The organism is Bremerella cremea, from assembly GCF_039541315.1.
GTDB classification, from domain to species: Bacteria; Planctomycetota; Planctomycetia; order Pirellulales; family Pirellulaceae; genus Bremerella; species Bremerella cremea.
On record NZ_BAABFZ010000005.1, the window covers coordinates 1,499,013 to 1,556,683 of the forward strand.

Sequence of the window (57,671 nt, forward strand, 5' to 3'; positions counted from 1 at the left end):
GGGCCGGATTTGCGTTCAGCTCGACGAACTTGCGATTCTCTTTCGCACATTGGAACACCGCCTCGAGATCCACTTCGTACGCTTCACGCTTGTTGATCAGTCGCCCGGTCGGATGCGCGACGATGGCGATATTGGGATTCTCGAGAGCCCCGATGATGCGATCCGTAATCTGCTGCTTCGGCTGGTTCTGGCCATAGTGGACGCTGGCAATGATCCAGTCCCCCTGCTCCAGCACTTCGTCTGGCAAATCCATTCCGCCCTGTTCGAGGATATCGCATTCCAGTCCCTTGAGGACTTCGATCTTCCCTTCGTACTTGCTGCGAAGCTTGTCGATTTCTTTCCACTGGGCCAATAGACGTTCGGCATCCAAACCATTCGCCATGCTGACACGTTTCGAGTGATCGGTGATCGCGATGTACTGATACCCTTTGGCGATCGCGGCCTCGATCATCTCTTCCAGGGTGTTCAACCCGTCGGTCGCGTCGGTATGCATATGCATATCGCCGACGATGTCTTCCACGGTGATCAGTTCCGGGAAGCCCGTTTCAGCCAGCTTGAATTCTTCACGGTTCTCTCGTAGTTCCGGCGGAAACCAAGGCAAGTCGAGCGCGGCGTAAACGTCTTTCTCGGTTTCGCCAGCCAGGTAGGTCTCGCTACCGTCCTCTTCAATTTTGAAGACACCGTACTCGTTGATCTTCATCCCCAACTGCTTGGCAATGCCACGCACTTTGACGTTGTGTTCCTTCGATCCGGTGAAGTACTGCAGGGCGGCACCATAGCTTTTGGCTGGCACGACGCGCAGATCGACCTGCATGTTATTGACCAGGCGGATCGACATCTTCGTATCACCGCGGGCGATTACTTCGTCGAGATCGGGGAACTCGCCCAGTCGATCCATCGCCGCAGTCGGCGAGTCAGCGACCGTCAGAATATCGATATCCCCGACGGTCTCTTTGCCGCGACGATAACTCCCTGCGAAGCTAAGCTGCTCGACCCCGTCCACGCTTTCCAGGTGCTTTCGCAGCCTTTGCACGAGGTGATCGGCACGCGCCCAGAAGACGCGGTCTTCGGCGGTCGCAGCGAGGTCGATGCCATTGAGGATCGTCTGCTCGGTCTTCGCTCCGAAGCCTTTCAACGCTCGGACTCGCTCTTCGATGCAGGCCTGCTTAAGTTCGTCGAGCGTGGCGATGCCGAGTTCTTTGTAGATAACTGCCGCCTTCTTCGGACCCAGCCCTGGGATCCGCAGCATGGCGAGCACTGACTGCGGAATTTTCTTCTGCAATTCTTCCAACTGCGGAAGCTTGCCGGTCTCGACCAACACCTGGCACTTCTCGGCGAGATCTTTGCCAATGCCTTCCAAGTCGGTCAGTTTCTGCGAACCATCTTCAATGATGGCGCTGATCTGCTGCGAGAGACTTTCGATCGTTCGGGCCGCGTTGCGGTAGGCTCGAATACGAAAGGAGTTGGCTCCCTGGAATTCCAACAGGTCCGCCAACATTTCAAACTTGGCGGCGATTTGTGCATTGTTCATGGCGATTGCGGCTCGAAGATAAACGGGTGTCCGCTTCCAGCGTACCGGTTGCCATTCGTTTCGATCAACTCCCCCGACTAGCGCATAAAAAAAGGGGCCTCATTCGAGGCCCCTCACATGCGAGACGGTTCGTCATCGCACGGCGTTATTTGCCCTTCGAGTGCCAGCCGTCGTTGTTCGACTGGATCGAAACGGTTGGCAGACGATACGAGTTACGTGGAGGCTGCGAAGCCATTTCGTAACCGACCGGGATGATCGTGCCACGCTGGTCGAGGCCAGCCGTCTTGTCGCGAGGGTCCAGCAGTCGAGGCGCCTCGTTGCTTGGTCCGGAAGTCGAAAACTGTGGGTCTGGAATCGGTGTCACCGGGGTCACCTGATAGTTTCCGCTGCCTGCTGGGGCCGTCGACGAAGGTGTTGCCGTCGTCGCGGTTGGCCGCTGGCTGGTGACTCCCTGGGGAATGTAGCGATTGACCGGCGGCATGGTGGTTGCCGGAGTCTGGTACGAAGCACCGCTCGAGCTGTTCAGTGCCGGACCTTCCATTTCAGGACGCAGCGCCGGACGATTATTGGCCGGGTCGGTCGTTTGTGGCTGAGTCGTAGGACCCAAATTGAAACGCGACGGACCAGGAACAGTCGACGGAGGCGGCTCCGAGTAGAGCGAACCGCCAGCACCATACGACGGAGTCGCTGGAGCAGGTTGCTGAATCACCTGAGGCTGCGGTTGCGGCTGGTAGGTCTGCGGCGGAGCGTAGGTTTGTGGAATTTGCTGATCAGTTCGTGGCACCCAGTTGCCTGGAGCTGACTGGGGGATCGTCGCGCCGGGTGCCGGAGCAACCGGAGCGTTATAGCCTGCCGAAGCACAGCCACAGCTCGAACCGACAGGGGCAGCAGCATAGCCAGGGGCTGGCGTACGTTGGACCTGGTAGCGAGTCGTGGTGCAGCCCTGATACCCGACAACCGGCACACCGGCCGAGTTGTTTTGATAAACAGGAACCGGGCGATAGACGGTCGTAGGAACCCGCAGATATTGCGAGTTGTAGTTCATTTGCGGTGCATAACCAGCCGTGGTCACGCCAGACGGTGGCGGACATGATCCAACGACCGATGGCTGGTAGTTGGCCTGAACGGTTGCAGGATAAACCGGGTAGTTCGTTGTGATGACCGGCGGAGCGACAGGATATTCCTCGCTCGTTCCCCACATCCAGTCGGTCAGCCAGCAAGCTTGGACGGTGCCAGGGTTATTGAAGGCAAGCAGCCCGCATACCAGCCAGGTGAATACGGTTTTGAGTGGCGAAGCAGTCATCCGGGAACGATCCTTCCGGTTGGAAACGCATCAGGTCGTCGGTCCGTCGATCCTCCAAATTCGGGCTTCCTGCCTCGTGTTGACTAAATGGGACGGTGAAGAATAGATCACAGCCTTGAGCCAGAACAGGAAAAATCCAGTGGATTTACCCAAGTTCGATGCGAGAGGTCGTCTTCGGGATTATCTAGAGAAGAAATCGCAAGCACGAAGCGGATAGCGATCAGCCAATCCGTTTCAGACAGGCAGACTTTGCGGGGGATAGCTGTCACCCATCGGCTGATAGATTCGTTGCGACTCGCACCAGTGATACAACCGGAAGAAATAGGCCCGAATATCGCCGGGCTGCTCGTCCCAGATCTTACGCAACTCGTTTTCGTAAGCCGTTGCGTCCCTTTCCAGTAGTACGCCTGCCAGCGTGCGGGCCAGTTCCCAATCGGCCTGGGTCCGCAGCACGACCGGAATGCCACAAGGTGCGTGGCATGTCACCATCAATCGCGAACGTTGTCGTCGGCAGCGCCAGCGGATCCATCGTTGCCGCCAGAACGATAGCTGTTCGAAGCCATCGATCACCAAGATCGAATCAGGCCCAAGCTGGCTCCAATCAATCGCCAAGCATTTTTGCGATGCTGTCAGTCGGACACGTTGCTCGGTGATGCCCATTTTCGACCAGCGTAAATGCAGCGTTTCGAGCAGGGTCGACTTGCCGCTGCCATGTGGGCCGACGATTGCCCCTTGGTACGCCGTCGCTTCCAATCGAGCCACCAAGCGGTCGATCGAGCTTCCCTTGGGAAACAGAAACGGCAGACTGCCGGGGCGAGTGAATCGCGTTGAAAACGGGTTACGCTGCATCATCGGCACGGTTCCTTCCAGATCGCTGCGTTTGCGCCGGAACGACCGGCTCGAGTTCACCCAACCGGAAGGGAACTTCTGCCATGTATTCTCTTCCCTGCTGCATGAAAACGCGAACGCGGATCGCCCAGCGTATCTTGACGATCAGCCCTTGATACGAAAGCGGACTGCGCGGCAAGCGTGTCTGAAACTTTCGCTTCTTGGTCAGGTCGGCGTCGTTCCGATCAAGTGGAAGCAGGCGACGGAAGTCGTGCGTGGCGAGATCTTCTTCACCGGTCCCTTCGGTGTACCAAAGAACCGATGCTTCAATCGCTTGCACATCCGCTGGTCGAATGCCGCTGATCTCGAAGCTGGCCACCAGTTCTTCGTCCGGCAAGTAAGCACGACTGGGTCGATCGAGCGTGATTTCGATTTTCGGTTCGGTCATCGGGCCAGCTCCAATTCTGCCGGGTAAACGACAATCGGAAAACTGCGCGTCAATTGAGGCATCTGCTCGGCATCGATCTGCACGAGCAGCTTCCAATGAATCGCATTGTGATCCGACTTGAAGCTATGCATCGACCCTTCCGGGACTTTCAACTGATAGTCTGCCTCGAACGGCATCCCAGGTTTAATCTCAAATCCGCGAGCGGTGGCAACCATCTGGTCGATCACTCGTCGCGACTCGCTACGGACGTCCGTCCCCTGCAGAAAGGTTGCCGCCTCTTCGCAAATCAAAACGATTCGCAAACGCTTGACCTTCATCTTTCCGGCTTGCGTCACGAAGACGCGGTACTCTTTACCAGGATAAAGGGGATGGCTCGAAATCTCCAAACCGGTCGGGCCAACTCGCGTGTGCGCGGTCACTTCGTGCAGGAACTGATAGATGGCCGCCAATGCAATGCCGATGGTCGGCAGCGAGATAATCGTCAGCAGCCAGTCCGGTCTTCCGGAAAGATGCTTCCCGAGCGCGGCAATGAAAAAGACGCCTGCCATACCGCTCCAAAGCAGACTGAAGATCAACGTCGCCAGCAGCCACCAGCCTGGCGAGACCTCGATCGGCAAGCGAAACGCCAACCGCACGCCAGGGCTGTTGGTCAGGTTCGCGTCGTTGGGAATCGACGGAAAGTTGGCGGAAGGCATCGAGTCCTTCAGCAGTTCGATCGTCTTCGCTTTATTGGCAATCGCGCTGCGACGTTCGACCGAAGTCCCCATCAGCAGCAGCGTATAAATCAAACCGATCCCGCCGATCACGATGAATGAGTTGAGCACCAAGAAAATGACCCACAAGCCGTAAGCAGGCGTTCGCTCGAGCACCAGGCTTTGGCCAGGGCTGTCGGGATCGTACCAGCAGGGATAGATCCAGCCAGGCTCGTAGCCGTTGAGTCGGTCCCAGCCTGCTTGCTGCGTTGTGTAGCTGATTGGGGAACGACGCAGTGTCCATGCCCGGAACTGGCGGTCAGCCAGTTCCAATTGAACGAGGGCTTCTGGTTCGTAGTGCGGGTACTCGTCGGTTCCGGTCACCACGACGCGGGTTTCCAGAATGGTGCATTCCCCTTCGATGTAAGCGACTTCCGGGAACATCGAGCGGATCGGCCAGGTTTGCAGCACGGTCGACGCCACCGTCATCGCCGTGAAGATCACGCCGAAAAAGAAGAGCGCCGAAAAGAAAAACGTCTCGCCCACGGTCGCGACGACGCGCGAGACCGTACGGCGCGAACCGCGTTTCTTCTCCCAGATGCGAAACCAGCGTGGCATACAGCGTTTTCAGACTATCCGCCGCAAAGGACGATTCAAACCAAGCAAAAATGCACTTCCCCTCGATTCCGGCCGATTGGCCTCGAACGGGCTGGCGCGATACCATGCTAAATATAAATGAATTCGGCACTTCGCGGCACTAACGCCCCCCAGGATTCTCTCATGAAAACCCCTCGATTCTGTTGGAAACTTCTGAGCACCATCCTTTGCCTGCTTCCCCTGGCAGATGTCGCTCGCGCGGGGGATTGGCCGCAAATTCTAGGCCCTGACCGAAATGGTCACGCCCAGGACGAAAGCCTGCTGGACGAATGGCCCGATCGTGGTCCGCAAGAAGTTTGGAAACGCAATCTCGGTACCGGCTACGCTGGACCGGCAATCGCTGATGGTGTGGTTTACCTTTTTCATCGCGAGGCGGCCTCGGAACTACTGGAAGCGGTCGAACTGAAAACGGGCAAAAAAATCTGGGCTCGTGACATGCGAGCCTCGTATCAGCCTTCGATCAATCCGGACGATGGACCACGCTGTGTTCCTGTCGTGACGGAAGATTCAGTCATCGTGTTTGGTGCGGCAGGCATCCTGCGGAGCGTTGATCGTCAATCGGGCAAACTGAAGTGGGAAGTCGACCTGGCCGGGCAGTTCGGAGCTCCGGATGGTTACTTTGGCTTTGGCAGTACGCCGATCGTTTACGACAAGACCGTGATGGTGAATGTCGGCGGCCGTAATGGAGCCGGGATTGTCGCGGTGAGACTTTCCGATGGTCAGTTCCAGTGGAGAGCAACCGACGATGCGGCCAGCTATTCTTCGCCGGTGATGGCCTCGATCGCAGGTCGACCTTATGCCGTCTTTGTTACGCGGATGCAAACAGTCGTGGTCGATCCGTTTACAGGCAACATCTTGTATGGGTTTCCATTCGGAGCCCGGGGCCCCACCGTGAACGCCGCGACACCGATCGTCAGTGGCGATAAACTGTTCGTGACTTCCAGCTATGGCGTCGGTGCGAAGTTGGTGGCGTTGGACAAGAACAAGTTCAAACCGATTTGGGAAAATGACGACACACTTTCGAGCCAGTACAACACGCCTGTTCTGGTCGATGGTTACTTGTATGGAATCCATGGCCGCGAAGACCTCGGTCGGCCGGAACTGCGCTGCGTTGAACTGGCGACCGGCAAGGTGATGTGGCAAGAGAGCAATCTCGGCACAGCCCATTTGCTATATGCCGATGGCAAATTGATTGCCGTGACGAACGAAGGAACTGCCATCCTTTTTCGTCCCGAGCCAAAGAAGTTCAGCGAGATCAGCCGCTTTCGCGCGAGCAACGACATTGTTCGGGCGTTGCCCGCGCTGAGCGGTGGATATTTGCTGGTTCGCGAAACGGGAACACGGGGGGGACCCGTTCGCTGTTTTCAGATTGGCAAGCCTTCCGAGCCCTAAGCACTGGGCGGAAGTGCCTTGTTGCTTTCGGCAACCAGGTAGGTACTCGTTAAACAGCAGCGGCCGTTGCGCGAGCCAGTTGACGGGTATGACGATAGAACCCAACGCCTTCCAGCGCCGCGTAGACCTCGTCGAGGGTCTTTTCGCCGAAGTTGGAGATACTCAACAGATCGGCGGGTGTGCAATTAAGCAGATCGCGAACGGTGAAGATGCCCTTTTCCTCAAGGCAATTTGTAGTACGGACGGTCAGACCGATTTCCGCAGTACTCATTTCCAGCTTTGCCAACAGGTCATCGTGTTGTTGGTCCGCCGCATTCAGAGGAATACGTGGCATGGGTTCCCTCCCTATCGCAAGATGTAAAAGTGAAGTGTTCGCTGCTCGTCCCTAGAGCTGCGTTGGTCAGCGAAGCCTCGACCCCCGAATCTCATTTCAGGGTCTGCGCCGAGGGTCTCGTTTCGCCGTGGGGTTTACTATACTCATTTCTTTAGAATTGAATACCAGTTTCGGAAAAATTTACGGAAACTACGCCAACGGTGCTAGCGAACCTAAATTAAGGCGTCTCGCTAGCATCGCGTTTCACAGGTTGATGGATGACCGATTACCTTTTTGATGGCCTGACGGCTCCCCAACGCGAGGCCGTGGCCCACATCGACGGGCCCCTTCTGGTTCTCGCTGGCCCTGGCAGTGGTAAGACCCGTGTTGTGACGCATCGCATTGCCAATATGCTGCGAAACGGGGTCTATTCATCACAGATCGTCGCGCTCACTTTCACGAACAAAGCAGCCGAAGAAATGCGGTCGCGGGTCGAGCGTTTAAATCCGGACAGCACCGTCTGGGTCAGTACGTTTCACCGCTTCTGCGCGCGCTTGCTACGGGCCTACTCGAACCTCGTCGGGCTCGAACCAAACTACACGATCTACGACACCTCGGACTCGATCCAGATCTTGAAACGATCGCTGCAGAAGGAAGAGATTTCGACTTCGCATGCCACGCCAGAGAAGATCGCTAAAGCGATCAGTTCGGCGAAGAACAACATGATTCTTCCCGAGCGTTACGAAGCGAATTCCGCCAACGCGATCAGTTCGATCGTGCGCGACGTCTACCCGGAATATCAACGGCAACTCCGCGCTGCCAATGCCGTCGACTTCGACGATATGCTGATGCTGGTCGCCCAGATGTTGCAAGAGAACCCCGAACTTCGCGCGGCCCTCGACGAGCGTTTCCGCTATATCCTGGTCGACGAATACCAGGACACGAACCTGGTCCAGTATCTGTTGGTTCGTTCGCTCTCGCAGCAATATCCCAACCTCGGGGTGACGGGCGACCCTGACCAATCGATCTATGGCTGGCGTGGGGCGAACCTCAACAACATCCTCGGATTCGAGAAAGACTTCGAGCATGTCAAAGTCGTGCGACTGGAGCAGAACTTCCGTAGTACACCGAACATTCTGACCGTCGCCGATCACTTGATCGAACACAACAAGCGCCGGAAGAAGAAGTCGCTCTTCACCGAACGCCCCGCAGGCCAACCGGTCCGCTTGCTGACGTACACCAACAGTCACGAAGAATCGCACGCGATCGCCACGCGAATCGCCACCCAGGTTGCCCAGGGCAAACGACGCCCGCGAGATTTCGCGATCTTCTATCGAGTGAACGCTCTTTCACGTTCGTACGAAGAAGCCCTGCGACAGCAAGGCATTCCGTACATGATCGTGAGCGGGGTCGAGTTCTATCAACGAAAAGAAATCAAGGATGTGCTTGCCTATGCCATGCTGATCAACAATCCGCGCGACGATGTGGCCTTCACGCGAGTGGTGAACACGCCGACGCGCGGCATTGGCAAATCGACGATCCTCAAGCTTCAGGTCCATGCGTTGGACCATGGCATCTCGATGATGGACGCGGCCCGTGAAGCAGGCATGATCGATTCGCTGAACAAGCGAGCCGCCGTGGCGGTCGCCAAGTTTGTCGCCTTGTTCGATCGAATCTCGCTAAAGATCAACGAACCGGTCGAAGACATTCTCGGAGCGGTGCTCACCGAAACGGGTTATCGGGCTCAGTACGAAAACTCGGACGACGAAGAGGATGTGTCACGATTGGAAAACATCGACGAACTTCTTTCGTCGGCCCGGGAATTCGACTACCAACATCCCGAAGATGGCACGCTCGAGCGTTATCTTGAAGACAAAGCGCTCGTCAACGAAACCGATCAGTTCGATACGGAACTCGACCGGGTCACGATGATGACGCTGCACGCGGCGAAAGGCCTCGAGTTTCCGTGGGTATTCATGGTGGCGATCGAAGAGGGGCTACTCCCGCACGAACGCTCGAAAGATTCCGACGCGCAATTGGAAGAAGAACGCCGCTTGATGTTCGTCGGCATTACGCGAGCACAGGAAGAACTCGAGCTCAGCACGGCGAACCAACGCGACTTCCGAGGTCGCCGCATGATGACGGTCCCCAGCAAGTTTCTGTTCGAGTTGCCTCGCGAGGAGATGGACTTCCAGGCTGCCCTTGGCCGGTACACGCCCCCCGCGCAAGATTGGGAAGATGTCCACGAGATCCCTGAGGACGACTTCGACCAGACTTGCGAATCGGGCGATTTTTCGGAAGACGTGCCAAGCGTACCAGACTCGCTTCCGTCTAAAATGCTGATGACCGCGGCCGATATGGTGAAAGGCCCTGGGTCGGCTCGTCCCAAGTTGAACCCTGATAAATTTCATCAATCAATGGCGGTACTGCATCCGACTTACGGATTGGGCAAGATCGTTTCGATGAGCGGCGAAGGGGCGAAACGCACCGCGACCGTTCAGTTTGTTACCGGCGAACAAAAGAAATTCGTCCTTGCCTTTTCCGAGCTTCGTCCGGCCTCTACCTCGTGAGTATTGAATGAGTAATCGCTTCGTTAAAGTCGCCCAGTTGAAAACGGTCGAAACGTTCCGAGACCGCCTGTCCGAGCTGGGTTTGAGTTTGCCCTGCGATGACGAGATCCTCACCCGCGAAGCTGGTTCGCCCATGGCCGAGTCGCTGAAAGCTGGCGGATTTACCATGGGCAACCGCTGGTGTATTCACCCGATGGAAGGCTGGGATGCAAATCGGGATGGTTCCCCTTCCGAACTGACAATCCGCCGCTGGGAGAACTTCGGTCGCAGCGGTGCGAAGCTGATCTGGGGTGGCGAAGCAGCTGCCGTTCAGGCCGATGGTCGAGCCAATCCAAATCAGACCCTGGGTACCGAGTCGAATCGCTTCGGCCTTGAGAAGCTGTACGATGCGCTAGTCAACACGCATCGCGACGAAATCGGCGATCCTTCCGACTTGATGATCGGTCTGCAGCTGACGCACTCAGGCCGTTTCAGTCGGCCGAATGTGAAAACGGTTGCCGAGCCACGGATTGCCTTCCACCATCCGATCCTTGATCGTCGCGTTGGAATCGATGCCGACGACGATAGTGCCATCTGGACCGATGCCCAGCTTCACGAACTGATCGACAACTATGTTCAGTCGGCCAAGATCGCGCAGCAGCTCGGCTTCCACTTCGTCGACGTGAAAAGCTGCCATGGCTATTTGCTGCACGAGTTCTTGAGTGCTCGTACTCGCGAAGGTGAGTTCGGCGGCGACTTTGAAGGACGCACGCGACTTCTGCTAACGATCATTCATCGCATTCAGCAGGAATGCCCTGGCCTGCAGATTGGCGTTCGCCTGAGTGTGTTCGACATGATTCCTTTCCATGCTGGCCTGGAAGCTGGCGAGCCGGTCAACTTCGATGACCTTCTGCCGTATCAGTTTGGTTTCGGCGTGAATCCTGAGAACCCGTTAGAGATGAATCTTGAAGAACCAATTCGCTTGATTCGCTTGCTGCACGAAGCAGGCGTCTTCTCGGTGAATCTTTCGGCAGGTAGTCCTTATTATAATCCACACATTCAACGCCCCGCGATCTTCCCGCCAAGCGACGGCTATCCACCACCGGAAGATCCATTGGTCGGCGTCGTTCGTCAGATCGAAGCGGTTCGCGATGTGAAAAAGGCCGTGCCAGAAATGATGATGGTTGGCACTGGTTATACCTATCTGCAGGAATACATTCCGCACGTTTCTCAGGCCGTCGTTCGCGAAGGCTGGGTCGACAGTGTTGGCTTGGGACGCATGGTGCTGTCGCTGCCTGAACTTCCCCAGGCAACGCTGGAAGAAGGCACGATGGCCCGCAAGAAGATCTGTCGCACGTTTAGCGATTGCACATCGGCACCACGTAACGGGATCGTCTCTGGCTGCTATCCGCTCGATCCGTTCTATAAGCAGATGCCCGAAGCCCAGCAGTTGAAAGAAGCCAAGTCGGCTGCGGCGAAATAAGCCACCCCAAGCAGATCTGGACGAGGCCTCTCTTCACGGCCTCGTCTTTTTCGTGGTTTCAACCCGGCCGAAGGTGTAGTTAAAAGGCTTCCGTAGCTATACTCTCAGAATCGGATGCCGGGTTGCTGAAATCCCGGCGTTTCGAGCTTCGAGGGCGATCAGTTCGCCAGGCAACGTTGATGATCCCCAGACAATCTGCGAGAGAGTTCATTCCGCCATGCGAGCCTATCTGACCGTGCAGCAAGGTCCTGCTCAGGGAGAGGTAACAACGGCAACGGAAGGCTCCGTCGTGCGAGTTGGCCGCCAGGCGAACGCTGACCTATCGATCCCGCTCGACCGCACGATGTCGGGCTTGCACTTCGCAATTCTTTGCGATCAAGATCGATGCCGCTTGCGAGATTTGAACAGCACCAATGGGACCTACGTCAACGGCATCCGAGCGAACCTAGTCGAACTGCACGACCGCGATATTATCGGCGCCGGCAGCTCTGAATTTCAAATCCGCTTCGACGGCAAAATCCATACGACCGTGGTCGATCCGCGGCTCCAGTCCGATCCTGAAGCTTCAACTTCCAAGTCGATCGATCGCGTCGAAGACGAATCGCCCGCTGTCCCGGTCGACGAATCCGAGAAGACCGAATCGATCGCGAACGTTACTCAGCACGAAGTCGCTTCGTATCGGCCTCGTCCAGTTGAAGTGACACCTGGCAACGAATCGATTCACATCCATCGACTGAACGTCACGTTCCACGATGCAACCGGACAGCGACAAGTTTGGCTGTTGCCGGGACAAACCGTGATCGTCGGCCGCAATCAGATGACCGACGTAACCGTCGTCGGTGACGCGTCGATTTCAGGTGTTCATTTTTCGCTCGAATGCACTGAGAAGAAATGCACGCTTCGCGATCTGCACAGTCAGAACGGATCCCACTTGAATGGTGTGAATGTTCCGTACGCGACGATCTATGATGGCGATACGTTCGTTGCCGGAAAGACACAGTTCCGTGTTTCCATCGAAGGCGGGAGCGATGCCCCCGACGCACCGCTGCGAACTTGGGTCTTTGAAGATTTGGTACGGCGAAAGTTCGCCACGTTCTATGCCCAAGAGATTGGCGACGCCTATCACCTGGTCGATGCGGTTGGCAACGTTCCTTCGCCGACGGAACTGCTCCGCAGGCTCGCACGACATCGCGACGTAGGGATCGTTCTCGATTCGTCACGCGTTGCCATGGAGACCTGGGAAAGCCACTGCCAGGGCGAGTTCTCGCACGAAGCATCGCGGGCCAAGGTGCTCCATGTGGCCGACATCGAGAAGCTCGTCGGCAACGTCCACGAGGTCTGGGGCCAAGATGCGATGGCCGTTCTCTTCCCGCAAGATGGGGTCGAGGTCAGTCTTTCTGAGATTGCCAACTCGCTGGGCATTTATCAGCAAGGTCGCCCGCGCGGGTCGTCGAACTTGGGCAAAGCGGGAGACTGGGTTCTTTGGCTGTGCGATCGCCCCGATCAGATTGCAGCGCGAATGCCTGATATCGACGCGGTTCTTGTTCAGCATCCCGATCCGACGCGTTGGCGAATCTTGTGTCGGACGAACTTCATTGCGGAGTTGAACCGGCTCGGGTATCTACCATCGCGGCCTTCGCTACTGGACGACCTGGAACAGAACAAGCCGCAGCCATAAGGCGACACGTTACTTCTTTCCTTCGGCCCGACGTTTTCGGAAGAAGTCGGTCAGGACCTGGCCGCAGCGTTCTTGCAGCACGCCGGAAACAACTTCGCAGCGGTGATTCAATCGGTTATCGTTCAGCAGATTATAAAGCGAATCGACCGCCCCTGCCTTCTGATCGCGGGCCCCATACACGACGACCGGAATGCGGGCCTGAACAATCGCCCCGGCGCACATCGGACAGGGTTCGAGGGTGACATAGAGGATGCAATCTTCCAGCCGCCAACCTCCGACGGCTTCGGCAGCCTGGGTGATGGCGATCATCTCGGCATGTGCCGTTGGGTCGCGAAGCATCTCGCGTTGATTGTGGGCGGCGGCGATCACCGAGCCTTCGCGGATGATCACCGCGCCGACAGGAACTTCTTCTGCCCGCGCCGCCATATCGGCCTGTTGGAGGGCCATTTGCATGTACATCTGATGAAAGGCGGGCAGGTCAAATTGCTCCATCAGTTCCGGATCGATCACGCTTTTGCTTTCCTCAAAAGAAAAAGAGATCCCTCCGCATGGGAAGGATCTCTTGGAACGATTTGACTTGGATTGGCACCCGAGCGATTCGACTAGAAGTTGTAGTCGGTTTCGCTCAGTGGGTGGGCTTGGAAGTTACCCGAAGGTTTGCAGGACGCATTACTGTTGCTGAAGTATGGCGAACCATCGCCAGCCAGTCGTGCGTCATTACCATCGCTGGTCAGCAGTCGGCTGTAAACGTTCTGAGCGATTTCGTTCGACATGATCACGACCGAACCGTCAATGTACGAAACCAGGAACGAGTCGCCGTGATTGCTGGAAGGAAGATAAGCCCCTTCGGTACGACCTGCACCGCCGTAATCGTAGATGACCAGATCGGTAGGCGAGAGTGTTGAAAGCGGACTGCTCGAAACCATCGCGCCATTCCACAGCGACGAAGCTCCGTTTTCATTGAGCAAGTCCGAGGCAATCACTTCGACAACGTGCCAGTTGGTCCCAGCACTACCGAATGCCGGAACACGGATACGTTCGGTCATCAGAACGGTCTGCGTGGCACCATCTTTGATGTTGCCGTAGTTCACGCCAACTTCTGCCTGACCAGTCAGGTTCGACTTATCGCTCCAGGCACCATTGGCTGGCAAGTCACGCGGCGAAGCCGTGTAGACATTGTGATAGCCGCCGTTGGGATAGTAGCTGACAGGATTCAACTCAGCAGGATCAACCGGATCGCTTGGGCAGACCAAGGTTGAAATCAGCTTGCTCGACAGTTCCGCAGGATTGTAGGAAGTGCCGGTGACGGTGCCTGCCTGATACGCTTCTTTCAGACCGCCCTGCCCTAGTTCGTCTAGCAGACCAACCGGCCAATTCATGATGTTGCCTGCGACGTAACTACCCCGCGAGCCAGTTGGAACCGAACGATTCCAAGCCATGCTTGGTGGCATCTCGGTTCGAGGATGCTTCGTGGCGCGGTTGACGGTTGCGGTGGCGATCTGCCGCAGGTTGTTCATGCACTGAGCTCGCCGGGCAGACTCCCGAGCCATTTGAACGGCTGGCAACAACAAACCTGCCAGGATGCCAATGATGGCAATCACGACTAGCAATTCCACCAGCGTGAAGCCGTGTCGGCGGATGATCATGTCCGGAAATCCTTAAAGCGTGAGAAGTCACTGACGAGAGTATTTTTCTGGTGCATGGCCAATGTCTAGTATCACCCATTTAAAGGCGAATGTCGAGTACTTTGTCGCCCCAGGCCCTGCGACGCAAACCCTCTTCAATTAACGGTTTTACAGGATTATCCAACCGTTTCGGATTGGAGGGCAACGGAAAGTTTATTGCAAACGTAATCTTTAACCCTCCGACATTTAGTTACGCAGACGTCTCGATTCGTCCCAACCCCACGCCCTTTTGCTGAGGTGCATCCTTGGAACCCGCGAAAAATATCTGGCTTGATCTCCTTCAGCGATGGCCAAAAGATATGCCGCAGAAGGGGGTCGTCATGACGGTGCTAAACGAGTCAATTCCTTTCGTCGGCTTCGTTTACGACGATGCCGTAATGGTTGTCCAGCGGCAAACCCCAGACGCCATCGGGGCTCGTCAGGCGATCATTCCATTTGGGTCGATCAGCTATATCAAGATCACGGCAATCGTCCTTCCGAAGGCGTATACCGAATTTGGGTTCCAGGGCACCCTCCCCAAAGTGTAATGAAGTCGATCTTTCTCGATTACAACTCGACAACGCCCATCGCCCCCAGTGTCCAGGAAGCCATGCTTCCCTTCATGGCAGAATTCTTTGCTGGGCCGGACGGTTTGTATGCGCAGAGTCGGGCCATCGAAGAATCGCTCGAGGATGCCCGCGGCCAGGTCGCCCATCTTCTGGGGGTAACTTCCGACGAAATCGTCTTCTGCGGGTCAGGCACCGAGAGTTGTAACCTCGCCATTAAAGGGGTCGCGGCAACTTATCTGCAACAAGAGAAACCATGTCACATCGTGGTATCCGCCGTCGAGCACCCCGCAGTGGCTCAGACGGCTCAGTTCTGCCGCACGCTCGGATGTCATGTGAGCGTCGTCGATGTCGATCGCCATGGCGTCGTGAACCCGGACGACCTGGCAAGGCTTCTTCGTCCTGAGACACGTCTGGTATCGATCATGATGGCGAATGACGAAACGGGCGTGATTCAACCAATCAGCCAATTGGCTGAAGTGTGCCAACAGAAAGATATTCTGTTCCACACTGATGCCTGTCAGGCCGCAGGCAAGATTCCGGTGAACCCCAATCAATTGGGTGTCGATCTGCTGAGCTTGTCATCGCACAAGTTCTATGGCCCCAAGGGGGCGGCGGCTCTTTTTGTGGGCGAAGGGGTCACGCTCAATCCGCTGATCCATGGTGCCGGAGGAGAACATAGTCTGCGATCTGGCTGCGAGAATGTCATGGCCTGGGTTGGCATGGGCAAGGCTGCCAACCTGGTGGGTCGAAGTCTGGATTCGTCGGCCGAAAAATTAACATCGCTTTGCAAACAGTTGACACAGAAATTAATGACATCGATACCAGATCGCGTGATCGTTCATGGCGCCGCAGCCCAGCGAATTCCGAATACGCTCTGCATTAACTTTCCTCACATCTCAGCCCAACAACTTCTGCGTCGTGTCCCTGAGATTTGTGCGGCGACTTCCGCCAGTGGATCTGTTGGTGGAACCAATTGTTCGCCGGTGCTTCAGGCGATGGGTGTGCCAGACGAGGACAAAGAAGGCACCATTCGCTTAAGTTTAGGGTGGTATACTTCGGAAGAAGAAGTCGATCGCGCCGCTGAATTATTAATCCATGCGTGGGAATCGCTTCACCACTAAATCGATCGACGCGTTCACATCTCGCCGCGCGCTGACTATTTCTCTGCCTGTCTGCTGGTCGCCTGAAGATTTCCTGCTTTTCTCACCAGAAGAAGTAAAACCTTTCGGCGCTTTAAGACATAGGCAGCTAACTTGCTCCTCAGCGAAAAGGGGACGGAAGCAAGCGGCTTACCATCTTCGTGGGGAAACGAATGTGAGTCTGGCACTTGTCTGTTCGCTATTGCCACTCCATTGAGGGCTTCTTAACGGAAAGGTGATAGCGTTCTGGTAGCGTTCCTGTACGAATCTGTAAATTTCACCTACGTTGTCAAAAGTCATCTCCAAGAAACCTTCATTCCGAGCGAATCGTCTATCAAGTAATACAGGCTCGGCAAATGAGGCCCCTTCGCCTGCCAGTAACGAAATGAGGCTTCCCAATGATTGTGAAATTGAATGGCGTTCAGATCGACACTGAATCGATCTGTTATGCACTGATGTACCGCTGCACCCACTGCGCCGGTATTGTCCAGGGCTCGAAAGATATCCTGGGGCATGTGAACTGTGAGAAATGCGGCTGTCATCTGGAAGAAGATGACGAAGTCGCTTATCGACTCGATGGCGAGGATTAATCTCTCGCCAGATCTCAGACATCTTGTTGGCATATGAATCTGCGGGCAAGCAGATCCGCCAAATGATCGTGGTTCAGGTCTAGCCGCTTTACCAGGTTTGCCATTGGAATCTGTTAAACAGCAACGTACCTCGAACCTCGTTCTTTTTAGGCCTTCTTGCCTTCGCCTTCTTCTCCCTTGTCCATCGACGCGCTGAAACTGAAGTTCTTAAAGCTCAGCCCATCAATTCTTCCTGCCAACAAATCGGCCAGCGGTTTGGTCATCTCGAACTTGGCGAAGAGAATCTTCATCACGGCCGTCATCGGCACCGCCAAGAACATCCCGATCATGCCCCAGATCAGCGACCAGAACATTAACGCCAGAAGCACCGCGATTGGATGGACGTCGAATGATTCGCCCATCATGCGTGGTTCAATCACATTACCGCTGACCACCTGAACCGTGGAGGCCAGAAAGGTTACCGTCACCATCTTCCAGACGGCCAAATCTGGATCGAAAAGGATCAGCGGAATCGGCAACAAGCAGGCAATGATGGGACCGATGTTGGGGATGAAGTTAAACAGGAATGCCAACAACGCGAACACGGCAGCCAGGGGGATTCCAAAGATCCAGAGCACAAAACCGAACGCGAGCGCGGTGAAGAATGAAATCAGCGACTTGGTAATGATGTATTCGCGAATCTTCGAGTCGATCTCTTTCCAGGTTTCCATCGGCAGCGAAGCCTGCGAACTTCCCAGCAGCAGGAAGAACACAAAGATCACCACCATCGTTCCGGTTTGGAAGACATAGCCGAGCGACGCAGCGATTTCATCGAGCTTTGCTTTGATGACGTTGTCGAACAGTTGCGAGAAGTAGTGGTTCTTACCCGTCTGTTGATCCAGCGAACCAGCAACTGGCGTGGCAGCATCGGCAATTTCGGCGGGGGGGTCTTCTGCCTTCGAGTTGAAAGATAAGCCTTCGAACATCTCGTCGGGATTGCGAATCCAGCCCGGTATCCAATCGCTCCAAGCCTGCGCCCCTTGGACATACTTCGGGGCGTCTTCTTTCAGTTCGGCGACGGAAACCCAGACAATACTCCAAAGCACCACGACCAGGCCGAATCCCAAGAGCGACGCGATCAGCACTGCGACCAAACGCGATGCCGACAAACGCGATTCAATGCTGGAAAGAAGCGGCGTCAGACCACTGACGATAAAGATCGCCAGCACAAACGGAATCAACACGGCGCTCAGCCAGTACAGACTCCACAGTGCCAGGCAACCAACCCCAATGGCCAAACAAATGGTCTGGCCACGCATCTCGCGTTCGATTCTGGCAAAGTGGCTCATGAGAACTTTCGCAGTTGGTGAATCACGTCGTTTCGAGATCTTCTTTGTCGATCAATGGATCAAACAATAGAACGGTAATCAGGAACAGAATCCATCCCAGAATCATGATGGTACCCCCAATCGGAACCAACATCACAAGGTGAGTCATCCCGAATGCTGAAATCAGGTAGAGCGTTCCGCTGAATAGCTTCACCCCGACCACCAGCGCAAGACAGGTAATCAGACCTAACACCTGGCCGCGGCTCGAGAACGCCATGACCAGCCCCAGGGCAATCATCGCCAGGCCATGGTACATCTGATATTTCACGCCGGTCTCGTATTGCGAGAGGCGTTTCGCGGCTTCGGCATTGGGTGCCGGATCGGAAAGCTCGTCACCAGCAACTTCGGCGGCCCCGGTTGTATCTTCAATAATCATCTTGCGGACGGCATGTTCGAATGCCCCAGCCACAACGGCGGTCATTCCGAACAATACCCCGACCAATAGCACAAACTTTGCCACGCGTGGGGCCTTTCGATCTGGAGAGAGAAAACGAGCGGCGCGTCATCGACTTCGCCGGACCGCTCCCTTTTAGACGCTTCGTACCAGGAAAGACGATATTGTATTCCAAATTTACCCACAGCGCAAAAAAGTACCGCCGTGAGAGTCCGAAGACTGTTCACGGCGGCAGGAGGTCATAATCGAGTTGTCGAGGAAAGCTTACTCAGGGAAACCGAGTTTCGCTTCTTCTTCCTCTTGGATGATGATTCGTGGTGTGACCATCATCATCAGGCTTTGCGTTTCGCGGCCGATACCAACGTTCTTGAACAGTCGGTTGATGTAAGGCAGCTTGCTGAAGACTGGAATACCGCGTTCGCGACGTTCTTCGCTCAGACGCTTAATACCACCCAGAAGCACCGTACCACCGTCCGGCACACTCACCGTCGTGCTCACGGTCACGAAGGAGAACTGTGGCAGCTGAATCGTCGTACCCGAAGTCGTTTGTTCTTCCGAGTCGCTGGTCGAACCACCGTTCGGATCGTCAGGATCCACCACCGACGAGTCAGAGCTACTGGTCGTGGTACCCTCGAAGGTGAACTCTTCGACGTCGCCGATTCGGCTGAAGAACGGAACCAGCGTCAGGCGGACAAAGCGACGGTCTGGAGAGACAACCGCTTGGACGCTCAGCGAGGTACCTTCGTTCAGAACCACGATGACCGGTTGCTGGGCAGCGGCAAAGTCACCGACCACCGGCACCACACTCGTAACGAATGGGGTTTGGGTCGTGTCAGAGACGAAGGCCGTTTGACCGTTGAACAAGGTCACCTTCGGAGCCTGCATAACATTCGATCGCAAGTCACCCTGGGCGGCCTGCATGAAGAAGTAGGCTTCGATATCGGACAGCATCGCGAACCCGAAGGTCGCACCAGCCGGGGCAATCAGACCACCAACCGATGGAATCGTGTTCTGGAACAATGCCTGGTTGAACTGCAAGTCCAGGTCCGAGGTGAACCCGGTATCGGTGTTCGGGTCGTAACCGACCGTCACACTAGGCGAACCCGACAGGTTGCCATCGGTGTTGTCTTGGATCTCGAAGTTGAAGTCCACACCGACGCGTTCAAAGAAGTTGTCGTTCAAGGTGATGAAGCGAACTTCGATGGTCACCTGCAAGTCCTGCAGACGGCGGAGCTGAGTCAACAGGTCGGCCAGACGATCGTGCACTTCCTGAGTCTGGCTAACCACCAGGCTCAAGTTGGTGCTGAATGGAGCGATCGAACCTGGACCACCCAGTTCTTCCCAAGATTCTGGTTCGACGGTCGTCGTGATCAGTTCGATCAGCTGATCGAAGTCAGGCTGAACACCACCACCGAAGCCGCCAGGACCACCGACACCGCCACCTGGACCGAAGCCCATGTTGCCTTGAGGCTGACCCGAAACCGTCTGACCACTTCCCATGCCTGGGATGAAGCCGTTAGGAACCTGGGCGAGAGCCGAGTTGCTGTTGATGTCTTGGTTCTGAGCGAACAACGAGGTTGGGCTCGTACCACCGAGGGTGCCCATTGGCGAACCGGTCAAGCCTTGGCTTTCGTAGGCAGCCTTAATGGCACCAGGAAGACCCATGTTGTAGCTTGGCACAAAGTTCGGAATCGGCAGCACCAGGTCGGCGACGTTGTAAACCTTCTGGTAAACGTTGCGGCTACGGAACGATTCGCTGGTGATGACCAGGGCCTCGTCACGAATCACATAACTCAACCGCAGTGGCTGGAGGATGTGGTTCAAAGCACTGTCCAGACGAACAGCCTGCTGCATGTTGATGGTGATTTCGGTGTCGTAGGTGATACCTTCTGCTGCCAGGCCGCGTGGATCCAGCATCACGTTGATGCCGACCATGTTGCCCAGAGTTTCCATCACGCTTTGCAGCGACTGGCGGTTGAACTTGACGTCGACCTTGGTCTTCAGAGCCTTGCGAATCTCGACTTCGTCTTCCGAGATCTGCGAGTTCTCAGCCAACCAGCGTCGGCGACGCTCGGTCATGTCTTTCCATTCCTTCGGATCGCCGAAGGCCATTGGATTGTTGTCGTCGAATGGGATCGACGCGAGGTCGACATTCATCAGCGACTGCCAGACGGCCGTTTCTTTATCATCCTGCAGAGCCAGGTTCTGATAGGTGCGGCGAGCGAACTTAGCTTTCCAGATCAGCGTTTGGACGATCGGATTTTCCGGATCCATTTCGCGAGCCTGGCGAGCGATCACTTCCGCTTCCTGCCAACGTTGCTGGTCCATCAGTTCGTTGAACTGTTCGGTCATCTGGGCCAACTTGTTGTTGACTTCCAGATCGAGGTCACGATCACGCTTCACAGCGGCACTGACGGCAGCGTTCTGCTCGTTCAGTTCGATCTGAGCCTTGTTGACATCGATGTAGCTTTCCATCGATTCGATGCTACGATCAACACGAGCCAACAGCTGCTTCTTGGCAACCGCGTCGATCGACGATTCGTCAACCGTTACGCGAACCTTCTTCAGCTTGTCCAGGGCACCCTTCGGATCGAGTTCGCGGATGGCGTCGGCTTGCGACTGTTCGCGAGTGATTTCAGCAGTCAACTGAGTCAGCATCACCTTCTGACGAGCATCGATTTCGCTGAGAGGCGAAGGATTGCTGGTCTGAGCAACACCGTTGGTAACCGGAGTGGTCTGGTACTGGAGGTAGTCCTGCAGACGCTGACGCGAGGTTGGATCAAGTTGACCTTCGTACTTCCAGGCTTCCTCGAACAACTTGCGAGCCTTCAGCTTGTCGCCGGAGCTCAGAGCTTGCTCACCTTCGTGCAGGTAACGCATGCCAGCCTGCCCGGTCGCACCTTGCTGTGCCGAAGCAGGCATGTTGCGAGTGCTGTCCATGGCTGGGTTATAGATACCTTGAGCAACCGGGAAACCGGCACCCATCGGGCCTTCGGTTCCACTGGCCTGACGAACCGGGCTGGAAGCCTTGGCTCGGCTGATTTCCAGCATCATGATGTCAGGACGAACGTCACCTTGATGATAGGTACGGTTACCAATGTTGGCGGCTTGCACCGTGAAGGCTTCGGCAGTGCCGATGTCACCACGATCGAGGGCGGCCTTGGCTTGCACCAGGATTGCCTGTTCCTGCGAGCGGGCGTCGCCATCAGCAGTTTGAGCAGCGGCTGGCGATGCGGCCGGTTGACCTACGTCACCGCTTCGTCGTCGGCTGATTTCCGTCAGCAGTCGATCAGGCGTAACGCGTGCACGCTGGAAATCGAGGTTCATCGACTGAACCTGGCGAGTCATCTGCTCGGCAATGTCATACTTGCCATACAGCATCAAGCCTTCGGCCTGTTGCAGCAGCACTTCACCAAACATGAAAGCCGATTGAGGACCAACCGGCGAGGCGGAGACCTGGTTCAGCTTGCGAATCAGATAGTCGACGTTCTCAGGCGAGTCCTGATGAGCCGGATAGACGAGCCCCAGGGCTTGGACCTGGCGAACCATCTTTTCGGCCAGAGCGACATTACCGCGTGCCAGTTCAAGACGAGCTTGAAGGAGCATTCGGCGAGCCGTTTCAGCGTTGCCTTGCGAAGCCGCGTATGGGTTGGCGGTCATTGCCGGTTCAGGCGATTCGTTCACCTGAGGCAGTCGAGCCATGCCACCCGCGGGAGCTTCGGTCGAAACCATTTCGCCTCCGAGCACCGACGACTGAATTCCGCTCGCGATCAGATCGCGTCGGAAGGCAGCTACCGAGTAATCGGCCGACTGGAAGTTTGGACCAGCCTTGGCGGCTTGTTCGTAATAGTTCAATGCAGCGTTTGTCTGACCACTTGCCAGGGCAGCCTTGCCACGAGCCAGTGCTTCCGCAGCCATCTGCTGAGTCATGTCCGGAGACTGACCGAGCATCTTGCGAGCGGCAACTTCTGGATCGCCCTGGGCAGCCATGAGTTCAGCCAGATCGCGAGCGGCCTTTTCAGGCGAATCGCTGAACTTGCTGAAAGCTGGGTCAGCCGGAACTTGGAATTGTCGAGCCTGCTGAATCAACGCTTCGGCACGTTGGAAGTCTTGGGCCCGCATCGCCTGGCGAGCGGCCCGCAGAACCTCTTCCTGCTTCTGCTGATCGTACAGCGAACCCTGTTGTTGACCGGTCGTCGACATTGACGTGACGAGCTCAATCTCGGTCAACGGATTTGCGACGACCCCTTTCCCAGTGCTGAAGCACAGCACGGCAATGAGACCGGCTGTAAGCACACGCGTGGCCAAATTCAACGCGACTCTCCTTGTCTGAACTTGTGGCAGCCTGCGATCCGCGTTTATTGGGATCGACCGAGAATGATTCATGGTGTTCCTATCCTTCCCCTCACGGCGACACGTTTATGACGAGGGACCGCAAGCCAACGAGCTCAATAAATGCCCGTTTGCCAGCGCCCACGTGCCGCGCGTACTGGTGAATCTGCATCCTTGCATTTCTAGGTGAGGCGGTTAAATACCGGCTTGCCAAAACTGGGTCAAGGTCGCTTTGTCAGCGCGCTCGATTATTTTTGGAAAACTAGTTAAATGCCCTGCTAGCACGTGTTTAAAGCACGAATAACAGCGCAAAATCGCCGGGAAGCAACGGTACATGGAAGCCAGAAACGGCTCAATAGATGTTTTTCGCGAGAAATCTGGCGGCGCAAAAAAAGGGACGCTTCCGAAGAAACGTCCCTTTCGAGAATTCATCTGGTGCGTGGCATTAGCGACGACGGCGTGAGCCACCTTCACCACCACCGTAGTCGTCGTACATTCCAGGAGGTCCACCTTCCGAAGAGTATGGATCGTCCCGTTCACGACGCGTACGTTTCACTTCCGGCTTGCTGAAGTTGAACTTGGTGAACTCTTTCACCTCGTCAATTTCGGTCTTGATATGGATGTTACCTGCATCATCCAGAATCAAGATTTCGCCTGGCGTCTTCAACTTGTCGTTGTTCTCGTCGGTGTACTTACCAGCGGTGTCGTCACCACCACGCATATCCAAAACCGTGTAGCCGGTCTTGAGCGTGTATTCCTGGTCTTTCGTATCGGCATCCAAGGCCCACGGACGCTTGAACTGGTAAGTCGAAGGATCAAGGACCCACATGTCACCCTTGTATTCGACCGTGGTACCACGTTTGACATCCTTCAGTTCTTTGGTGACCAAAGCCTTCACGACATCACGTGGATCCCAACGCATCGCCAGGACGGTTGCCGTTGGTTCCGCGGTACGCATCACTTCGCGGCGTGAACCCTGACGATAGATCGTACGCCCCGCATCGACCGGACCGGCCAACACATCGGCACTCGAAGGAATACGAACCGCCGGGCTAGGCTCGCTGAATTCGGTCGTTCGCCAGAACTCGTGCACTGGAGCAGTCGAGTTGGCCTGACCGTTTGGACGCGACATGCCGTTGCCTTGCTGCTGCATGGCCTTCATGATCTTCTGACGTTCTGGTTCGATACGAGCCAACACCGAAGATTCCAGAGCTCGCACTGGCGGTGCTTCCTGGTAGTTCTGTGGATTGTTTGGATCTTCCAGGAACAACTGCACGCGATACTGATACGACTTCTGCGGCGAGACACTGGTGTCGTAGAAGCGGAACATTTTGTTCTCGGCATCGAATGGCGAGGTTGCGAAGCTACCGCCGCCACCTGGACCGCCTTCCATACCACCACGCATCATGCCACCTGGACCACCACCGGCAGTTCCGGTTGGACGACGAATGAAGCCAGGGCGTGCGATCATCGAGTCGTAACCATTACGGCCACCACCCATGCCTGGCATTCCGCCGATTCCTGGCATGCCACCCATGCCCGGCATCCGACCGCCACCAGGACCACCGTAGCCACCTTCCATCCCGCCGGCACCCATGCCGAAGCCTGGATCGACGCCGGGGAAGTCTTCAATTCCGCCCATCGGCATTTCGTCGAAGTTACCCATGCCGTTCCCTTCGTTCATCGCCATTTGATCCATTGGCTCAAACTCAGGCACTTCCGAATGACGGCCCCAGCGGTCCGGATCGAACAGCAGGATCGGTGGCATTGGGAAGCTCAGGACAGGATCGAGAAATTCTGGAGGTGCGATTTCGTCAGGAACAAATGCCCAACGGTAACGCGAGATCCAGCGTTCTTGTTTGATGTTGAATGGCTTTTCCCATTCGCCCCACGAACCGTCAGGGTTCTGGGTACGACGTTCGACCGCGAAGTGAACGTACTTGGGATAGTCACGCGATTCGATGTAGTTCGCACGATCTTTGAAGGCGGCGTTGTACAAGTCCAACTGACGCTTCAGCGGAGCCAAACCCGTGATCGCAACGAAGTACTTACCTTCGATATCGCCACCGGTTCCGCCCTTTTGGGAACCAAGCATCGCCATCTGTTCTGGCGTCAACGTTGGAGGAGAATTGGCATCAGAGCCACCCATTCCTTCGCCCGACATGCCAGAATACGCGTCGTACCCAAGACCTGGCATCGATGGACCGCCACCTTCACCCCGCATGAAACCACCGCCATTGGCAGCCTGATTCGAGCTGAGGTAAGCGAACGGTGCGAAACCTGCGACCACTTCCAGCTTCTCGAGCGGAATGATCTTCGGATCGGCTCGCTTTTCGATGCTTTCCTTGTGGCGAACACGCAGACTCGAAGGCGTTTCGTAGGGAGCCAACGGAATCGGCTTGCTGGCTCGCACGGCCGCCGTCCGATATTCCGGCGGCACCCAGCGTTCCCCTTCGACTTCGTCCCAGGTCAGCTTTTCGATGTTGTTACGTGCCTTATCGGCCGCTTGAACGAGATCGTCTGGCTTCGTGGTGATCGATTTCTGTTGCGTTCCGAAATAAACGAACGCAGCCACCAGCAGAATAGCCAATCCGAAGACGAGCTTTTCGATATGCAGAATCAGCTTGGTTTTTAGCCCGCCGCTCTGTAGATCAAGCTTCTTCATGACGGTGTAATCCTTATTCTGTTCCGAACCATCCGATTGTGAGAGAAGAAAAGGTCGAGAGGATCGACGAGGACGGCCTAACGGCTAGTCGTCGCGACGCCAGCGGTTTCTGTCGATTCCCCTTCGGTCGTCGATCCTTCAGGACGCGAACCTTCAGGCCACAACAGGTCTTTGTTGACCGGGTTGTAGATGTAAATGATGCCGTAGATCTCGACCATTCCGTCGAAGATCTTTTCGCTCTGCTCGGCACTGTCGCCATTCTGGCCACGGCCACCACCAGGCATGCCGAAATCTTCACCGCCCATGCCGGCCATACCACCACCAAAGTTCATCCCTGGTGCACCACCGCCACCCATGCCACCAGCGGCACCGTTGGACGTTGGATTGATACGGACCTGGCGAACTTCGACCATCAAGTCGGCGTTGCCACATTCGACGAGCAGCTTATCGATTTCGCGCTGGTCCATGAACAGACGCAAACGAACCGGCAGACGCTTGGCGACCGACAAGTAATAGTTCTCGGTCGTTGGAGCGGTGGTCGCTTGACGCAGGTCTTCCACCAGCAGCTTCTTGTAATCTTTGTCAACATAGCGATAGTCGCCTGGGTTCGGCTCGACGCCGTCGGCACCCATCATGCCGTCACCGCCCATTTCGCTATCCATTCCCATGCCGTCCATACCCATCCCGCCCATGCCGGGATCGCCTTCCATCATCATCGCGTCCATGCCGCCCATACCGTCCCCATCAGCCGAAGGAGTGGCGGAACGTGGAATCACGACACGCGAACGGATCGGCATCACTTCGCGGCCGAATTCGATCGAGTCGATCCCCTTGATGGTTGCTTGATGTGGGCTGCTGATTTCGCCATTGGTCTTGGCGATGATCTTCATTAGGTTCTGCAGCACCCACAGGTTTTCCTGGGCGTACAGCACTTCGTGGGTTGTTGGCAAGTTGCGATTGCCTCCACCCATCTGACCGCCCCCCATCCCTGGTGCGCCACCGAAGCCCATACCCCCGCCGCCGCCAGCACCACCTCCCCAGTCAAAGCTCTTCGACTGGATGTTGGACTGATTGGTTGGATTCCACTGAACCAGGGGCTGCTTAGCCAATGGAATACCGCCGGCACCGCCGCCGCCTTCCATTCCAGGCATGCCACCCATGCCGCCCATACCTCCCATGCCGCCCATCGCAGGCATGCCACCTTCAAAACCCATGCCGCCGCGTCCACCACCACCGTTAGCGGTTGGTGCCCAGGTGGCTTGGATGATGTCGGCGACTTTCGGCAATTCTTCTTTGATATAGTCGCGGTAAAGTTCGCGGAGACGAACGGGAAGCTCCTTGTCTTCTTCGGTCAGGGCTTCGATCGGACGCCCCAGCAGGATTCCGTTGACCGCGTCGGCAAAATTCTTACCACCGACGTTCAATTCGGAAGGCCAGGTCAGCACCGACTGCTGCTCTTCCCACTTCTTACCCCAGGCCTGATCGATGTTCTCGCGATACTTCGTCAGCCAGGTTTTCATTCCTTCTTCGTACTGCTGATTGGGATGGTTAGAGGTCATCGCAATCTGACTGGCAGACTTCAACCGTGTTTCAATTTCCTGCTTCTGATCGGCAAACTGCTTGTCGATGCTGGACGTCGACATGTACCAACCGGCAATCGCCAGGAAGCAAACGATGGTCAAGCAAACCCAGAAGTAATATTTCTTGAGAGCAGCAATTACGGGACGAATTTTATCCATGTGATTAGTTCTCCATCATTTCCGCATTTGCTGCGTTTGCTTCTGCTTCTGCCAATTCCGCCGCACGACGAGCTTCCTCTCGCTTCGAGAGAGGCGATTCTCGCCAGCAGAACTGAACCGTGAAACGATAGACCTTGACGCGAAGCATTGGTGGCTCGATTGGCTGATTCGGATCGCTTCCGAAGTTACCTGGCTGCATGCCGCCGTAATCTTCGGACATACCACCACCCATACCCAATGCCGGCGGCTCGTACTTCGGATTCGGAATGTCCTCGAACGTCGGAACTTCGTCGACGGCGATGATCGGATGCGAGATTCCCATCTCTTTCATCGAGACGATTTCAGGTTCGCTGTTCTCGTTGATCAGTTCGACTTCACCACGATCGAGTTGGTCGATGATCGTGTTACGCACATACTGGGCACCCATGTTTTCACGGGCCGCAGGGCTATTGTGATAATGCTTACCGGTGAGTTGCACGATCCAACCACTTTCTTCGGCGGTCGGTCCAGCCAGCTCGTCTTCCGGTTCCGCTTCCACTTCACCGATGTCGAGGTTGGCTTCTTCTTCGGCTGCCGTTCCGGCAACGGCCTCGGCACCTGCCGCTGGCATGCCTTCGCCTGGCGTGGCTGCTGGTGCGGTGGCGTCGGCAGCAGCTTCTTCCGCCGCGGCTTCGTCGATTTGAGGAGAAGCTTCTTCCCCTTCTTCAAGACGACGCAGGATCGCTTTTCGATTTTCGAGCGTCACCGCATATTTCTTCTGGACCGCCTCGGTGTACCACAGCGAGAGATCGGGGAAGTATTGCGACTCGATCGATTCGATCTGCAAGTCAGGGCGTTGATCGATTGGCTTTTCCGAAACGCGACCAGGAGCAACGTCCGGGTCTTTCGGCAAGGCGGTCGTGATCGCCTTCATCAGTTCTGGCCAGAGCCGACGGTTTTCCTCGTTGCCGACCACATAGCGGCCGATCATCTCGAGGTTTTCTTTGTCGGTCATCATCTGGGTGTCGGTCGACTTGAGCGTGTTGCTCGTCTGCTCGACCGATTTCACCTTCGAGGTGGCCTGGGTGAATTCTGGAATGTGAGCCGAGTTGTAAGCTTGCCAGTGAAACCCGAAGTTCAATGCACAAGCGAACAGAAGACAGGCGACCGCGGCCACCGCCCAAGGCTTCTTCTGGCGAACGATACGATCGACCAGAATCTCTTGCGGCAGCAGATTGGTTCGCAGAGCCGACTTCTTCAACCCTTGCAGGCACAAGCCGTAGCAAGTCGCGAAGGAAAGCATGTTTTCGCGGAACGATGGAGCTGAAGTGACTTCGGTGCCGGTCAGCTTTTGATAGCCATCCAGCTCGACGACGTCGTAACCCAGGTTCTTTCCGAGGTAAGCCACCAGACCTGGCAGCTTCATACCGTTACCGATCGGAATGATTCGCGAGATCTTGGCCTTACGGTCCAAAGTCTGGAAGAATCCGATCGAACGTTGAATTTCAGTGACCAGGTCGTTGAACACCGGACGCATTGCCTGGAACACAAGCTTGGCGTTCTCGGCTTCGGACGCATGTCGCTTGAGGTGCTCGGCCTTGGCAAAGGTCAGCTTCAGTTCTTTGGTCAATTGCTTGGTGAAGTGATTACCACCGATCGGCAAGCTACGCTGCCAGACGCGGAAACCATTGGTGATCACCAGGTCGGTTGTTTCGGTACCCATCGAGACGATCACGTACGAATTCGGCTGATTCGTTGGATCGTACTCTTCTTTCAGTGGGTTGATCGTCAACTGATCGTTGGCGACGAAGTTGTACAAGCTGATCGGGGTTAGCTGCACGAAGTCGACGTCGATACCGGTGTCGAGATACGGCTGCAGCGAACGGAAGATCTGATCGCGTTTCATCGCGAAGATCCCGATTTCCGTTTCCAGCGAGATGCCTTCTTCTTCGTGGGCACCAGGCATTGGCTGGTAGTCCCAGATCACGTCTTCCAACGGAAACGGAATCTGCTGCTTCGCTTCGTACTTCACGATGTCCGCGATACGCTTCGCTTCGACCGGCGGTGCCTTGAAGAAACGAGCCAGACCTGCTTGACCAGGAACCGAGATCGAAACGGTGTCGTTGCGGATGTCGTTACGCGAAAGGAATTCACGCAGCGCATCTTTGACGAGACCTTCCGAACCGGCGCCCGCCTGATTCAAAGGACTTGGGTATTCGATGAAGTCGAACGCCTCGGCGACCATCCAGAATCCGTCTTCGTGCATGCGGCATTTAAGAGCCTTCAGCGCACTTTGACCGATATCGATGCCCCATACGGCTTTACCAACAGCCATCTCTGTTCCTCACAGCAATCGTTGCGTCGCGCTTCGTGCGGATAAGAAAGAAAATCGCTAGAGAATCTCCAGCAATTCCATCCACCGAATAACGCACGCTCCGCAGATCGCAGGTAATAAGACAAGCAAACTAAAGGAGAAGGGTGTTTTGGCGCGTTGGCGAAATCAGTTTCACCAAACACGGCAACGATTTCATTCTAGTGTGAACTTCTCCAGAATGTCAACGAAATTGCAATTTACCTCGTTTTATGTAAACCACTGACTGGCAACAAGATAAGTCCAAATTCGGATCCCCGATTCCGGGGGCGACCCATGGGATAAATGACCAAAGAGATCCCCTTCCCGGCTCCCCTTGGCCCGCCCGAGCCACCATAATACAGACAACTCTGGCCCCCAGACGCTTCTCTAGTATACCTTATAACTTATTATTTGGTAATCACTTGCGTCCAATCTCCAAACCTCCCAGGCCGACGGATGATGCTACAGGAAATCGCGATTCTTCTTCCTTGTCACAGCTTCGAGGATTTTCCCACCTACCACACCGGGGATGATGCTCAAAGCCTGTTGGCCAATTGGACCGCCATGTGGCACCCCGCTTTCCTGGCGGCTGCCGGAAAAAATCCTCAGTGGCATCGAGTGGACTCCCCCCCAGAGAGCCTAGAGGGACTAGCCCTGCTGATTCCTTCGATCTGCAAAGCCGACCTTCCAGCTGGCTTTAGTCAGCGGGCCAAGGAATCGGGAGCCGTGTTGGTCAAAGGCCTGACCGACCGCCAAGAGATCGTCACCAAGCTGCTAGCATCCCTCCCCGAGATAAACGAAGTCGCCGCCCGCCTGGCACCTGATTTCTATGCCCTGGGTTACTGTTATCTTCAGGTCGAACTACTGACCCGACAGATGCGCTATTCGAGCAGCCTCGATGAAATCTACTTCGAGAACAAAACAGTTGATGCCGCCAAGGCTGCCGCCGAAGGGAATGAAGAGGAAGCGAAGAACTGCCTTCAGGCCTGTTTCGATGTCCTGATGGAGGAACGCAATCAGTATTACTCGGTTGATGCCAGCCTGCTCGACTTTGTTTTGGTTGCCGAGTCGACGCTGAATGACTCGCTGCTAGCAGAGATCGAAGGGGGACTGCCGATCAATCTTTGGATCTCCGGTGCCCTCGCCGAGAAGGTCGCTGCCGAACATCCCCAACTCAAAGAAGTGATCTCGCAGAAACTTGCCGACAAGCAAATCGGTATCGTCGGTGGCGAGTGGATCGAGGGTCCACTAAACCTACTCGATCCCGAAACCGTTCTCGAAAACCTGTTACATGGCCAGAAGGCGTACGAAAGAGCCCTCGGCTACACGCCCAAGGTTTTCGGTCGCCGCCGCTTCGGAATGACTGCCTTCATCCCTCAGGTGCTTCGCGGCCTGGGTTACGTGGGGGCGATCCATGCCACGCTCGACGAAGGCAAGCTTCCCGTCAGCAACCAAGGCAAGGCTCGCTGGGAAGGTGTCGACGGTTCGACGATCGATACGCTGGCCAAGTTCCCGCTCGATGCGACCAAGCCGGAAACCTTCCTGTCGCTTTTCTCTAAATTGGGCGAAGCGATGGATGGCGAACATGTCGCGACGCTGGCATTCGCTCACTGGCCGAAGATCACCTCTCCTTGGTACGAAGACCTGAAGACGATCGCCCGGTATGGCAATAGCCTGGGCGAGTTCACCACGGTTGAACATTACTTTGAAGAAACCGATACGGCGACCTATCACGGCAACTTCAAACCAGAAGACTATCGCACGCCGTGGCTGAAGCAATCGATCGTTCGTCGCCAGCCCGGTCCAGTCTCGCAGCATTTGGCCCGCGAACAATTCAACGCGCGGCTCGATGTTGCCACCAAGCTGGAAGCATTGGCCCACTTGGTCGCAGGTACATCTGTCGCCAAGGAGGAAACGGGACCGATCCGTTCGATTCACGATCCGGCCAATCCTTCCCAGCATGAAGGTCCGCTCGACGAGTCGGCTGTCCAAGCGGCCTGTCAGGCAATGGCCTCCGCCCTGCCCCGTTCCGATCAGTCGAAGCATCAGGCCTACCTCAGCTTCAACACGTTGAACTCGCTCCGCACGCGTGGGGCATTCCTGCCTGACTTGCGAGAGTTGCCCGTCAACGAATCGCCGGTCATTTCATCTGGACACGATAGCAAGCAGAAGTTTGCTTCGATCGAAGTACCAGGCTGCGGCTTTGGCTGGATCGCGGGCGACCCGCGCGGGGGAGCCGACCGGAAGCAGAAGAGCATGCTCGATGGGCACGTCCTGCGGAATGAATTTATGGAAGTCCATATTCATCCCGAAACCGGCGGCATCAAATCGATCTACGACTACAAGACCCGCGGCAATCGCTTGTCGCAGCAGCTATCACTGCGCATGCCTGGCAAGAAGCAAGGAGCCGGCGAACGTTACCTGGGACCAGATGCTTCGGCAGTCTATAGCCGGATGATCGTCACCCAGATCGACCCAGGCACCAGTTCCCCCGCCATGGGCGAGATCCATACCCAGGGCCGTATCGTCAGTGCCGAAGACGAAGTGATGGCGACCTATAAGCAGACGTATCGTCTCTGGCGTTCGTCGCGGGTACTCGAGATCGACATCGAACTCGACCTGAAAGTTGATCCTAAATCCCTTCCTTGGGATTCGCATTATTGCTGTCGCCTTGCTTGGGGGGATGAAGCCGCGTTGACCTATCACGACGTGCAGTGGGTTCGTACCCGCTGCAGTGGGCGACGGATCGAAGCCTCGAACTACGTCGAGATCGAAGCGGCCCACGGCAAGACCACTTTATTGACTGGCGGGATTCCGTTCCATCTGCGCAACCATGGCCATATGCTCGATTCGATTTTGATTCCGCATGGCGAGACACAACGAAAGTTTCGCCTCGGGATTGGTCTCGACCTTCCCTATTCTCTGCCAGCCGCACGGGACTTTGTTTATCAAGCCCCGCCGATGCTCGAGTCGGCGGCGATGCCAGCAGCCGGCAAGTCGTCGTGGCTACTTCACCTGGAAGCGAAGAACGTCTTGCTGACCAGCTTGAATCCGCTGACCGACGATGCCGGTTCGCCGATTGGCTTTCAGACCAAGATGCTGGAAACGGAGGGCCGCCCCGCCAAAGGTGCCATCCGCTGCTTCCGCAAAGTGAAGGAAGCCCACCTGTGCGATTTCCATGGCAATCGTATTACGCGCTGCGAAGTCGACGGCGACCGGATCCTGTTCCAGTTGGCTCCGGGTCAGTGGTACCCCTTGGACGTGGTCTGGGCTTAACACCGCCGCCTGCATGGCGGTCGTGCTATCACATTGGTTCTGGAACCATCATCTTAAAACCAAAACTGCGGCATATTGCTGTGCTGTCAGGCATTGGCACACTGCTTGCATTCATACGAGGTGAACTACCTTGAAATCACCTCAACCATGGAGGCAGTTATGTCTTTGGATAACCTCGCTGACGCGTTCTATGATGAACTTCGTGATATTTACCACGCCGAAAAGCAGCTGTTGAAAGCCTTGCCCAAGATGGCAAAGAAGGCGAGCAAAGAGACACTGGCTGAAGCGTTCCGAGAGCACCTGAAGGAAACGGAAGAGCAGGTCAAACGGGTCGAGAAAGCCTTCGAGGATACCGGTAAGGCTGCTCGAGCCAAGAAGTGTGAAGCTATGGCCGGCCTAATCCAGGAAGCGTCGGAAACCATGAAAGAAGACGCAGATCCCGAAGTCATGGATGCCTTCCTGATTGGCTTGGCCCAAAAGGTTGAGCACTACGAAATTGCCACCTATGGCACTTTGTGCACTTGGGCGAAACTGCTCGGGTACAAGAATGCCCACAGCCTACTAGGCGACAACCTGAGCGAAGAAGGAGCGGCCGACAAGAAGCTGACTAAACTCGCCAAGCGGATCAATGTGACCGCGATGGCAGACGCCAGCTAGTCGAACGTTTCGATTCGATTCAGTTCACTATATAGAAGAAGCCCTCCAGACAGCATGCGTCTGGAGGGCTTCTTCATGCGCGGGTCGATCGGTCTACAGCTTCTCGAGCATCACAACGAACAACGCACCGGCGGCGTCTTGAATGCGACTTGCGTCTCGCGGACCATATTTTTGACTGACGGCATCGAGTGCTGGCACTAGTTCAGTCAGCATTCGAGCCACTGGCCGGGGGACTTCTTCGCTAGCAGGGAAGTGATCGCAGAAGACTTCGACGTGACTGACCAGGTCGGTCAGATCGTCGGGCGAGAAGGGTGCACCTTGCTCTAAAATCGCGAGAAGCTCGCTGGCGTGCTGCATCAACTGCTCGGCCGTTTCCATCGTATTCTCCCGAATGAATCGCTCTTTACCCCGCTTCGATCCGCAGTCAAATGCGGCGAAAGCCAGGGCTCGTAATCTTCACCCTACCTCGCAAAGCTCTCTTCAGCGAGGGGCCCATTCTGCCAGCACTGCTACCTCCAAGAAGTAAAACTTTGACGGTTATGGAATTTCCTCAAAGTTTGACGGTTAGGCCGACGATAACACTAGTGCTGAGTTTTCTCATCCTGGTGCGTTCGCGTGCCGGAGAGAGAAGTTCAACTCAGCCTCGGGGGGGCCGAGAGACAATTGAATCGACCAATGCCAGCCGAAGATTTCGGCGGGGCTGGTCCACCACTATCAGCGATCTACTTCCTCCGAAGTGTCGTGCACAAGGACGTGCACGCTGCGTATCAGGACTCGGTATCCCATGAAAACCCAGTTCCATCAAGCCTGGATGCTTGTGCTCGTTGGCACCGTGATTTTGACCGGCTGCCAACCGACTCAGCCGTTCTATTTCAAAGAGTCCGGCGATCTGAGTCTTTACCTCGATAAGGCGACCGACATCGAATATGCCGATGTCGAGTACAACCGCCTGACCGAGGTAGAGAATGCCGAGGCTCCCTACACGATCTCCGATCCGTTCGAGATGGACGAATCGAAGATCTGGAACCTGACGCTTGAGGAAGCCGTGGCCGACTCGCTGAAGAACAGCAAGGCCATTCGTACCGCTGGCGGTAACGCGGTCTTCCGTGTCATTCCAGGCACAACGCTGACCTCGGCTGCGATTCCGACCAACCTGGTCACCCGAAACGACGCCATGCCGACGATCTACGATCCGGCCATCGTCGAATCGGATCCGACCTTCGGTGTGGAAGGTGCCTTGAGCGAATTCGATGCTCAGCTCAACGCCACGTTCAACTGGGACCGTGTCGACCGCCCACAGAACTACCAGACCGGCAGCCCGTTCTTCATCTCAGAGTTCGGCCAGAACCTGGCAACCGGCACCGTCGAGCTGACTAAGAAGTCGGCCACCGGTACCCAGTGGTTCATGCGACAAAACACCACCTATGACTACAACAACCGCGGTAGCTTGATCTATCCAAGTTCGTGGTTGGCAAACATTGAAATGGAAGCTCGCCATCCATTGCTTCGCGGAAGCGGGGTTCAGGTCAACCGCGTCAACGTGATGCTCGCTCGTATCCGTGAAGACGTCAGCCTGGCCGACTTCGAGACCAACATCCGGAACCTGGTTTCGGACGTGGAAGAAGCTTACTGGCAGCTTTACTTCGCTTATCACAACCTGGAAGCCGCCAAGACTGGCCGCGACAGTGCCCTGGTGACCTGGCGTCGCGTACACGCCCTGATGGCCAACGGTGCTGAAGGTGGTGAAGCCGAAAAAGAAGCCCAGGCTCGTCAACAGTACTTTGAATTCCGTAGCCGCACCGAAGCCGCCCTGCGTGACTTGTACAAAGCGGAAGGTAGCCTTCGCTACTTCATGGGTCTGGCCGCCACCGATGGTCGCCTGATTCGTCCCGCTTCGGAACCAACCGACGCCTGGGTTGCCTTCGACTGGTTCGATATCCACCAGGAAGCATTGAATCGCAGCCCAGAACTGCGTCGTCAACAGTGGCGATTGAAGCAGCGTGAGCTGGAACTGATCACGGCTCGCAACCAGTTGCTGCCACAGTTGGATGCCGTCGCCTTGTACCGCTTCCTTGGCTTGGGTGACGATCTGATCACCGGTAACCGAAACGGCAAGAACTTCAACGAACCGGGGAGTTACGCCTGGGAAGTGCTGACCGAAGGCAACTACCAGGAATACACGCTCGGCTTGCAGTTCTCGATGCCGATTGGCTTCCGCTCGGAACTGGCTGGCGTCCGCAACGTGCAGTTGCAGATCGCTCGCGAAAAGGCTGTGATCGAAGACATGGAACTGGAAGTCAGCCACCTGCTGACCGACACGATCCGCGACCTCGACTCGAACTACAGCCTGGTTCAAACCAACCTCAACCGCTTGATCGCCGCCGACAAAGAAGTCGACTCGGTTCAGGCCGCCTACGACGCCGGTACCGTGACGCTGGACTTGCTGCTCGACGCACAACGCCGCCGCAGCGACGCTCAGATCGTCTACTTCCAGGCCCTGGTCGAATACAACATCGCCATCAAGGACGTCCACATGCGGAAGGGCAGCTTGCTCGACTACAACGGCGTCTACCTGGCAGAAGGCCCATGGCCAGAAAAGGCATACTTCGACGCCCAAGGCCATGCTCGCCGCCGCTCGGCCAGCACCTACCTCGACTATGGCTACACTCGCCCAGGTGTGATCAGCCGCGGAGCTGTCCCACAAGGACCGATCAGCCACGGTACGATGGAAGAAGGCACGATCATCTACGAAGATGAAGCCACCGGCTCGGGCGAAGTGATCGGTACGCCAACCCCAGCCAAGGTTCCAACCTCGCTCAATACGGTTTCGCTCGAACCGCCGGCCGCCCCCCAGGTGGCCAGCCGTTCGGCCCAATCGAAAAGTGAGCTCGATTGGAATAAACTGGGACTGAACGAATTGGTTTCCGAAGTTCGTCAAACGAAAAGCTCGCCGCAGCCGACACCAGCCACCGCGCCGTCGTCCCGCCGCGTCGTGAAGTCGGTCTCGCATGAATCTGGCCAAAATCCAACGCCTGCTAAAACTGCTTCAGCTACTTCAGGGTGGCAGGCCGCAAAACGTTAATTCGATGGCCGAGGCGTGCGGCGTAAGTCGTCGCACGATCTTTCGAGACCTGGAAACACTGCGAGCGGCCGGCGTGCCGCTCGCTTTCGATTCTGATGGGCAGCGGTTTCACATCCCAGAAACCTACTTTCTCGCCCCCACCAACCTCAGTTCGGAAGAAGCCCTCTCGGTGATGGTGCTTTGCCACGAACTGGGAGACGGCACCGGACTTCCTTACTACTCGTCCGCCCGCCGTGCCGCCACCAAGCTGGAAAACAGCCTGCCCGAGCACATGAAGCAGCAGCTTCGCGAAATTTCAAGCTCGGTCGAAATCAAGCTGAATCCGGTCAACCAACCGGAAGAGGCCCACTCGGCCTATCAGAAACTGGTCGACGCCTCGGGGCACCGGCATAACGTTCGGATCAATTACCGCAGCATCTTCGACGGCGACGTGATCCAGACGAAGCTTTCCCCTTACAAGCTGTTGTTCAGTCGCCATAGCTGGTACGTAATCGGCCGCAGCTCGATTCACCGCGCTGTCCGCACCTTCAAGGTGAACCGAATCGAGAAGATCGAAGTCCTGGACGATACCTTCGAGATCCCCCAGAACTTTCAGGTCGACCGCTTCCTGCGGAATGCCTGGCATATGATCCCTGAGCCTGGCCCCGACCAGCACATCATCATTCGCTTCGATCCGCTGGTCGCCCAGAACGTGGCCGAAGTGCAGTGGCATAAGACGCAAGAGATCCACTGGAACGAAGATGGCAGTATCGACTTCGAAGTAAACGTCAGCGGGATCCGCGAGATCAGCTGGTGGATCCTGGGGTACGGCAGCCGGGCCAAAGTGCTGCAGCCAGAATCGTTACAGAAGCTGATCGCGGATCATGCCCGGAAGATTCTCGACAACTACGAGGGAAGTCCGTAGATCGCTGCCTATACAGCGAGAAATTCGATTTTGCCCGTTCTAACGCTGACCACACGGCACGAAGCAGCCAACCGCTCCGGGTGGCATATTGCCCCCATGCTTTGCCGATGAACGCTGCTCCTTTACAATCCGGGGCATGACCAACACGCAATCAGCTCGCCCCTTGTTCATCTCTTTCGATGGCATCGACGGCGCCGGAAAGTCGACCCAGCGCGACTTGCTGACCCAGTGGCTCACCGACATGGGGCACGAGGTCGTCCTATGCCGTGACCCGGGCACCACCGAGGCTGGCGAGCGAATTCGCGACTTGCTTTTGCATCGCAAAGAGCTGGAGCTTCATCCACGCACCGAGATGCTGCTGTACATGGCAGCCCGAGCTCAGTTGGTCGACGACGTCATTCGCCCAGCAATCGCTTCAGGCAAGACGGTCCTCTGCGATCGATTTCTGCTGGCAAATATCGCCTACCAGGGACATGCCTCCGGTATCGATCTGGAAGATGTCCGCAGCGTCGGTAAGTTTACCGTCGACCACGTGATGCCCGACCTGACGATCCTGCTCGACCTTCCGGAAGATGTCGCTTTCCCTCGGCTGGGTAAGAACCTGGACCGAATGGAAGCCAAAGGGGTCGCCTTCATGCACCGGGTTCGGGAAGGCTTCCTGAAAGAGGCGGAAGTCTATCCGCATGTCGCTGTGATCGATGCAACGCAAGACATTGAAACCATCCAATCGGCGATTCGCGGAGCTGTTTCCAAGCGGCTCGAGGAGTTGGCGAAATGAACTGGGACGACGTGCTCGGGCACGATCGCATCCGGGAAATGTTCGCGACGGCCCTTCAGAAGAATCGCCTGGCAAGCACCTTTCTGTTTGTCGGCCCTGCTTCGATTGGTAAACGCAAGTTCGCCCAGATGCTGGCGAAAACGCTCCTTTGCCAAAACGTGCCGGCATATCACATGCGTCCGTGCGGCAATTGCGAGGACTGCAAACAGGTCGATGCCAATACGCATCCCGACCTGCTGACCGTCAGCCGGCCCAAGGATAAGACCCGAATTCCGGTGGAACTGCTGATTGGCGACGGCCAACATCGCATGGAATCGGGACTGTGCCACGACATCGCCATGCGTCCCTTCCGAGGGCAACGCAAAGTGGCGATTCTGGACGACGCGGACGACTTGAATGTCGAAGGTGCCAACTGCCTGCTGAAAACACTGGAAGAACCGCCGGCGGATAGCGTCATCATCTTGATCAGCCAAAGCGAACAGCGGCAGCTGCCGACGATTCGCTCGCGCTGCCAGATCTTGCGGTTTGCTCCGCTTCCGCTCGATATCGTCTCGAAATTGCTGCTCGACCTGCAGTGGGTCTCGACGCCGGAAGAAGCCGAGAAATTGGCAGGGCAAAGCAAAGGGAGCCTGGCTCGGGCCGACCAGCTTCGCGATGAAGCCCTGCAAGGAATTGCCGAAGTACTGTTGAGCACGCTGGCGAAGCGTGACTTTCATGCCGTTCAGTTGGCCAAAGATGTGTCGGACTATTTGACCAAGATGGGAGACGACGCCCCAAAGAAACGGGAAGCGTTGTCGCACCTCATGGAGCTGGCCGCCGACTTCTATCGCAATCAACTGCTCTATCTCACGAAGGCAGGCACCGAGGAAGCCTCGACCAACCCCGAGATTCGCTCGGCAATTTTGGCGATTCCCGCCGGTCTGGACGGTGCCGCTGCGTGCCTCGACCGGTGCGCGGAAGCGGAAATCCAACTCGACTCGAACGCCAACATTGCCACGCTGGTCGAATCGTGGCTCGACGATCTGGCGACGGCGGCCCGCTCGGGATTCGTCGAAACGCTGTAACGGCCAATGCTGTAACTGTCTTTGTACCTTGCGTTTCCTTGCTCTGCCTGAGATCTCTTTGGCTCGTAACGCGCACAAAGAAAGAGCCTCCATCCGAAGATGCAGGCTCTTTCCAATCGTTCTGTTTTGGTGTCTCGGCGATTAACGCTTCGAGAACTGAGTACCACGACGGGCACCGTGCAGACCGTACTTCTTACGTTCCTTCATACGGCTGTCACGCGTCAGGTGACCGTTGTCCTTCAGCTGGTGACCCACTTCTGGGTCGAAGCTGATCAGAGCACGGCCGAGGCCCATGCGGCAAGCACCCGACTGACCGGTCGGACCGCCACCAGAGACCAGGATGCGGATGTCGACTTTGCCGTCGTAACCACTGTCACGCAGTGGCCCCATGACGGCGTTCTGGTCTTGCTCGTGCGGGAAGTATTCGTTTAGCTCACGATCATTGATCGAGATCTTGCCGCTGCCAGTCTTGAGACGGACACGAGCGACGCTCGACTTGCGACGACCGGTACCCAAGTGTTCACCCGTCTTTGGGTCAGTCTTCGTGACGTAAGCGATCGGAGCTGGAGTGGCTTCAACCGTATCGGTCGTGGTCGATTCCACGACGGTGTCTTCGGTTTGAGGATCCGCAGTCGACATAACTAGCTAACTCTTGACCAGATTTGTTTCGGGGGAAATCGGAAAACTTGCCGCGGCGTCCGCACCTGCGACAACGGGAACTAACCGCGCTTCTTCTGGCGGACCTGACCGAGGCCTTCCAGCTTTTCCGGTTTTTGGGCCTGATGCGTGTGTTCCGGGCCAACAAAGATCTTCAGCTTGTTCAGCATCTGGGTGGCCAGCTTGTTCTTTGGAAGCATACGACGAACCGCTTCACGCAGAATCTGATCTGGATGTGCTTCCAGACGTTCCGAAGCCGATTCGCTGCGTTGACGGGTGTAACCGGTGTACCAGGTATACCGCTTCTTTTCCCACTTGCTGCCGCTGAACTTCACCTTTTCAGCGTTGACGACAACAACGAAGTCGCCGGTGTCGACGTGCGGGGTGTAGGTCGGGCGATGCTTGCCCATCAGACGCACGGCGATGTCGCTGGCCAAACGCCCGACGATTTGGTCTTCGCCGTCGACGAGCCACCATTTCTGCTCGACTTGTCCTGGTTTGGCTTGGAAAGTTTTGGTCGTCATCGTTCTGTTAATTTCACTGCTGGGGCTCAAGCCGGCATCCTGCACATCGCGGGGTGGCTCGAACCACAAAAACCAAGTGGCTTTCGTAAGCTAAGTTCCCACAAGGCCTTACATGCATAGTTGGCGTCAAGTGGGAAATTAGAAACACGTATCTTACCGCGACGTCCAGAACCCCACAAGGGTCGGCCAGCAGAAATCGGGCTGGTTCCAGCGAATCTCGGGTGATACTACCAAGTCCACTATCTTAACGAATTCTCTCGCCGATGCAGCCCGGGGGCACCCGCTTTGCCAGGGTGTCCCATCCAACAGGCAAATCTGCCGCGGCAGTTCTTTGCATTACCCCTTCCTTATATAAGGGCGCATTGCAGCAAATCAACGCTGGGACGGCTAACCACACTGGCATTGCCACCCAGGGCATCTCCCCCGCAAGGGTTTGCAACGGCATCCGCAGATGGGACAATTCGAGACGACGTCACTCGTGCCTCTGCGGATTGCCACCTTCGGCGCTTCGGTGCCCTGATCTTGGCCTCCGCAGCCATTGATCGACACCACATGCTTCCAAGGAAAGGCCGAACATGAATGTTGCCGTCGTGCGCGAGAACTTCCCTGGCGAACTTCGCGTTGCCCTCGTGCCAGCATCGGTCCCGGCCCTCGTCAAAGCGGGGGCGACGGTTCTGGTCGAGAAAGGAGCCGGCACTTCCGCTGGCTTCCTCGATCAGCAGTATGTCGACAAAGGTGCCCAGCTGATCGAAAACCGCGCCGAGGCGTTCGACCAGGGCGACGTCGTCTTTCAAGTTCGGACCTACGGCGAAAACCCCGATGCCGGCCAGGCCGATCTCGATCTGATCAAGCCCGGTCAGATCGTCATAGGTATGAGCGATCCGCTGGGCAATCTTCCGGCGATCCAAGAACTCGCCAATAAACAGGCCAAGCTTTTCGCGTTGGAACTGATCCCACGGATTACCCGTGCCCAAAGCATGGACGTTCTTTCGTCGCAAGCAACGATCGCCGGCTATCGCTCGGTCCTCTTGGCCGCCATTCACTTGCCGAAGATGTACCCGATGCTGATGACCGCCGCCGGGACGCTTTCCCCCGCCAAGGTTTTTGTGATCGGAGCTGGCGTGGCTGGCCTGCAGGCAATTGCCACTGCCAAACGCCTTGGCGCCGTCGTGACCGCCTACGATGTGCGTCCTGACGCGAAAGAACAAATCGAAAGCCTCGGAGCGAAGTCGGTCCAACTCGATTTGCAATCGGAAGGCTCGCAAGACAAGGGAGGTTACGCGAAAGACCTCGGCGACGAGTTCTACAAGAAACAGCAAGAGTTCATGGGCGAGATCTGCTCGGCGAACGACGTTGTCATCACCACCGCGGCAATCCCAGGTCGCAAGTCACCGCTGCTGATCACGACCGAAGGCATCAAGCGAATGGCTCCCGGCAGTGTCGCCATCGACCTGGCCGCTCAGCGTGGTGGCAACATTGAAGCAAGCGAGCCTGACCAAACAATTCACTTGGAAGGCATCACGATCCTGGGCCCCACCAATCTGGCCAGTGAGATTCCGAACCATGCCAGCCAGATGTTCTCGCACAACATCACCAAGTTCCTGCTGAACATGGTGAAAGAGAACGCCTTGAACCTCAACCTCAGCGACGAGATCGTGGCAGGCACCTTGGCTACCAGCGACGGCGAAGTGGTCCACCCACGGCTGCGCGAAATGCTGGACCTGCCGCCCAAGCCAACGGAATCCGCCGAACCTGAAACCGCGATCGAACCGGAGAGTCACCATGATTCGTAGTTGGACGATTCTTTGCCTGGCCCTGGTCTTTGCCGGGCTGATCAGCTACCCGGCCATTTCCGCGGACGAACCCGCGACACCGGTGGCGGAAACCGAAGAAGACGACGCGGCCAAGCCCGAAGTTCGCGATCAGGCAGGCAACGCCCTGGTGCTGGCTCAAGAGGATGACGCGATTGTCCCGAGCGAACCGCCCAAATACACCAAGTGGACTGCCCTGGTCGCCAGCATCACGATCTTTGTGCTGGCGGTGTTCGTCGGCTTCGAGATCATCACCAAGGTTCCCCCCACGCTGCATACACCGCTGATGTCGGGCTCCAACGCGATTTCCGGGATTTCAATCGTCGGCGCGTTGCTGGCCACCGCACTTCAGGCCCATTGGTTTGCATCGCTGCTTGGGCTGCTGGCCATTGTCCTGGCAACGGTGAATGTGGTTGGCGGTTACATGGTCACGCATCGCATGCTCGCCATGTTCCAGCAGAAGCGATAACTGACATGCGATCGATTTGTAACGGCACCCCAGCATGACCGAATTGAGCAGCAAGAAGGAGCAACCGTGTTCGACTCTATTATCGTAGTGAACCTGGTCTACCTCGTAGCGGCAGTGTTGTTCATCTTCGGGCTGAAGATGTTGGCCTACCCGCGTTCCGCGGTACATGGCAACCTGGTCAGCAGCCTGGGTATGCTGATCGCCGTCGTCGTGACGTTCTACTTGATCTTCGCCGACGGCACGGCCAGTTGGGCTGGCTGGTTGTTGATTGCGATCGGTCTGATCGTGGGCACCGTGATTGGTGTGCTGCTGGCGGTGAAGGTCGAAATGACACAAATGCCGCAGCTTGTGGCTTTATTCAATGGCCTGGGTGGCGGAGCCTCGGTTCTCGTGGCAGGTGCCGAGCTGATTGGCCTGACCGATGCCGAAGCGACTGCGGACGTGATGCTGGCGACCGGACTTTCCGGGCTGATCGGCACGGTCACTTTCTGGGGATCGCTAGTCGCCTTCGGCAAACTGCAAGAGATCGACTGGTTCGAGAAACCGCTCCCCATCCCTGCTCCGCAAGCATTCAATGCGGTCCTGGGCGTTTTGCTGATCGTATTGATGATCACGATGGCTTCAACCGGAATGGGGTGGCCCTATCTGGTGATCTTCCTGCTGGCCAGCGTCCTGGGCTTTACCCTAGTGATGCCGATCGGTGGGGCCGACATGCCGGTGGTGATTGCCCTGCTGAATAGTTACTCCGGCCTGGCCGCCGCTGCGACCGGCTTCGTGATCGACAACAACGTGCTGATTATCGCCGGTTCGCTGGTGGGCGCCTCGGGCATCATCCTGACGCAGATCATGTGCAAAGCGATGAACCGTTCACTACTGAGCGTGCTATTTGGATCAATGCAAACCGGAGGTGGTCCGGCTGGGGCGGACAACGAACTTTACGCGACGGTCCGTTCGACCTCAGCGGACGACATCGCAATGATCCTCGAGAACGCTCAGCGTGTTGTCTTCGTTCCGGGATATGGACTCGCGGTTGCCCAGGCCCAACATGCAGTACGTGACCTGGCGAATATTCTGCGAGACCGCGGCACAGAGATCGAGTACGCCATTCACCCAGTGGCAGGTCGTATGCCGGGCCATATGAACGTCCTGCTAGCCGAGGCCGACGTGCCTTACGAGCAGCTCAAAGAAATGGACGAGATCAATCCAACATTGAACCAGGTCGACGTCGCCATCGTGATAGGGGCGAACGACGTCGTGAACCCGCTCGCAAATACCGACCCCAACAGTCCGATCGCGGGGATGCCGATCATCGAAGTCGAGAAGGCTCGAACGGTAATCGTGATCAAACGCAGCTTGAGCCCCGGCTTCGCGAAGATCCCCAATCCGCTATTCGCCGCGGAAAACACGTTGATGTACTTCTCAGACGGCAAGAAGGCAGTGCTCGATATTGTCACTGCGATGAAAGAACTGTAACCCGGCTTCCCCCAGTATTAGCCAGCCGCTTGCAACTGAAAGGCTGGCTCCGACCAGTCGGGCAAGATCTCGGTCAGTCCTTCGATCACTCCCCAGTGATGGCCATACCAGCGTTCGACGGAAAGCCACTCGCTGGCCTCGACTTCCCCCAGACATGCTAACCATCGCCCTGGGTGCGATCCTTCAATCGCGGCAACACGACGGCAGGCTTCGATATTACGCGAGGCGAGATTCATTTCGTGACAATATTGCCCCCAGGTCACGACGCCGACCGACGCGCGAACCGAAATTCGAAACAAACCGTCACAAAGCAGATCGGTCATCTCTTTCGTTCCGAGTAGTCGATGCCGCGTCGACGGCCTCTCGAAAGCGCAGTTTGCGCTCGGTTCCCAAACATCGTTGGTCGAAAACCAAACGGCTGGGTCGCCACCAGGAGCCCAACTCGGACTACGAGGTGCTAGTTTCCCGCTCTCAAAAATGGCATCAATTCGACTGCCGGTAGTGTAGTGCCAGAACATGATCGTTCTCCCTGAGTGACTTCCCATAACTACTGATCTGATGTTCAGTAACCTCCGGGACACCTTCGGTCACAGCCTTTGCCGCTTCTGTGAAATCCGGACGGAAGAACCACCTGAAGAAAGGACCGCGTTTGCGGCAAGGTCTGCGCAATGCGAATATTCGGCACGGGAGTCTGAGAATCTAAGAAGACTGGTTAATGTGTAGCGGCAAGGGTGACGATTGCAGCTATAGGCAGCAATGGATGCAGCCCACGACAAATGCCATTCATCCTGGAGGATGATCCCGCCTTTGTCATCGATGGTCACGGACGAAGACTAACTCTCCCTACTTCCGTACGTGGCCCACACAATGCCCCGACAGATTCCTAACTATCTGCGAGTCCACCGCGAAGAGCCGCAAGTCGGCCAGCCAAATACGCAGGAAGCGTACCCTGGGCTGACTCAAATTTCGCACGCCATGCAAAGCCTGACCGGTTTTGGACTCGCGCTTCGTGAAGAACGTTCTCCTAACAAGGGGCAGCGCATGTCGCAGCAACATGTGAATCGGGGAAGCAAGTCGGCACGCATTGAACTGCATGCCCACACGGCCGAAACCGTCGCCATTGACGACGCCGCCACATTGGAAAACATTGGCAGCCTGGCCGGTGGGCTCGAATTCCTACTGGCGGAAATTGATCGTCTGCGGGTGGCCGTTCGCCAACGCGACGCCGAACTCGCAACCCATGTCCCGGTCATTTCGTGCCCGACCGTCGATCACCTGGCCGACCGCCTCGAGGCAGCTCTTGCCTCGGCCGTCGAAGTCACCGGAGCGACCGCCGCAGGCCTTTACGTCTTGGATGATGCCACCAGCCAGTTGAAGCTACGGGCCTCGTTCAACCTGCCAGAAACCCGCCACTTATGCCCTGCCCGCCCACTGGAAGGCAGCCTCGCCGATCTCGAAGCCCTGGCCGGTAGTGCAGTTGTGTTGGAAGACACCAAGTTGTTGCCCCATTGGCACTGCCCGGAAGACGTACCTTCGGCGGCATGCGTACCGGTTGCCACCTCGTCGACACCGCTCGGCACCCTGTGGGTTTTCGTCGACCACACCCGCAACTTCACCGATCGCGACACGAACCTGCTGGAGATCATCGCCGGCAAGATCGCCGTCGACCTGGAACGAGATCAGTTGATTTCGGAACGACACAGCGCCCAGAAACTGGCTCGCCAACGAAACCAGATCGCCGATCGCCAGAAATCGCAGCTTCCGAATGTGAAGCCACTGGTCGAAGGGTGGGACGTTTCCGCCTGGACGCAGCAAGGGAGCGACCTGGGTGGTGACTTCCATGACTGGGCCGTGATTGAAGATGGCAAGCTGGCAATCTTTGTCGGGGACGCGATTGACGAAAACTTCGATGCCGTAATGACCTCGACCAGCCTGGCAACGGCCGTCAAAGCCAACTGCCGGATTGCTCACAACGCCGAAGTGATGCTCGACCGCGTAAATCGCACCTTCTGGGCGGCCTCGGCTGGCGACCACTTTGCCTCGCTCGCTTACTCGATCTTCGATCCAATGCTTGGCACCATGGAAGCTGGTTCATGCGGACATATCCAAGGCTTTGCTTTCAAACAGAACTCGGTACGTCCCCTCTGGAACAACTCGCAGCCCCTGGGGAGTGGCCCGGAAGTGACTCCGGAGTTGGCGACTGCCCTGCTCCAACCGGGCGAAGCGATGGCCCTGATGTCGTCGGGCCTGATCGAGACCCTGCGAGCGATCGACGGGAAGAACTGGAAAACCAAGTTCTGCGACCTGGTCGTCCGTCACTTGGACCTGCCAGCAGATAGGATTCTCCGGGCAGTTCAGGAACGCCTGAATCGAGGCTCGGAATCGATTTCGCTCGACAAAACATTGGTGCTGGTCAAGCGAAAAGAAGAAAACTAAGATCAAGCGAACTTGTGGGGGCCAATTGTGTCCCCCACTTGACCTTTCAAGGCTTTCGCGTAAACTGCTTCGTTTGGTGAAAAGCCAAAAATGTGGGCTCGTGGCGGAATTGGCAGACGCGCTAGGTTGAGGGCCTAGTGTCCGCTTTAGGACGTGCTGGTTCGACTCCAGTCGGGCCCACTTCAAGGGGTTTGCGAGACAATCGCAGGCCCTTTTTTCATGCGCCGATCGAAGCCCAACGAGACCTGCCCAGGTTCCTCTTACTAGAGCAGTGGCGACGGCGCCCCGGCCTTGATCACGGCCTGGACGTACTTGGCCACCATATCTGGTTCTACACCAGCGTGGCTGGCGATCTCGCGTACCACTTTCTCGAAGTCCTGCCCTGCCTGAAATCGCGCCAGAATGATGGGCAAGTATGACTCGACCTGCTTCACGATTCGCTTGGTCAGAGGTCCCGTGTCGGTAAAGACAGGCCCTCGGCCCTTCTTCGATTTCTTCAGCGGTTGAAGCTTGAACTCAGACATCTGCGGAACTCGACAGCATGATAAAGGGAATCAGACGTTCCCCTTATCGTACCATCCCCACGTGGCGAATTCAGCCAGAAAGAATCGTGGGGGTCTCGTTTTTAAGCGTTGACTATGCAACGCGACGGGTGTCATCCGGAATGGCTTTGGGAGCCGCATCGGGATAGGCAAATCCGCTTTGCGAATCGTTCCACCGCCGCAGAGCCACTGCCACCAGGTGCCCACCAAAGGCAACCGACAGCTTTAAGGCATGCTGAATCTTCAGCTCTCGCCCGACCAACGGTACGCAATCGATATCGACTTCCGGATCGATGCTACGCAGGTTCGACGTCGGCGGAACAAATCCGTCTCGCAGAGCCAGCGTTGTCGTCGCGAGCTCGACACTCCCCGATGCGTTGAGCAAGTGCCCGATCATCGACTTGATGCTACTGGCACACAAGCGACTGGCAAACGGACCAAATGCTGCCCGAATACCACGAGCTTCGTTCACATCGTTCTGGGCTGTTCCGGTGCCGTGACAATTGACGTAATCAATGTCGCGCGGCCCCAGGTCGCTCGATTTTAGCGTGATTCGCAGCAAACGCTCCAAGGCGTCGCTTTCCATATCAATGCCAGTCACGTGATGCGCTTCAGCGAGCATCCGACAGCCGAGGACCTCGGCGTAGATCTTCGCACCGCGGGCCAACGCGTGACTCAGGCGTTCAACGACGAACATCGCCGCACCTTCGCCGATGACAAAGCCATTGCGGGTTTTGTCGAATGGGCGACATGCACGAACCGGATCGGCGTCGTCCGAGAGGACTCGCATCTTCCGGAAGCCGGCGACGAACAGTGGATCGATCGCTTCGGCACTGCCCGCCAAGGCGATATCGCATTGACCATCGCGGATCGCTCGAACCGCACAGGCCAATTCCACCAGTCCACTAGCGCAGGCCGTGGAATGCGACAAACGAGGCCCTTCCAGCTGGAATTTGTGGGCCACGTGATAGGAAGGAGTACAAGGGAAGAACTGCTCGTGTGGCAGCCCCCCAGCCACCGGCCAGGTTCCGCCAGGCACATCGATCACATCGAAGATCGAGCGCGCGTCTCCCATCCCGGCACTAACGGCGCAGCCAAATCGCGTGCGATCGACCGCCGCCATGTCTATTTGTGAATCTCGGATTGCTTCGGCTGCGGCGATTTCGTTGAGTGTCAAAATCTTCAACCGCGGCTCGAGGCCATCGGGCAGATCGACCGGAGCTCCCAGGATCAGATTGTCTTCAATCGGCGCAATCCCAGTCATCCGGCGAATTCCGCACGTTCCGCGCCGTATCGACGCCCAGGTCGATTCTCGATCCTGGCCGACCGACGTGATCAATCCGATTCCGGTTATTACTACCGGATCTTTCGCGTCATCTTTGGTCACGTTGCGTTATCCAACCGCTGAAGTGCCACACACCCTCGCCGAACGATCTCCCTATCGATCGGGCTTTCGAGGCCATCGTGTGGGAAAGTTACCCAAACACGGAATCTGGCACCAGTTCAGTTTTTTGAAGAGTGCTGGCATGAACATTCGCGGGGGAATTCCGCATATCCGGAAAGAATTGCCAATTTTCCCTCAAGAACGGTTGCCAAACGAACAGCGAAAGCTAAACTCTTTGCTGTGGGAATTTGACCCACAGGAGACCAAAACCTATTACTGAAGTGGGAAACTAACCCAAAAAGGCGTTTGGCCGGTTTTCCTTTTTGAAATCGAAAACGCATGGGGTCGGACCAGTTCATCCTCGGGGAATACAGCCGAACGCTGGACGACAGGTTCCGGCTTTCGATTCCCACGCAGATCACTGACGTGGTCGCACCGGATGGGGACGACTTGATCCTGGTGAAAGAACGACCAGGATGCCTAAGCCTTTGGAATGGGCCTCAGTGGCAGGGAAAGCTCGACGCCGGCGTGAACCTGGTTCATGCCAAGATTGCGGCGGGCAAGTTAGAGAACCGCATCGCCGACGTGCAACTGCTCGGGCGATTGCTTTCAACGCGACAACGAAACGTCACGCTGGCTGGTAAAGGGAGATTACTAATACCGGAGGGATTTCGGGAATTCTTAGGCGTGGAAGCTGGAGGCGAAGTCTTAATTGTCGGCGCCGCCGTCTGTGTCGAAATCTGGAAGCCAGAAGCATGGCTCTCCAATCTCGAAGAGAAGATGCCTGAATTCCGTTCTCTGCTGGATCAGCTTAGTGGCTAATACCCATACATCACGAATCACTATGTTTGCCAGGGAATTGATCGAACGTCGTTAAACCCTGTTTTGTTCCGTAAACGACTCGGATCAATCACAAGACACCAGGGATGGCCTTTCAGGCATGGATGCCTACCTTTAAATTCCCCGGCAAACCACGGCCCCGCGGTTGAGAATAGTCCACTCAACCGCGGGGCTTTTTTTATGCGCCCATCACCAAGCGTTTATTCCTGAATGATCTAAAAATAATTTATTGCACAACATTTAGCTCATCCCTATATTGAACATCACGGAACCCCCTCCTCAAAAAAATCCGGCCTGCCACCTACTCGGCCGCTTTCACTGCCCCTTATCCCATCAACTCTTCTTTCCATGGAATCCCAGAGGAGCCTCGCCATGCAATGCGCTCGATTGGTGCTGCGCCCACGCTCAGCATTTACCCTCGTCGAACTCCTGGTGGTCATCGCCATTATCGGCGTTCTGATCGCCCTCTTACTGCCGGCAGTGCAACAAGCACGTGAAGCTGCCCGGCGAACCCAGTGCATTAACAACCTGAAGCAAATCGGGATTGCTCTGCACAATTACCACGACACCTTCAAGGTGATGCCACCGCTGGCCATCCTGGGCAACGGTTCTGGCAATCCGCAAGCCGCTCGCCATTACACGTGGATCTCGCTGCTGCTGCCGCAGTTTGAACAAGCGGCTTTGCACGACCAATTCAACTTCTCGGCTCCGGCCTGGAACCAAAGCCTGCCTGGCGGGCTCGGTAACCTGCAAGGCGCCCCGGTGGCCCCCATGCTTCGCTGCCCATCGGATGGCGACTTCCGCGACACCAGCCAAACCGGCGGGGTCTCGGTGACCAACTACGCTGCCTCGGAAGGTTATCACTGGTGGTCGACCGCCAATTTGAGCGCAGACTATTTGTCCTCTTCGCTCGGCGTGCCTGGACTGCCATCGGAAACGGCCAGTCGCGATTGGCGCGGTGCTTTCTGCGTTGGCAATAAGGTCGACCTGGCGAACTTCCTGGATGGCACGTCGAACACAATCGTCGTCGCCGAAGCCAATGCGACTGCCTATAAGAATGGGGGCGATCGCTGGAATGCCGGTACCGGCGTTCGCCGAGCCGCCTCGAACGAAGCCGTCATCCGGCCTGCCTACGTCTTCACTGCCGCTTACGGTTTCGCCCGCCGAGCCCCTTACGCCGACCCTGCCGGCGCCGCGGCGACTGCGGATGGCTGGTTCAAGCAACCTTCTGATGGCGTTCCACACCACTTCACGCCGTCGTACATCTCGTACCGCAACATCAACAACGACTGGCAAGGCCCTAGCAGCATGCATCCCGGAGTAGTCATGTGCCTAATGGGCGACGCGTCGGTCAGCCGGGTCACCGAAGGAATCACCTATTGGACCTGGCTCAGCATGAACGGCATGGCTGACGGCAACATCGCCAGCCTCGATAACTAAGCACACCCTCGTTTTTCAACGGAGACTTTCTCATGCGAATCTGGATGATCATTGCCATTCTTTTTAGCTGCGGCACCCTCATCGGTTGCGGCGGCAGCGATAAGCCGGAGAACCCTGACACGACCGACCCCAACATGACGTCGGCTCCGGAATCTCCGCGTTAAGTCGCCACGCGCATTCGAAACGAAAAAGAGCCAGGCACCATCATGCCTGGCTCTTTTTTTGTGGGATCATCGACCAACGGCGACACTATTTCGTTTCCGAGACGTAAGCCATTCGGATCTGATGCAGAATGCTCTCGAGGGCGGCACTTTCATGCGGCTCGAGATTCCCTTTCGTCTTGGCTTCCAGCATCCCTAGCAAGTCAATCATATGCTTGGCGACTTCCGGGTTACGGGAAGTTTGCCCAGTTACCGGGTCGGGCATCAATCCCAAAGCCGAGAAGGCCTGGGTGGCCAGCATCGAAATCAGCAGCGTGAAGTCCGCCGGCGGCATCGGTCCAGGCGAACCACCTTCAGCCGGCTGCTCTTCCAGGTTCTTCTTTTCAGAATCGTGATCTTCGCTCATAGCATCAACCTTGCGTCCCTCTCCTCAGAACTGGGAGAGGGTCTTGGGAACGGCGAGAAAACGCAGATTAAGCGTCGGCTGCTTGTTGCGATGCACTATCGCTGGCGGCAGCTTCCTTCTTGGCATCGCGGCGACGGCGAGCGATCGCAGCCCCAACGAAACCCGCGAAGAGCGGATGAGCCTGGATCGGCTTGCTCTTGAATTCCGGATGGAACTGAACCGCGACGAACCAAGGATGCTCGTCGATTTCCAGAATCTCGACCAGCGACTTATCTGGTTTCAGGCCGGCAAACGACATCCCGTTGCTACGGAACTGGTCACGATAGACGTTGTTGAATTCGTAGCGGTGACGATGACGTTCCGAGATCTCTTCGGTCGCATAGGCATCGTGCGCCTTGCTGCCAGGTTCCAGAGCACATGGCTGCGTGCCAAGTCGCATCGTGCCACCCTTGTCGGTGATATTCTTCTGCTCGTCCAGCAGACAGATCACCGGATGTGGCGTGTGCTTATCGAACTCGGTCGAGTGGGCACCTTCCAGATTCACGACATTTCGGGCGAACTCGATCGCGGCACACTGCATCCCGAGACAAATCCCCAGGAACGGAATACCACGCTGACGGGCATAGCGAATCGCTTCGACTTTGCCTTCGATACCACGTTCGCCGAAACCGCCAGGGACTAAAATCCCGTCGAAACCGGCCAGCATCCGCTCGGCACCTTCCGTTTCGAGGGTTTCGCTTTGGATACGCCCGATACGGATCTGCGACTTGTGATGGATCCCGGCGTGGTCGATCGCTTCGTAGATCGACTTGTAAGCATCTTTGTGCTCAGCATACTTACCCACCACCGCGATGCTGATTTCGTGGTCCGGGTAACGCAGCGTGTGCAAAATCTCTTGCCATGGCGTCAGATCGACACTCGATACCTGTGGCAGGCCCAACTTGCCGGCGATCAGATCGTCCAGGCTATTGTCGTGCAAGCTGATCGGCACTTCGTAGATCGAGAAGTCTTTGTCCTTTTCCTCGATTACGGCTTCGATCGGAACATTACAGAACAGAGCGATCTTCTCGCGATCGTCCCGGCTCAGGTTGCGTTCAGTCCGGCAGATCAGGATGTCTGGCTGGATACCGATCTCTCGAAGCTGCCCGACCGAGTGCTGGGTCGGCTTGGTCTTCAGCTCACCGGCCGCCTTCAAGTAAGGCACCAGCGTCAAGTGAATGAACAAGCAGTTCTCGCGACCAACGGTCTGAGGAAACTGACGAATCGCTTCCAGGAATGGCTGGCTTTCGATATCGCCGACGGTACCACCGATTTCAGTGATGATCACATCGGTATCGTCATCCCCCAGCTTCCGGATGACCGACTTGATCTCGTCGGTGATGTGCGGAATGACCTGAACAGTCTTGCCGAGGAACTCCCCGCGACGCTCTTTGTTGATCACGGACATATAGATCTGTCCGGTCGTGTAGTTCGAGTCGCGCGTCAGCGGGCTGTTGGTGAATCGCTCGTAGTGCCCCAGGTCGAGGTCGGTCTCGCTGCCGTCGTCCAGCACATAAACTTCGCCGTGCTGATAGGGGCTCATGGTCCCTGGATCGACATTGATATAGGGGTCAAGCTTCTGCATCTTGACCTTCAGGCCGCGCTGCTCGAGGAGCATTCCGACTGACGCGCTGGTCAACCCTTTTCCTAGTGAACTGACAACACCGCCGGTAACAAAAATATGTTTTGCCATGAAGTTGCGTGGGCCCTTAGACCGTCCATGCTTCGGAGCAGAGAGGGACATGCCAGGGCGAAAAACCTCGGCCGACTCTGGATATAAAAATCCAAGCCATTAAGCCCATTTAAAGTCCGGCCAACGGAGATTAAACGATACCTAACGGAAACCAAAGCGACGCCGCTAGCGTGAAACCACTATCCTAGCAATTGCCTATCTTTCTGACAAACGCCGCATAGTCGGCTGGCGTGTCAATTCCGATGCTTGGCTCGGCGATCGTACCGACCAAAATCGTTTCGCCCATCTCCAGGACCCGCAGTTGCTCGAGCTTCTCAAGCTGCTCCAGGGGGGAAGGTGGCGCGGTGGCGAGCTTCAGCAGGAAGTCACGCCGGTAGGCATAGATGCCCAAATGCTGGAAAAACATGGGTGGCTCGGCATCGATGTGCCCCTCGAATCCATCCCGAACAAAAGGAATAGGACTTCGGCTGAAATAGAGGGCTCTGCCGTTTTCCCCAAAAGCGACCTTCACGCAGGCGGGATCCCGCAACTTATCGAGGCAACGGATCGGAGTCGCCAGAGTCGCCATCGAGACGTCCGGGTTGGTCTCCAAAAGGAACCGCACCGTTTCGATCGCCTCGGCCGAAATCTCGGGCTCGTCTCCTTGGACGTTAATGAAGATATCAATGTCTGGTCGGACCTGGGCTATCTCCGCAACTCGATCGGTGCCGCTAGCACACGATTCGCTGGTCATCACCGCATCGCCACCAAAACCGATCACCGCCGATTCGATCGATTCGTGGTCGGTCGCGACCACTACGCCATCGGTTCCTCGAGCCTGACAGGCCGCCTCGTAGGTATGTTGAATCAACGGCTTGCCGGTCTCGGCCAACAGCAGCTTCTGCGGCAGACGGGTCGAATGCAAACGAGCCGGAATGACAACAAGACTGGTCAGCGAAAGGGCGGGGGCTGGTTTCATAGTGTTTGATGGAATGCTTCTCAGGGCGAAAACGTGCCTTTCATCCCGGCACGAGGCCCACAGCATACGAACTTTCGCCTGAGCGTCAGAAGGCCAGTTTGCGAACTGGTTCAACAGGTCTTTCACCGCCTCCCCCACTTTTGCTAACCTTCTGCTCGATAGCTTATCGGGATTGGTAAGAATTTCGCGGAAGGACCGTCGGTTATGTGTGGTATTGTCGGATACGTTGGTGATCTTCGAGCGGCAGATTTCCTGTTGGAAGGACTGCGTCGCCTCGAATACCGCGGATACGACAGCGCCGGCGTCGCCGCTGTCGACCGCCACCAGCTGTTTCATGTGGTGAAAACTGCCGGCCGAATCGACTCGCTGGCAGACCGCCTGGCCGACGACATGCCGATAGGAACGACCGGCATCGGGCATACGCGTTGGGCCACCCATGGCGCCGCGACCGAAGCCAATGCCCATCCTCACCTTGGCCCTGGTGGCGAGGTAGTGATCGTCCACAATGGCGTGATTGAAAACTATGCGGCCCTCAAATCACGCCTGCAGCAAAAGGGATATGTCTTCCACAGCGATACCGATTCGGAAGTCATCGCGTACATGCTGGAAGATGGCTACAAACAGCTTTCGATCGCCCCAGGCAGAGCGCCGACCGACGATGCCCTGGTTGGCCTGGTACAGAAAGTTCTGGCCAAACTGCAAGGAACCTACGGCGTTGGCGTGCTCTTTCGCAGTCGTCCAGACCTGATTATCGCGGCCCGGCTTGGCAGCCCGCTGGTGATTGGCGTTTCCGACGATGCCCATTTCCTGGCCAGCGATGCTTCGCCGTTGGTTGGCTATACCGACAAAATCGTCTACCTCACCGATCATCAGGTAGCCCTGCTGAAAGCCGATTCGCTCCAGATTGCTCACCGCGACCTGGGCGAAGTTTCGCATAACGTCGAGAAACTCGAGATCGCGTCCGGCGATGTGGAACTGGGCGAGTACGAATATTACATGCTCAAAGAGATCTTCGAGCAGCCGCAGTCGCTGGAAAATACGATGCGTGGCCGCCTGAATCTCGACAATGCCACCGCGGTCTTTGGCGGGCTGAATCTGACTCCGCAGGAACTACGTGGCGTCGACCGAATTCTGCTAACCGCGTGCGGGACAAGCTGGCATGCCGCCATGGTCGGTGAATACCTGATCGAAGAGATGGCCCGGATTCCGGTGGAAGTTGAATACGCTTCGGAACTGCGTTACCGAAACCCACCTGTGCCGCGACGAACGCTCGTTTTCGGGATTACCCAAAGCGGCGAAACGGCTGACACACTTGCCGCCCTACGCGAGATGAAACGTAAAGGACACCCGACCCTCGCCATCTGCAACGTGGTCGGCAGCAGCATCGCCCAGGAAGCGAACGGTGGGATTTACCTGCATGCCGGCCCTGAAGTAGGCGTCGCTTCGACCAAGGCATATACCTCGCAGCTGGCCGTTCTGGCGATGCTGGGGCTTTATTTTGGTCGCTTGAATCACCTGAGCTTCGACCAGGGATACCGTATCATTCGCGCGATGCAGGCCCTCCCCGATGCCGTTCGTACGGCACTGAACACCCAAGAGCAGGCCCAAAGGGTCGCCGAGAAATACCAGTCGGCCAACAACTTCCTGTACCTCGGCCGCTATTTCAACTTCCCTACGGCCCTGGAAGGCGCTTTGAAGCTAAAGGAAATCAGCTATATCCACGCCGAAGGTTACCCCGCGGCCGAGCTGAAACATGGACCAATTGCTCTGGTCGACGAGAACACGCCGAGCGTCTTTATCATGCCGCAGGGCGTGGTCTACGACAAAGTGATGAGCAACCTCCAAGAGATCAAAGCGCGTGGCGGCCCCGTCATTGCGATCGCCAGCGAAGACGATCACGAGATCGACAATTACGCCGACGATGTGATCCGGATCCCAACCGTGGAAGAATTCCTGCAGCCGATCGTTTCGGTCATTCCGCTGCAGTTCATTGCCTATCACATTGCCCTGCTTCGTGGCTGCGATGTCGACAAGCCACGCAACTTGGCCAAGAGCGTGACGGTCGAATAACTTTCGACCGTCGATGCTGGAACTTGATGAACGAGTGGTGTAAAACTGCCCTGCCCCACCATTGGCGGACACTCATCCCTACCACTCCATCCCATCAAGGTCTCGAGTCTCATGCACTTCTCTAAGCTGATCATGGTCGGAGTATGCGCGATCTGCCTCACCGGCTGCGAAGGCGAACCTCTCATCGAGTTGCAACCCACTTCGTCTAGCCCTGCCCCTGCTGCCGCTTCGCCACCTAGCAGCCCTGTCACCAGCGTCCCCACGGCAAACATCGATAGCAACTGGCAAGACGTCGATCGTGTGAAACAGGAAGTCGAGAAACTGGAACGCTGCGGTTTCGAAGGGAATATCGAAACGGGCCTTGCGCTGACACATCCACGCTGCGTCGAGATCGTCGGCGGGTCAGCCAAACATCGCCAGGCGGTGCAACAAGTTGTTGAAGTGGGCCGGCAAAACAATGCTCGACTGGAAACGCTCAACTTCCCAGATGCTCCTACCTTCGTGGAATCGGACCAGCATCACTTTGTGGTCATTGCCATGCACGGGGTAATCGACAGCGACCTGGGCCGAATCGATATCAAAAACTACCTGGTTGGCTGCAAAGAGAAGGCTCAGACCCAGTGGCGATTCGCCAACGCCGAGTTTCTGAAGCAAGTCCCGATCAAACGCGTTTTCCCTGACTTTCCCGATGGCGTAAAGTTTCCAAAGACGAGCGTTCGCCCGCTGTAAGCGGACGGGCACCGCAACCGAAGAAGCAACGCTTCGAACGAAGAAGAGGCTCCGGTAAAGTCACCGGAGCCTCTTTTCCTATTTCGAATCTGGGCCTTCGGCATTAAGCCACAACAGGAGGAGCTCTTCGGACCTGAAAAGCGGCAAGCATTAGGCCAATCCAGCCCATCAGCAGGAAGATCGCCCCCATCGGCGCAAATACCGCTAAGGTGGGCATATTCAGTAAAGCACTGAAGGCAATACCACACCCGTAAAAAAGGGTCCCGAGGCTGAACCCAATCCCGCCGAGCACTTGCCCCCAGCGTCCGCCAGAGACCAACCCCAGTACCGTCAAGGCGACCGCGTGAATTGCCAAATACCGCAATCCATCCTGGTACTTACCCCAACGCTGTGCACTCTCTTGTCGGTCCACCTCGCTGATGACTTTGATTGGCATCCCAGGCTGTCCATCGGGGCCAATATCTCCCGGCATGTCGACCGCCTTTGCCTTGAGGTCCGTGGCAAATTTTTGTGCGGCGTATGGCTCGGCAATTGGACCGCCGACAACCAGCACGATCCCAAAGAATGCCCCTAGGATCAGGTTAAATTGAAACATGTCGAGAAATCCAAATGA

Annotated in this window: 46 protein-coding genes and 1 tRNA gene (1 of these 47 only partly in view); 23 read left to right on the forward strand and 24 right to left on the reverse strand. The window is 56.5% G+C overall.

The features are described 5' to 3' along the window. The 5 genes from polX to ABD890_RS22980 all read right to left on the reverse strand — a co-directional run. Positions 1 to 1,531, reverse strand: partial view of a DNA polymerase/3'-5' exonuclease PolX gene (polX, locus tag ABD890_RS22960; RefSeq protein ID WP_345094952.1) — the 5' portion only. The gene continues 203 nt to the left of window position 1, outside the view; only the first 1,531 of its 1,734 coding nucleotides appear in the window; the start codon lies at positions 1,529 to 1,531; the stop codon falls past the left edge of the window. A gap of 145 nt (positions 1,532 to 1,676) precedes the next feature. Beyond that, the gene (locus tag ABD890_RS22965) at positions 1,677 to 2,834 is read right to left on the reverse strand and encodes a hypothetical protein (RefSeq protein ID WP_345094953.1); all 1,158 of its coding nucleotides are present in this window, start codon (positions 2,832 to 2,834) and stop codon (positions 1,677 to 1,679) included. A gap of 234 nt (positions 2,835 to 3,068) precedes the next feature. Continuing rightward, positions 3,069 to 3,686: a hypothetical protein gene (locus tag ABD890_RS22970; RefSeq protein WP_345094954.1), complete on the reverse strand. Its 618-nt coding sequence runs from the start codon at positions 3,684 to 3,686 to the stop codon at positions 3,069 to 3,071. Beyond that, positions 3,673 to 4,110 (reverse strand): hypothetical protein, encoded by a 438-nt coding sequence (locus ABD890_RS22975; protein ID WP_345094956.1) that lies wholly within the window; start codon positions 4,108 to 4,110, stop codon positions 3,673 to 3,675. Before ABD890_RS22975 ends, ABD890_RS22970 begins: the two co-directional genes overlap by 14 nt. After that, on the reverse strand, positions 4,107 to 5,420 hold the full coding sequence (locus tag ABD890_RS22980) for a DUF3592 domain-containing protein (protein WP_345094957.1): 1,314 nt from the start codon (positions 5,418 to 5,420) through the stop codon (positions 4,107 to 4,109). Before ABD890_RS22980 ends, ABD890_RS22975 begins: the two co-directional genes overlap by 4 nt. A gap of 162 nt (positions 5,421 to 5,582) precedes the next feature. On the opposite strand from ABD890_RS22980, the gene ABD890_RS22985 reads away from it, so the two are divergent. Continuing rightward, positions 5,583 to 6,851 carry an outer membrane protein assembly factor BamB family protein gene (locus ABD890_RS22985; protein ID WP_345094959.1) on the forward strand — a complete coding sequence of 423 codons (1,269 nt, stop codon included), beginning with the start codon at positions 5,583 to 5,585 and terminating at the stop codon, positions 6,849 to 6,851. 49 nt (positions 6,852 to 6,900) lie between these two features. Here ABD890_RS22985 and ABD890_RS22990 read toward each other — a convergent pair whose 3' ends face one another. After that, on the reverse strand, positions 6,901 to 7,185 hold the full coding sequence (locus tag ABD890_RS22990; RefSeq protein WP_345094961.1) for a DNA-directed RNA polymerase subunit alpha C-terminal domain-containing protein: 285 nt from the start codon (positions 7,183 to 7,185) through the stop codon (positions 6,901 to 6,903). Between the two features lie 257 nt (positions 7,186 to 7,442). On the opposite strand from ABD890_RS22990, the gene ABD890_RS22995 reads away from it, so the two are divergent. From ABD890_RS22995 to ABD890_RS23005, 3 genes are all read left to right on the forward strand, one after another. Next, positions 7,443 to 9,734, forward strand: coding sequence for an ATP-dependent helicase (locus ABD890_RS22995; RefSeq protein ID WP_345094963.1), 2,292 nt, complete (start codon positions 7,443 to 7,445; stop codon positions 9,732 to 9,734). A 7-nt stretch (positions 9,735 to 9,741) separates the two neighbouring features. Further along, a complete protein-coding gene (locus ABD890_RS23000) occupies positions 9,742 to 11,196 on the forward strand; it encodes an oxidoreductase (protein ID WP_345094965.1) in 1,455 nt (484 codons plus the stop codon). A 217-nt stretch (positions 11,197 to 11,413) separates the two neighbouring features. Next, complete coding sequence (locus tag ABD890_RS23005; RefSeq protein ID WP_345094967.1) at positions 11,414 to 12,874, forward strand: FHA domain-containing protein; 1,461 nt, start codon at positions 11,414 to 11,416, stop codon at positions 12,872 to 12,874. Positions 12,875 to 12,883: 9 nt separating this feature from the next. On the opposite strand, the gene tadA is transcribed toward ABD890_RS23005, so the two are convergent. Both tadA and ABD890_RS23015 read right to left on the reverse strand, forming a co-directional pair. Then, positions 12,884 to 13,366 carry a tRNA adenosine(34) deaminase TadA gene (gene tadA / locus ABD890_RS23010; RefSeq protein ID WP_345095073.1) on the reverse strand — a complete coding sequence of 161 codons (483 nt, stop codon included), beginning with the start codon at positions 13,364 to 13,366 and terminating at the stop codon, positions 12,884 to 12,886. A gap of 110 nt (positions 13,367 to 13,476) precedes the next feature. Continuing rightward, entirely contained in the window at positions 13,477 to 14,520 is a 1,044-nt protein-coding gene (locus ABD890_RS23015) for a DUF1559 family PulG-like putative transporter (protein WP_345094968.1), read from the reverse strand. Positions 14,521 to 14,879: 359 nt separating this feature from the next. On the opposite strand from ABD890_RS23015, the gene ABD890_RS23020 reads away from it, so the two are divergent. From ABD890_RS23020 to ABD890_RS23030, 3 genes are all read left to right on the forward strand, one after another. Then, on the forward strand, positions 14,880 to 15,086 hold the full coding sequence (locus ABD890_RS23020) for a hypothetical protein (protein ID WP_345094969.1): 207 nt from the start codon (positions 14,880 to 14,882) through the stop codon (positions 15,084 to 15,086). Continuing rightward, complete coding sequence (locus ABD890_RS23025; protein ID WP_345094970.1) at positions 15,086 to 16,228, forward strand: cysteine desulfurase family protein; 1,143 nt, start codon at positions 15,086 to 15,088, stop codon at positions 16,226 to 16,228. The genes ABD890_RS23020 and ABD890_RS23025 overlap by 1 nt, the downstream gene beginning before the upstream one ends. A gap of 416 nt (positions 16,229 to 16,644) precedes the next feature. After that, complete coding sequence (locus ABD890_RS23030; protein ID WP_345094971.1) at positions 16,645 to 16,836, forward strand: hypothetical protein; 192 nt, start codon at positions 16,645 to 16,647, stop codon at positions 16,834 to 16,836. Between the two features lie 146 nt (positions 16,837 to 16,982). Here ABD890_RS23030 and ABD890_RS23035 read toward each other — a convergent pair whose 3' ends face one another. The 6 genes from ABD890_RS23035 to pilM form a co-directional block, all read right to left on the reverse strand. Further along, a complete protein-coding gene (locus ABD890_RS23035) occupies positions 16,983 to 18,164 on the reverse strand; it encodes an AI-2E family transporter (RefSeq protein ID WP_345094972.1) in 1,182 nt (393 codons plus the stop codon). A gap of 22 nt (positions 18,165 to 18,186) precedes the next feature. Further along, on the reverse strand, positions 18,187 to 18,663 hold the full coding sequence (locus ABD890_RS23040) for a DUF423 domain-containing protein (RefSeq protein WP_345094973.1): 477 nt from the start codon (positions 18,661 to 18,663) through the stop codon (positions 18,187 to 18,189). A 198-nt stretch (positions 18,664 to 18,861) separates the two neighbouring features. Then, positions 18,862 to 22,911 carry a hypothetical protein gene (locus tag ABD890_RS23045; protein ID WP_345094975.1) on the reverse strand — a complete coding sequence of 1,350 codons (4,050 nt, stop codon included), beginning with the start codon at positions 22,909 to 22,911 and terminating at the stop codon, positions 18,862 to 18,864. 463 nt (positions 22,912 to 23,374) lie between these two features. Further along, positions 23,375 to 25,594, reverse strand: coding sequence for a hypothetical protein (locus ABD890_RS23050; protein WP_345094977.1), 2,220 nt, complete (start codon positions 25,592 to 25,594; stop codon positions 23,375 to 23,377). A 77-nt stretch (positions 25,595 to 25,671) separates the two neighbouring features. After that, positions 25,672 to 27,333: a hypothetical protein gene (locus ABD890_RS23055; RefSeq protein WP_345094978.1), complete on the reverse strand. Its 1,662-nt coding sequence runs from the start codon at positions 27,331 to 27,333 to the stop codon at positions 25,672 to 25,674. 4 nt (positions 27,334 to 27,337) lie between these two features. Further along, positions 27,338 to 29,647: a pilus assembly protein PilM gene (gene pilM / locus ABD890_RS23060; RefSeq protein ID WP_345094980.1), complete on the reverse strand. Its 2,310-nt coding sequence runs from the start codon at positions 29,645 to 29,647 to the stop codon at positions 27,338 to 27,340. A 744-nt stretch (positions 29,648 to 30,391) separates the two neighbouring features. Between pilM and ABD890_RS23065 the strand changes: the two genes are divergently transcribed. Next, positions 30,392 to 32,941, forward strand: a complete 2,550-nt coding sequence (locus ABD890_RS23065; protein ID WP_345094982.1) for a glycoside hydrolase family 38 N-terminal domain-containing protein — start codon at positions 30,392 to 30,394, stop codon at positions 32,939 to 32,941. Between the two features lie 159 nt (positions 32,942 to 33,100). Then, on the forward strand, positions 33,101 to 33,598 hold the full coding sequence (locus ABD890_RS23070; protein WP_345094983.1) for a ferritin-like domain-containing protein: 498 nt from the start codon (positions 33,101 to 33,103) through the stop codon (positions 33,596 to 33,598). A 93-nt stretch (positions 33,599 to 33,691) separates the two neighbouring features. Here ABD890_RS23070 and ABD890_RS23075 read toward each other — a convergent pair whose 3' ends face one another. Further along, positions 33,692 to 33,976, reverse strand: a complete 285-nt coding sequence (locus ABD890_RS23075; protein ID WP_345094984.1) for a hypothetical protein — start codon at positions 33,974 to 33,976, stop codon at positions 33,692 to 33,694. A gap of 406 nt (positions 33,977 to 34,382) precedes the next feature. On the opposite strand from ABD890_RS23075, the gene ABD890_RS23080 reads away from it, so the two are divergent. The 4 genes from ABD890_RS23080 to ABD890_RS23095 all read left to right on the forward strand — a co-directional run bounded on the left by ABD890_RS23080 (position 34,383) and on the right by ABD890_RS23095 (position 39,426). Further along, complete coding sequence (locus ABD890_RS23080) at positions 34,383 to 36,680, forward strand: TolC family protein (RefSeq protein ID WP_345094986.1); 2,298 nt, start codon at positions 34,383 to 34,385, stop codon at positions 36,678 to 36,680. Positions 36,681 to 36,684: 4 nt separating this feature from the next. Next, positions 36,685 to 37,584 carry a helix-turn-helix transcriptional regulator gene (locus tag ABD890_RS23085; protein WP_345094988.1) on the forward strand — a complete coding sequence of 300 codons (900 nt, stop codon included), beginning with the start codon at positions 36,685 to 36,687 and terminating at the stop codon, positions 37,582 to 37,584. Positions 37,585 to 37,720: 136 nt separating this feature from the next. Next, positions 37,721 to 38,362, forward strand: coding sequence for a dTMP kinase (gene tmk, locus ABD890_RS23090; RefSeq protein WP_345094990.1), 642 nt, complete (start codon positions 37,721 to 37,723; stop codon positions 38,360 to 38,362). Further along, positions 38,359 to 39,426 (forward strand): DNA polymerase III subunit, encoded by a 1,068-nt coding sequence (locus tag ABD890_RS23095; RefSeq protein WP_345094992.1) that lies wholly within the window; start codon positions 38,359 to 38,361, stop codon positions 39,424 to 39,426. Before tmk ends, ABD890_RS23095 begins: the two co-directional genes overlap by 4 nt. A 141-nt stretch (positions 39,427 to 39,567) precedes the next feature. On the opposite strand, the gene rpsI is transcribed toward ABD890_RS23095, so the two are convergent. Both rpsI and rplM read right to left on the reverse strand, forming a co-directional pair. Next, entirely contained in the window at positions 39,568 to 40,065 is a 498-nt protein-coding gene (rpsI, locus tag ABD890_RS23100) for a 30S ribosomal protein S9 (RefSeq protein WP_345094994.1), read from the reverse strand. A gap of 80 nt (positions 40,066 to 40,145) precedes the next feature. Then, the gene (rplM, locus tag ABD890_RS23105) at positions 40,146 to 40,607 is read right to left on the reverse strand and encodes a 50S ribosomal protein L13 (protein ID WP_345094996.1); all 462 of its coding nucleotides are present in this window, start codon (positions 40,605 to 40,607) and stop codon (positions 40,146 to 40,148) included. A gap of 575 nt (positions 40,608 to 41,182) precedes the next feature. Between rplM and ABD890_RS23110 the strand changes: the two genes are divergently transcribed. The 3 genes from ABD890_RS23110 (at position 41,183) to ABD890_RS23120 (ending at position 44,360) form a co-directional block, all read left to right on the forward strand. Further along, entirely contained in the window at positions 41,183 to 42,400 is a 1,218-nt protein-coding gene (locus ABD890_RS23110) for an NAD(P) transhydrogenase subunit alpha (protein ID WP_345094998.1), read from the forward strand. Further along, on the forward strand, positions 42,390 to 42,887 hold the full coding sequence (locus ABD890_RS25575; protein ID WP_425548501.1) for an NAD(P) transhydrogenase subunit alpha part 2: 498 nt from the start codon (positions 42,390 to 42,392) through the stop codon (positions 42,885 to 42,887). The genes ABD890_RS23110 and ABD890_RS25575 overlap by 11 nt, the downstream gene beginning before the upstream one ends. Before the next feature lie 66 nt (positions 42,888 to 42,953). Next, on the forward strand, positions 42,954 to 44,360 hold the full coding sequence (locus ABD890_RS23120) for an NAD(P)(+) transhydrogenase (Re/Si-specific) subunit beta (RefSeq protein WP_345095000.1): 1,407 nt from the start codon (positions 42,954 to 42,956) through the stop codon (positions 44,358 to 44,360). A gap of 17 nt (positions 44,361 to 44,377) precedes the next feature. Here the strand turns inward: ABD890_RS23120 and ABD890_RS23125 are convergent, their stop codons facing one another. Further along, the gene (locus ABD890_RS23125; RefSeq protein WP_345095002.1) at positions 44,378 to 44,683 is read right to left on the reverse strand and encodes a hypothetical protein; all 306 of its coding nucleotides are present in this window, start codon (positions 44,681 to 44,683) and stop codon (positions 44,378 to 44,380) included. 544 nt (positions 44,684 to 45,227) lie between these two features. Here ABD890_RS23125 and ABD890_RS23130 point away from each other — a divergent pair. Beyond that, positions 45,228 to 46,796, forward strand: coding sequence for a PP2C family protein-serine/threonine phosphatase (locus tag ABD890_RS23130; protein ID WP_345095004.1), 1,569 nt, complete (start codon positions 45,228 to 45,230; stop codon positions 46,794 to 46,796). 94 nt (positions 46,797 to 46,890) lie between these two features. Continuing rightward, a tRNA-Leu gene (locus ABD890_RS23135) sits at positions 46,891 to 46,976 on the forward strand. An 83-nt stretch (positions 46,977 to 47,059) separates the two neighbouring features. Here ABD890_RS23135 and ABD890_RS23140 read toward each other — a convergent pair. Together ABD890_RS23140 and ABD890_RS23145 are read right to left on the reverse strand one after the other, a co-directional pair. Then, positions 47,060 to 47,320 (reverse strand): hypothetical protein, encoded by a 261-nt coding sequence (locus ABD890_RS23140; RefSeq protein WP_345095005.1) that lies wholly within the window; start codon positions 47,318 to 47,320, stop codon positions 47,060 to 47,062. Between the two features lie 112 nt (positions 47,321 to 47,432). Further along, positions 47,433 to 48,725, reverse strand: coding sequence for a beta-ketoacyl-[acyl-carrier-protein] synthase family protein (locus ABD890_RS23145; RefSeq protein WP_345095008.1), 1,293 nt, complete (start codon positions 48,723 to 48,725; stop codon positions 47,433 to 47,435). A 336-nt stretch (positions 48,726 to 49,061) separates the two neighbouring features. Here ABD890_RS23145 and ABD890_RS23150 point away from each other — a divergent pair, with 336 nt between their 5' ends. The 3 genes from ABD890_RS23150 to ABD890_RS23160 all read left to right on the forward strand — a co-directional run bounded on the left by ABD890_RS23150 (position 49,062) and on the right by ABD890_RS23160 (position 51,166). Next, on the forward strand, positions 49,062 to 49,544 hold the full coding sequence (locus ABD890_RS23150) for a division/cell wall cluster transcriptional repressor MraZ (protein WP_345095010.1): 483 nt from the start codon (positions 49,062 to 49,064) through the stop codon (positions 49,542 to 49,544). Between the two features lie 390 nt (positions 49,545 to 49,934). Then, positions 49,935 to 51,002: a DUF1559 domain-containing protein gene (locus ABD890_RS23155; RefSeq protein WP_345095012.1), complete on the forward strand. Its 1,068-nt coding sequence runs from the start codon at positions 49,935 to 49,937 to the stop codon at positions 51,000 to 51,002. A gap of 32 nt (positions 51,003 to 51,034) precedes the next feature. Then, the gene (locus ABD890_RS23160) at positions 51,035 to 51,166 is read left to right on the forward strand and encodes a hypothetical protein (RefSeq protein ID WP_345095013.1); all 132 of its coding nucleotides are present in this window, start codon (positions 51,035 to 51,037) and stop codon (positions 51,164 to 51,166) included. An 85-nt stretch (positions 51,167 to 51,251) separates the two neighbouring features. Here ABD890_RS23160 and ABD890_RS23165 read toward each other — a convergent pair whose 3' ends face one another. From ABD890_RS23165 to kdsB, 3 genes are all read right to left on the reverse strand, one after another. Continuing rightward, entirely contained in the window at positions 51,252 to 51,569 is a 318-nt protein-coding gene (locus ABD890_RS23165; protein ID WP_345095015.1) for a DUF1844 domain-containing protein, read from the reverse strand. Positions 51,570 to 51,636: 67 nt separating this feature from the next. Then, complete coding sequence (pyrG, locus tag ABD890_RS23170) at positions 51,637 to 53,301, reverse strand: CTP synthase (RefSeq protein WP_345095017.1); 1,665 nt, start codon at positions 53,299 to 53,301, stop codon at positions 51,637 to 51,639. A 184-nt stretch (positions 53,302 to 53,485) separates the two neighbouring features. After that, positions 53,486 to 54,259, reverse strand: coding sequence for a 3-deoxy-manno-octulosonate cytidylyltransferase (gene kdsB, locus ABD890_RS23175; RefSeq protein WP_345095019.1), 774 nt, complete (start codon positions 54,257 to 54,259; stop codon positions 53,486 to 53,488). Positions 54,260 to 54,463: 204 nt separating this feature from the next. On the opposite strand from kdsB, the gene glmS reads away from it, so the two are divergent. Next, positions 54,464 to 56,329 carry a glutamine--fructose-6-phosphate transaminase (isomerizing) gene (gene glmS / locus ABD890_RS23180; protein ID WP_345095021.1) on the forward strand — a complete coding sequence of 622 codons (1,866 nt, stop codon included), beginning with the start codon at positions 54,464 to 54,466 and terminating at the stop codon, positions 56,327 to 56,329. Positions 56,330 to 56,440: 111 nt separating this feature from the next. Continuing rightward, positions 56,441 to 57,058, forward strand: a complete 618-nt coding sequence (locus ABD890_RS23185; RefSeq protein WP_345095023.1) for a hypothetical protein — start codon at positions 56,441 to 56,443, stop codon at positions 57,056 to 57,058. 103 nt (positions 57,059 to 57,161) lie between these two features. Here ABD890_RS23185 and ABD890_RS23190 read toward each other — a convergent pair whose 3' ends face one another. Then, positions 57,162 to 57,653, reverse strand: a complete 492-nt coding sequence (locus ABD890_RS23190) for a DUF423 domain-containing protein (RefSeq protein WP_345095025.1) — start codon at positions 57,651 to 57,653, stop codon at positions 57,162 to 57,164. Between the last annotated feature and the right edge of the window lie 18 nt (positions 57,654 to 57,671).

What these genes read in the sequence shown, in the direction of transcription:
- ABD890_RS22970 (WP_345094954.1), bottom strand. Translation starts at nt 3,686, where the DNA reads ATGATGCAGCGTAACCCGTTTTCAACGCGATTCACTCGCCCCGGCAGT.
- ABD890_RS23050 (WP_345094977.1), bottom strand. Translation starts at nt 25,594, where the DNA reads ATGAAGAAGCTTGATCTACAGAGCGGCGGGCTAAAAACCAAGCTGATT.
- tmk (WP_345094990.1), top strand. Translation starts at nt 37,721, where the DNA reads ATGACCAACACGCAATCAGCTCGCCCCTTGTTCATCTCTTTCGATGGC.
- pyrG (WP_345095017.1), bottom strand. Translation starts at nt 53,301, where the DNA reads ATGGCAAAACATATTTTTGTTACCGGCGGTGTTGTCAGTTCACTAGGA.
- pilM (WP_345094980.1), bottom strand. Translation starts at nt 29,647, where the DNA reads ATGGCTGTTGGTAAAGCCGTATGGGGCATCGATATCGGTCAAAGTGCG.
- glmS (WP_345095021.1), top strand. Translation starts at nt 54,464, where the DNA reads ATGTGTGGTATTGTCGGATACGTTGGTGATCTTCGAGCGGCAGATTTC.
- ABD890_RS23020 (WP_345094969.1), top strand. Translation starts at nt 14,880, where the DNA reads ATGACGGTGCTAAACGAGTCAATTCCTTTCGTCGGCTTCGTTTACGAC.
- kdsB (WP_345095019.1), bottom strand. Translation starts at nt 54,259, where the DNA reads ATGAAACCAGCCCCCGCCCTTTCGCTGACCAGTCTTGTTGTCATTCCG.
- ABD890_RS23125 (WP_345095002.1), bottom strand. Translation starts at nt 44,683, where the DNA reads ATGACCGATCTGCTTTGTGACGGTTTGTTTCGAATTTCGGTTCGCGCG.
- ABD890_RS23080 (WP_345094986.1), top strand. Translation starts at nt 34,383, where the DNA reads ATGAAAACCCAGTTCCATCAAGCCTGGATGCTTGTGCTCGTTGGCACC.
- rplM (WP_345094996.1), bottom strand. Translation starts at nt 40,607, where the DNA reads ATGACGACCAAAACTTTCCAAGCCAAACCAGGACAAGTCGAGCAGAAA.
- ABD890_RS23025 (WP_345094970.1), top strand. Translation starts at nt 15,086, where the DNA reads ATGAAGTCGATCTTTCTCGATTACAACTCGACAACGCCCATCGCCCCC.
- ABD890_RS23140 (WP_345095005.1), bottom strand. Translation starts at nt 47,320, where the DNA reads ATGTCTGAGTTCAAGCTTCAACCGCTGAAGAAATCGAAGAAGGGCCGA.
- ABD890_RS22965 (WP_345094953.1), bottom strand. Translation starts at nt 2,834, where the DNA reads ATGACTGCTTCGCCACTCAAAACCGTATTCACCTGGCTGGTATGCGGG.
- ABD890_RS23095 (WP_345094992.1), top strand. Translation starts at nt 38,359, where the DNA reads ATGAACTGGGACGACGTGCTCGGGCACGATCGCATCCGGGAAATGTTC.
- ABD890_RS23005 (WP_345094967.1), top strand. Translation starts at nt 11,414, where the DNA reads ATGCGAGCCTATCTGACCGTGCAGCAAGGTCCTGCTCAGGGAGAGGTA.
- ABD890_RS23160 (WP_345095013.1), top strand. Translation starts at nt 51,035, where the DNA reads ATGCGAATCTGGATGATCATTGCCATTCTTTTTAGCTGCGGCACCCTC.
- ABD890_RS23130 (WP_345095004.1), top strand. Translation starts at nt 45,228, where the DNA reads ATGCCCCGACAGATTCCTAACTATCTGCGAGTCCACCGCGAAGAGCCG.
- ABD890_RS22990 (WP_345094961.1), bottom strand. Translation starts at nt 7,185, where the DNA reads ATGCCACGTATTCCTCTGAATGCGGCGGACCAACAACACGATGACCTG.
- ABD890_RS23110 (WP_345094998.1), top strand. Translation starts at nt 41,183, where the DNA reads ATGAATGTTGCCGTCGTGCGCGAGAACTTCCCTGGCGAACTTCGCGTT.
- ABD890_RS23030 (WP_345094971.1), top strand. Translation starts at nt 16,645, where the DNA reads ATGATTGTGAAATTGAATGGCGTTCAGATCGACACTGAATCGATCTGT.
- ABD890_RS23150 (WP_345095010.1), top strand. Translation starts at nt 49,062, where the DNA reads ATGGGGTCGGACCAGTTCATCCTCGGGGAATACAGCCGAACGCTGGAC.
- tadA (WP_345095073.1), bottom strand. Translation starts at nt 13,366, where the DNA reads ATGGAGCAATTTGACCTGCCCGCCTTTCATCAGATGTACATGCAAATG.
- rpsI (WP_345094994.1), bottom strand. Translation starts at nt 40,065, where the DNA reads ATGTCGACTGCGGATCCTCAAACCGAAGACACCGTCGTGGAATCGACC.
- ABD890_RS23185 (WP_345095023.1), top strand. Translation starts at nt 56,441, where the DNA reads ATGCACTTCTCTAAGCTGATCATGGTCGGAGTATGCGCGATCTGCCTC.
- ABD890_RS23085 (WP_345094988.1), top strand. Translation starts at nt 36,685, where the DNA reads ATGGCCGAGGCGTGCGGCGTAAGTCGTCGCACGATCTTTCGAGACCTG.
- ABD890_RS22980 (WP_345094957.1), bottom strand. Translation starts at nt 5,420, where the DNA reads ATGCCACGCTGGTTTCGCATCTGGGAGAAGAAACGCGGTTCGCGCCGT.
- ABD890_RS23000 (WP_345094965.1), top strand. Translation starts at nt 9,742, where the DNA reads ATGAGTAATCGCTTCGTTAAAGTCGCCCAGTTGAAAACGGTCGAAACG.
- ABD890_RS22995 (WP_345094963.1), top strand. Translation starts at nt 7,443, where the DNA reads ATGACCGATTACCTTTTTGATGGCCTGACGGCTCCCCAACGCGAGGCC.
- ABD890_RS23190 (WP_345095025.1), bottom strand. Translation starts at nt 57,653, where the DNA reads ATGTTTCAATTTAACCTGATCCTAGGGGCATTCTTTGGGATCGTGCTG.
- ABD890_RS23015 (WP_345094968.1), bottom strand. Translation starts at nt 14,520, where the DNA reads ATGATCATCCGCCGACACGGCTTCACGCTGGTGGAATTGCTAGTCGTG.
- ABD890_RS23055 (WP_345094978.1), bottom strand. Translation starts at nt 27,333, where the DNA reads ATGGATAAAATTCGTCCCGTAATTGCTGCTCTCAAGAAATATTACTTC.
- ABD890_RS23155 (WP_345095012.1), top strand. Translation starts at nt 49,935, where the DNA reads ATGCAATGCGCTCGATTGGTGCTGCGCCCACGCTCAGCATTTACCCTC.
- ABD890_RS25575 (WP_425548501.1), top strand. Translation starts at nt 42,390, where the DNA reads ATGATTCGTAGTTGGACGATTCTTTGCCTGGCCCTGGTCTTTGCCGGG.
- ABD890_RS23035 (WP_345094972.1), bottom strand. Translation starts at nt 18,164, where the DNA reads ATGAGCCACTTTGCCAGAATCGAACGCGAGATGCGTGGCCAGACCATT.
- ABD890_RS22985 (WP_345094959.1), top strand. Translation starts at nt 5,583, where the DNA reads ATGAAAACCCCTCGATTCTGTTGGAAACTTCTGAGCACCATCCTTTGC.
- ABD890_RS22975 (WP_345094956.1), bottom strand. Translation starts at nt 4,110, where the DNA reads ATGACCGAACCGAAAATCGAAATCACGCTCGATCGACCCAGTCGTGCT.
- ABD890_RS23070 (WP_345094983.1), top strand. Translation starts at nt 33,101, where the DNA reads ATGTCTTTGGATAACCTCGCTGACGCGTTCTATGATGAACTTCGTGAT.
- ABD890_RS23075 (WP_345094984.1), bottom strand. Translation starts at nt 33,976, where the DNA reads ATGGAAACGGCCGAGCAGTTGATGCAGCACGCCAGCGAGCTTCTCGCG.
- ABD890_RS23165 (WP_345095015.1), bottom strand. Translation starts at nt 51,569, where the DNA reads ATGAGCGAAGATCACGATTCTGAAAAGAAGAACCTGGAAGAGCAGCCG.